This window comes from Pantoea wallisii (assembly GCF_002095485.1).
Lineage (GTDB): Bacteria > Pseudomonadota > Gammaproteobacteria > Enterobacterales > Enterobacteriaceae > Pantoea > Pantoea wallisii.
Map to the genome: position 1 here is coordinate 1 of NZ_MLFS01000030.1, position 54,723 is coordinate 54,723.

Sequence of the window (54,723 nt, forward strand, 5' to 3'; positions counted from 1 at the left end):
TCCGGCTTACCTCACCCGCCCTGCTTCCCTTGTGCATCGGCGAGGCTGTTTCTGAACACTCAACTGTTCCACCTTTCGGCGTGGCTGTTTTGAACACCCAACTGTTTCGCTTTTTGGAGTGGCGACCCGCAGGGCCGCCAGCCGCCTTCATATACACAAAAAATTCATAAACAGCGCCAGATAAGTTCGCTGCGAACGAGCTTGCCCGGCTTTTTTCGTCTCAGAAAATTCCTGAACCGGAGTGGTTGAGCAATAAATACGCGCTCGATCATAAATGCAAAAAAAACCTCTTTTCCGTTGACACCAGGTGCAGGCCTTGCGGCGTGCGGATCCAGGATTTTCTTCACCCTCCAGGGCGCAATTTTTCGTGAAAATCAACTCTTGTGAAGAAGAGATTGCTGACTAGAATACTCACCATATTGTTGTTCAAACTTCCCGCACCCCCTATATATAGTGTTTATCCACAGGCTTACTCACAAGAGCGGCTTGTGCATAGGCCTTGTGAATAGTTGGGGGATAATTTTGTATTTCATGGACAGGTAAACACGCGACATGAACCAAAGTCTGCTCGTTACGAAACGCAATGGCCGCCAGGAGCGCATTGATCTCGATAAGATTCACCGGGTGCTGGACTGGGCAGCTGAAGGGCTGAACAATGTCTCTGTGTCACAGGTTGAGTTGCGTTCGCACATTCAGTTCTACGATGGAATCAAAACCTCGGACATTCACGAGACCATCATCAAGGCTGCGGCAGACCTGATCTCCCGTGATGCGCCGGATTACCAGTACCTGGCGGCACGCCTGGCTATCTTCCACCTGCGTAAAAAAGCTTACGGCCAGTTTGAGCCGCCAAAGCTGTACGATCAGGTAGTGAAAATGGTTGAGCTGGGCAAGTATGATCGCCACCTGCTGGAAGATTACAGCACGGAAGAGTTCGAGCAGATGGACGGCTTTATCGACCACTGGCGCGACATGAACTTCTCTTACGCTGCCGTCAAACAGCTGGAAGGTAAATATCTGGTGCAGAACCGCGTCAGCGGTGAGATCTATGAGAGCGCCCAGTTCCTGTATATCCTGGTGGCAGCCTGCCTGTTCTCCGGCTATCCGCGCGATACCCGTATGGATTACATCAAGCGCTTCTACGATGCGATCTCCACCTTCAAGATCTCGCTGCCAACGCCAATCATGTCTGGCGTGCGTACCCCAACCCGTCAGTTCAGCTCTTGCGTTCTGATTGAGTGCGGTGACAGCCTGGATTCCATCAACGCTACGTCCAGCGCCATCGTAAAATATGTATCCCAGCGTGCCGGTATCGGCATCAACGCTGGCCGCATTCGTGCGCTGGGCAGCCCGATTCGCGGCGGCGAAGCGTTCCACACCGGCTGTATTCCGTTCTATAAGCACTTCCAGACAGCGGTAAAATCCTGCTCGCAGGGCGGTGTTCGCGGCGGTGCGGCCACCCTGTTCTACCCGATGTGGCATCTGGAAGTTGAGAGCCTGCTGGTACTGAAGAACAACCGTGGCGTTGAGGGCAACCGCGTACGTCATATGGACTACGGCGTGCAGATCAACAAGCTGATGTATACCCGTCTGCTGAAAGGCGAGGATATCACTCTGTTCAGCCGTCTGACGTGCCAGGCCTGTACGATGCGTTCTTTGCCGATCAGGATGAGTTCGAGCGCCTGTACACCAAATATGAGAAAGACGACAGCATCCGCAAACAGCGCGTGAAAGCGGTCGATCTGTTCTCACTGATGATGCAGGAGCGTGCCTCTACCGGCCGTATCTATATTCAGAACGTCGATCACTGCAACACCCATAGCCCGTTTGACCCGAGCATTGCGCCAGTGCGCCAGTCTAACCTGTGCCTGGAGATCGCCCTGCCGACCAAACCGCTGGAAGACGTCAACGACGAAAGCGGCGAAATCGCGCTGTGTACGCTGTCAGCATTCAACCTTGGCGCAATCAATAGCCTTGACGATCTGGAAGAGCTGGCAACCCTGGCCGTGCGTGCGCTTGATGCGCTGCTCGACTACCAGGACTACCCGATTCCGGCGGCAAAACGTGGCGCGATGGGTCGTCGTACCCTCGGTATTGGCGTTATTAACTACGCTTACTACCTGGCGAAACACGGTGTGCGTTACTCTGACGGCAGCGCCAACAATCTGACGCACAAAACGTTTGAAGCCATTCAGTTCTATCTGCTGAAAGCCTCTAACGAGCTGGCAAAAGAGCAAGGTGCCTGCCCGTGGTTTAAAGAGACCACCTATTCGCAGGGCATTCTGCCGATCGATACCTATAAGAAGGATCTGGATGCGGTGTGCAACGAGCCGCTGCATCTGGACTGGGAAGGTCTGCGTGAGTCCATTACCACTCACGGTCTGCGTAACTCAACGCTCTCTGCGCTGATGCCGTCGGAGACCTCTTCGCAGATCTCCAACGCCACCAACGGTATTGAGCCACCGCGCGGTCACATCAGTATTAAAGCGTCGAAAGACGGAATTCTGCGCCAGGTGGTGCCGGAGTATGAGCGCCTGAAAGATCAGTACGAACTGCTGTGGGAGATGCCGTCCAATGATGGTTATCTGCAGCTGGTTGGCGTGATGCAGAAATTCATCGACCAGGCCATTTCGTCCAATACCAACTACGATCCGGGCCGTTTTGCAAATGGCAAAGTGCCGATGAAGCAGCTGCTGAAAGATCTGCTGACCGCCTATAAGTTTGGCGTGAAAACCCTGTACTACCAAAACACCCGTGACGGTGCGGAAGATGCACAGGACGATCTGGCCCCGTCAATTCAGGACGATGGCTGCGAAAGCGGCGCCTGTAAGATTTAATCCGTCAGACGCTCTATCTTGTCAGGGCCGGCATTGGTCGGCCCTCATCACTTTTGGACTTAGCCATGGCTTACACCACATTTTCGCAGAACAAAAACGATCAGCTGTTAGAACCGATGTTCTTCGGCCAGTCCGTCAACGTTGCGCGTTTCGACCAGCAGAAATATGACATCTTTGAAAAGCTGATTGAGAAGCAGCTCTCCTTCTTCTGGCGTCCGGAAGAGGTCGATGTATCACGCGACCGTATCGACTACCAGGCGCTGCCGGAACATGAGAAGCACATCTTTATCAGCAACCTCAAATACCAGACACTGCTGGACTCCATCCAGGGCCGTAGCCCTAACGTGGCGCTGCTGCCGCTGATCTCTATCCCTGAGCTGGAGACCTGGATTGAGACCTGGGCGTTTTCGGAAACCATCCACTCGCGCTCCTACACCCACATCATCCGTAACATCGTGAACGATCCGGCGCTGGTGTTCGATGACATCGTTACCAACGAGCAGATTCTGGCGCGTGCTCAGGATATCTCGAAGTACTACGATGACCTGATTGAGATGACTAACTACTGGCATCTGCTGGGTGAAGGCACGCATCAGGTGGCGGGAAAAAGCGTTACCGTGAGCCTGCGCGCGCTGAAAAAGCAGCTCTACATCTGCCTGATGAGCGTGAACGCGCTGGAAGCGATTCGCTTCTACGTCAGCTTCGCCTGCTCCTTCGCTTTCGCCGAGCGCGAGCTGATGGAGGGCAATGCTAAAATCATCCGCCTGATCGCCCGTGACGAAGCGCTGCACCTGACCGGCACCCAGCATATGCTGAACCTGATGCGCAGCGGTGAAGACGATCCGGAGATGAAAGAGATCGCTGCAGAGTGCCGTGAAGAGTGTTACGACCTGTTTAAGAAAGCAGCCGAGCAGGAGAAAGAGTGGGCAGAGTACCTGTTCAGCGGCGGCTCGATGATCGGCCTGAATAAAGACATTCTGTGCCAGTACATTGAGTACATCACCAATATCCGCATGCAGGCTGTCGGCCTTGACCTGCCGTTCCAGACCCGCTCTAACCCGATTCCATGGATCAACTCGTGGCTGGTATCGGATAACGTGCAGGTTGCGCCGCAGGAAGTGGAAGTGAGCTCCTACCTGGTGGGTCAGATTGACTCCGAAGTGGGCGAAGACGACTTCAACGACTTCCAGCTGTAAGCATGAGCCGTTCCGTTGTGATTCTGCGCAGCTCCGGCTCCCGGCTGGAGTGCGCAGACGATCACCCTAATCTGCTGACAACGCTGGAAGCGCATAATCTGTGCGTAGAATTTCAGTGTCGCGAGGGCTACTGCGGTTCATGCCGCATGCGCCTGCTGAAAGGCGAAGTGGATTACGCGGAAACGCCGCTGGCGTTTATTCAGCAGGGTGAAATTCTGCCCTGCTGCTGTAAGGCCAGAGGGGAGATTGAGATCGAGCTGTAAAGTTCGGGTCGCCATGAATGAAGCCCTGCAGGGTGCGCCGTTATACGCACCCTGCAACATCACTAGTTTTTCACCGTCTCCAGCACATCAATCCAGCCGTGTCCGGTACTCACTTCGCTGCCATGTAACCAACGACGCAGCATGTTCATCGCCATCATCGCCACCACTTTTTGCCGCGTTTCGAGGTTGTGACGTCCGTGCGTGAATTTGACTCGCTGACCCCAGCTGGCTTCCGGCGTGTGCAGTGCGATTGACACTTCACCCTCCTCCAGGTTGCCCACCGACAGCGCCAGCACCGTGCCCTGGCGTGCAGCGAAATCGCGCGTACGCGTGACCTGGGCTTCCAGGCTCTCCGCGTGGGCGGGCAGGATCTCCGCCGCGCTGAGCGGGACATCAGCTGCCGCTAACTGCCAGTGCAGCAGGCCGGCGGTGTACTGCTCGCTGATCGCCAGACGGAAACCGCGCTGCTGCAGTTCACGCGCCAGTACGCCCGGTAACCCTTCAAATCCTTCAAAGATGGTGCACTCCGCCAGCAACAGTTTTACCTGCTGCCACACCTGCTCCATCGCCACGCGCTGGCCGGCCGGGCCGGTAAGTTTGATCTCAATAATCGGCATGGATGAGCGATAGCCCATCACGACGCCCTCCGGCAGGGGCAGCGGCTCCAGTTCAGCGGCGATATCACTCTCGCCACGTCCAAAAGTGGTGAGCCGTAAACACAGCGGCGGTTCGGGCAGTTCAAAACGCGCTTTCAGACGCGGAATGATCTGCTGCTCCACCATGACCTTAAACTCGGACGGTACGCCCGGCGTAAAGAAGATCCAGCAGCGGTTAAGCTGCAGCGCAAAGCCGCAGGCGGTGCCAACGGGGTTATCAATAAGCTCCGCATTAGCCGGGATCTCTGCCTGCTTGCGATTGCTGGCCGCCATAACGCGTCCGCGGCTGGCGAACCACGCCTCCATCTTCTCCAGCCACGCCTGCTGGAGCACCAGCTGCGTACCACTGACCTGCGCGGCAGCCTGCGCGCTGAGATCGTCACTGGTTGGCCCGAGGCCGCCGTTCACAATCAAAACATCAGCAATCTGGCTGCGTGTTTGCAACGCTTCTACCAGCGACGACATCGCATCGCCCACGGTGGTACGGCTGGTCATCGGCAAACCATGCTGAAACAGCACATCCGCCAGCCATGCTGCATTGGTATCAACAATCTGCCCATGTAACACTTCATCGCCTGTGGCGAGCATTTCTACACGTATCACGTTGCGTTCTCCTTTTGCCTGTCGCTTTACTGTAGGAAGCGTGCGGGCGAAACACAATCACTGTCGATGCAAAACAAGGATTTGAAACAATTGAGTAAAGCAGAGGCGGGAAAATACGGAGATCGGGCGCGAGGAGTCCCGCGCCCGCAGAGATTAACGACGAGCCAGCAGTAATCCAACAAACAGACCCGCAGCAGCACCGATGCCGATCCCCTGCCACGGTTTTTCATGCACGTAGTCGTCAGCACGATACGCAGCCTGCTTCGCACGGTAGTAGTAGCTGTCAGAAGCGTTGCTCACACGATTTTTCACATCTTCCAGCGCCTGCTCGGCTTTTAGCTTGAGTTCGATATATTTCTGATCGGCCGGATCGCCCGAGGCGCGCAGCACCTCCTCCAGCGTTTCAGTCAGCAGCGCCAGATCATCATCAAGGCGGGTTTCAAAACGGTTCTCAAATTGGTCTGAAGATGACATAGGTAAATCCTCCATGTTTGAACTCGGTGTCGATTAACTATAGTCATAAATCGGCAGTTTGCGGGGATGGTGCCAGGCAATGTCTATCTTTTGGCGCGTTGACTGCAAAGTTATGTCATTCCCCGCGTTGCGCGCGCAATTCTGCTTCGTTTATTTGATTAATCTGATAAATTTTCAGCAGACTGAATTTTTTATTTTCACCACTGTCGTAACCCTCTGTAACCTGACGCTAAACGTCTGGCGACAGACTCAATACACCCGAGCAGCTAAGGAAAAGATTTCCGGCATGAATCGTAGAAAATTTATGAAAGCGTCCATGGCCCTCTCTGCCGTCAGCGGTATGACCGGGCTCTCCTCGCTGTTTGCGCAATCCGCCTGGGCTGAAGATGGCATCGCCGACGGTAACGCAGTGCGGTTCGATTTCGCGGAGCTGAAGAAAAAAAGCCGCTGCACTGGCAAAACAGCCCTGGGGCGGCGCACCCGGCCCTCTGCCCGATACGCTGGCGACGCTAACACCGCAGGCTTATAACGAAATCCAGTACGACGCCAACCACTCGCTGTGGAATAACATTGCCGACCGCGAGCTGGATGTGCAGTTTTTCCACGTCGGGATGGGCTTTAAGCGCCGCATCCGCATGTTCTCAGTCGATGCCGCCAGCCGCGAAGCGCGTGAAATCCACTTCCGCCCGGAACTGTTTAACTATCACAACGCTAACGTCGATACGCAGCAGCTGGTCGGGAAGACCGATCTGGCTTCGCCGGCTTCCGCGCCTTCAAAAAGCCAGAGCTGGCACGCCGCGACATCGTCTCTTTCCTCGGCGCCAGCTACTTCCGCGCGGTGGATGAAACTTATCAGTACGGTCTCTCTGCCCGTGGTGTGGCGATCAACACCTTCAGCAACGGCAAAGAGGAGTTTCCGGACTTTACCGCCTTCTGGTTTGAAACCCCGAAAGCGGATGACACAACCTTTGTGGTCTATGCGCTGCTGGATGGTGCCAGTGTCACCGGCGCCTACAAATTTACCGTTCACTGCGAAGAGAAACGCGTGGTGATGGAGGTGGATAACCACCTGTTCGCGCGCAATGAGATTCGCCAGCTTGGCATCGCACCGATGACCAGCATGTTCAGCTGCGGCACCAACGAACGTCGCATGTGCAATACCTATCATCCGCAGATTCATGACTCCGATCGCCTGGCGATGTGGAGCGGCAAAGGCGAGTGGATCGCCCGTCCGCTGAACAACCCGCAGCGCCTGCAGTTTAATGCTTATGAGGATGAGAACCCGCGCGGCTTTGGTCTGCTCCAGCTCAATCACGACTTTAAAGATTATCAGGATGTGATTGGCTGGTATGACAAACGTCCGAGCCTGTGGGTTGAGCCGGTAGGCAAATGGGGTAAAGGCGCCATCAACCTGATGGAGATCCCGACGACCGGGGAGACGCTGGATAATATCGTCTGCTTCTGGCAGCCGGCAGAGCCGGTCAAAGCCGGCAGCGAGTTTAGCTTCCAGTACAAACTTTACTGGAGCCAGCTGCCACCGGTACGCAGCGACCTGGCGCGCGTTGATGCAACGCGCACCGGTATCGGAGGGTTCCCGGAAGGCTGGGCACCGGGCGAACACTTCCCGGATACCTGGTGCCGCCGTTTTGCTATCGACTTCATTGATGGCGACCTGAAAGCAGCAGCACCGAAAGGTATCGAACCGGTTATCACCGTATCGGCCGGCACCTTTAAGCAGGTTGAGATTCTCTATGTCGAGCCTATCAACGGTTACCGTATTCTGTTTGACTGGTACCCGGACAGTGATTCAACTAAACCGGTTGAAATGCGCCTCTTCCTGCGCACCAAAGATGAAACGCTCAGCGAAACCTGGCTGTATCAGTACTTCCCGCCGCCGCCCGATCAGCGCAAATACAACGACGACCGGCAGATGACGCCGGCCTGATGCAAACGGCGGGGCGCACTCCCCGCCGTTATGCTCTCTGCATGCCGATGTGCGGAATATCGTCTTCCATATAGACCTCCGTCACTGCTTTGAAGCCGAGACGCGCGTAGAACCCCTCCAGATGCGCCTGGGCTGAAAGGTACAGTGCACGCTGCGGCCAGTGCCGCTCACAGCTGTTAAGCGCCTGCTCCATCAGCCGATACCCCAGTTTCAGGCCGCGCGCCTCTTCCGACACGATTACCCGGCCAATGGTGACCGGTGAAGACGCCAGGGCCGGCGTCAGTATCCGCGCATAAGCCAGCAGTTTGCCATCAAGAAATCCCAGAATATGACGGTTGTCCGCAGCCAGATCCTGCCCGTCGATATCCTGATAAGGGCAGTTTTGTTCCACGATAAATACCCGATTACGCAGCGCCAGCACGGTGTGAAGTTGCTGAGCGCTCAGTTCACTGTGGTGGCAATCAAGCCATTGCATATCCATCGTGCTTCCTTGTCTGAGCGAAAAAATGATCCGCTGAGCGTACCACAGCTTGCGGGCCTAACGCAGTGAACCACCCGAGGCAGGCCGCGCCGGGCGGACGCAGTGTGATCGGAATCTCATATTTCAGGCAAAAAAAATCAGGCCCGCAGGCCTGATTTATTCAGCGTGGTCCGCTTACATCAGCGGCTGTGCCAGCTGTACCAGCTGGATAAGCGGCTGCGGATAGACACCCAGCAGCAGCACCAGGATGGCGGAGATCAGCACCACAACGCCCCCGGCGGTAAATGCCCAGTTAGCCGGCGTATCACGCGTATGCAGCTCTGGCGGGCTGAGGTAGAGGCTCACCGTAACGCGCAAATAGTAGTAGAGGCCAATGGCACTGCCTACCACCACTGCGCCCGTCAGCCACCACAGATGCGCATTCACGCCGGTCGCGATCACGTAGAACTTGCCGATAAAGCCAAGCGTCATCGGGATACCGGCCAGCGACAGCATCATCACCGTCATTACCGCTGACAGAATCGGGCGATGCCAGAACAGACCACGGTAAGAGTAAAGTGAATCGGCATCCGGACCGCGATACGGGCTGGACATCAGGCTGACAACACCGAACGCACCCAGGCTGCTGAACAGATAACCCGCCAGGTAGACGCCCGCCGTCTCCAGCGACAGCTGATGGGTTTTCACCGCAATCAGCGCCACCAGCAGATAGCCGAGGTGTGCGATGGAGGAGTAACCGAGCAGACGCTTGATATTGCTCTGCGAAATTGCCATCAGGTTACCGAACAGGATCGATACGAAGGCGATCGCACCCAGTACGGTGCGCACGGCTTCACTGTCGGTCACTGGCGCGTACATGAACAGACGCATGATGACGCCAAAGATGGCAATTTTGCTGGCGGTGGCGAGGAAGGTCGACACCGGCGCCGGCGCACCCTGATAGACGTCCGGCGTCCAGAGATGGAACGGTACCAGCGAGAGCTTAAAGCCGAGGCCGATGATCATCATGCCCAGGCCCACCAGCAGCAGTGGCTGCTGCAGCATGCTGTCATTCAGGCTTTTGCCCAGTTGCACGAAGCTCAGGCTGCCGGAGTCCGCATACACCAGCGCAATACCGAAGATCAGGAATGACGACGCGGCGGCCGACAGAATCATGTACTTCAGTGCCGCTTCCAGCGAGCGTTTCTGGCGGAAGGCGTAGCCGATCAGGCCAAACAGCGGCAGCGACAGCAGCTCAATACCGATAAACAGCGCCGCCAGGTGATTGGCGCTCGCCAGCACGATACCGCCCAGCGCCGCAATCAGCACCAGCAGGTAGAACTCATCTTTGTTGTCCGGATAGCCGGCCAGCCACGGATAAGCAAAGGTACAGGTCGCCAGACTGGCCAGTATCACCAGCGCGGTATAGAACATCGAATAGCCATCCACGCGCAGCAGCGGCGTGACATCCATGGCGCCCACCTGGCCTACAAACCACAGTGAAAACAGTGCAAGGTTGAGTCCGATCACTGTCAGCGTGGCATTAACAAAGTGGTTGCGTCGCCACGCAATGGACAGCATCACAACCACCACCGTCAATCCGACGATCAACAGCGGTAGCAACGCGATCAATTGTTGAGGAGTTATTGTCATGGCGAATTACGGCCTTGTAGTTGAAATTGAAGCGGTAAACCACTGCTGAATATTGCTCATCGCAGCATGGGACGTGTCGAGGATTGGCTGTGGATAGATCCCCAGCAGCACCAGCAGCACGACCAGTACACCGATGGTCAGGAATTCGCGCGGCGACATTCCAGCCAGCGGCTCTTTTGATTTTGCCTCGCCGTAGTAAGCGCGCTGCATCATGATCAGTGAGTAGACCGAGGCAAACACCAGGCCGAAGGTCGCGATCACGATAATCACCGGTACCACCTGGAAGCTGCCGGTCAGAATCATAAACTCACCAACAAAGTTACCGGTGCCCGGCATACCCAGGTTCGCAACAGCAAAGAACAGCGACAGACCCGGAATCCACTTAATACGCGACCACAGGCCGCCCATCTGACGCATATCACGAGTATGCAGACGCTCATACAGCTGACCACACAGAATGAACAGCGCGGCGGCCGACAGACCGTGCGCAATCATCTGGATAACCGCGCCCTGGAACGCCAGCTGGCTGCCGGTGTAGATAGCAATCAGCACGAAGCCCATGTGCGAAATCGAGGTATAGGCAATCAGACGCTTGATATCGTACTGCGAGAACGCCATCCACGCGCCGTAGAAGATACCGATGATACCCAGCCACATCGCAATGGGCGCGAACTCTGCTGAAGCATTCGGGAACAGCGGCAGGCTGAAACGCAGCAGGCCGTAAGCGGCGGTTTTCAACAGAATACCCGCAAGGTCCACGGAACCGGCGGTTGGCGCCTGACTGTGCGCATCCGGCAGCCAGCCGTGCAGCGGCACTACCGGCATTTTCACGGCGAAGGCGATGAAGAAGCCGAGCATCAGCAGATACTCTACCGTATGCGACATGGGTGTCTTCAGTAGCTGTTCATAGCTGAAGGTCCAGACGCCAGTCGCGTTATAGTGCACAAACACCAGCGCCAGAATCGCAATCAGCATCACCAGACCAGATGCCTGGGTATAAATGAAGAACTTGGTGGCCGCGGTGATACGCGTCTTACCGTCCGATGCCTTGTGCCCCCACAGTGCGATGAGGAAGTACATCGGCACCAGCATCATCTCCCAGAAGAAGAAGAACAGGAACATATCGATGGCGAGGAACACGCCAATAACGCCGCCGAGGATCCACATCAGGTTCAGGTGGAAGAAGCCCTGATACTTCTCGATCTCGTTCCAGGAGCAGAGTACCGCCATCAGACCGAGCAGACCGGTCAGCACCACCATCAGCAGCGACAGACCGTCGATGGCCAGATGGAAGTTGATGCCAAAGCGCGGAATCCATGGTACGGAGAAACTGGATTGCCACTGCGGAATACCTGCAGCCTGCGTCAGTGAGTAACCGCCCTGCAGCCAGAGCTGCAGGCCAAGCGCCAGCGTCAGGCCCATGGTGATCAATGCGATCCAGCGCGGCACTTTCGCACCGAGGCGCTCTGCCAGCCAGCAAAGCAGACCCCCGACGAAGGGGATGATTATTAGCCAAGGTAATAACACGGCGTACTTCCCTTTTTATTGCCTTACTTCAGGCAATTTTTGACATTCTAATTGGGCGAGCGAACCCGCCCCGCTCATCAATCTTTAGATTACCAGTATCAGCGCCAGCACCACGACAGCACCCACGCTCATTGACGCCACATACCAGCGCAGATAACCGTTCTCACTCATCACCAGACCTTTATTCCCGATGCGCGACAGCAGCGCAGGAGTGTTCATCAGGGAGTTGAGCGGATCGCGCTGCAGCAGCCAGGCAATGCCAAGGTAAGGTTTAACAAACACCTTGTCGTACAGCCAGTCGAAGCCCCAGGCCGCGAACCACCAGGTACCGAAGAATCGGCCCGGTGCGCTGTTCGCCACGCGGGTAACCAGCTGACGTTTGCCCAGCCACAGTGCGGCGGCGATCAGAATACCGAGAATCGCGACCACGCCCGAGGTGATCTCCAGCGCCACTTTGCCCTCTTCACCCAATTCACCCTGCGGCAGTACGCCTGCCAGCGGTGGCGTAATCAGCGCACCAATGAAGGTTGAGAGCACCAGCAGCACAATCAGCGGCAGATGGTGAGTAATGCCTTTGCCGGCGTGCGCATGAATTTTCTCTTCGCCGTGGAACACGATGAAGATCATGCGGAAGGTGTAGATTGAGGTCAGGAACGCCCCTACCAAACCGGCAACCATCAGATTGACGTGACCATTGGCCAGCGCACCAAACAGGATCTCATCCTTACTGTAGAAACCTGCGGTAATCAGCGGCAGTGCCGCCAGCGCCGCGCCGCCCACCAGGAAGCAGACATAGACCAGCGGAATACTTTTGCGCAGGCCGCCCATCTTAAAGATGTTCTGCTCATGATGGCAGGCCAGAATCACCGAACCGGAAGAGAGGAACAGCAGCGCTTTAAAGAAGGCATGCGTCATCAGGTGGAAAATAGCGGCATCCCACGCCTGTACGCCCAGCGCCAGGAACATGTAGCCAATCTGGCTCATGGTGGAGTAGGCCAGCACGCGTTTGATGTCGGTCTGTACCAGCGCGGCAAAACCAGCCAGCACCAGCGTAATCGCACCGACAATCCCGACCAGATGCAGCACTTCCGGCGTCAGCAGGAACAGGCCGTGCGTACGGGCGATCAGATAGACGCCGGCGGTTACCATGGTCGCGGCGTGAATCAGTGCCGAAACCGGGGTCGGACCGGCCATGGCGTCTGCCAGCCAGGTCTGCAACGGCAGCTGCGCCGATTTGCCCACGGCGCCGCCCAACAGCATCAGGGTTGCCCACTGCAGCATGTGGTTGTCCGCCGCAAAGTGCGCAGGCGCCAGCTCCATCAGCTCGCGGAAGTTCAGCGTGCCCAGTTCGTTGTAGAGGATGAACAGCGCGAAAGCGAGGAACACATCACCCACGCGGGTGATGATGAACGCTTTCATCGCGGCTTTACCGTTTTCCGGATTGCTGTAGTAGAAACCGATCAGCAGGTAGGAGCAGAGGCCCACGCCTTCCCAGCCGAGGTACATCAGCATCAGGTTATCCGCCAGCACCAGCACCACCATGCTCGCGATGAACAGGTTGGTGTAAGCGAAGAAGCGCGAATAGCCCTCTTCACCGCGCATGTACCAGGACGCGAACATGTGGATGAAGAAGCCGACGCCGGTTACCACCGACAGCATAGTCAGCGACAGACCGTCCAGCACCAGGTTCACTTTGATATCAAAGTTGCCCACGTGCATCCAGGTCCAGAGCGCTTGGGTAAACGGCTGCTGGCCCTGACTGAAGAAGTCCATGCCCACAAATACCGTGGTCAGCGCTGCCAGGCCCACTGAACCCATGCCGATCGCTGCCGACAGGTTCTCCGACCAGCGGCCACGGGAAAACGCTAATAGCAAAAAGCCAATCAGCGGAAATAAGACAGTTAAATAGAGAAGATTCATCCGCGCATCTCGCTCACTGTGTCAATGTTCAGCGTCTGACGACGACGATAGAGCTGGAGCAGCAGCGCCAGGCCAATACTGGCTTCGGCCGCCGCAAGGCTAATCGCCAGAATGTACATCACCTGGCCATCGGCTTGTCCCCAATAGCTGCCTGCCACCACCAGCGCCAGCGCGGCGGCATTGATCATGATCTCCAGACCAATCAGCATAAACAGCAGGTTACGGCGCAGCACCAGCGAGGTCAGGCCAAGAACAAACAGCACGGCAGCCAGAATCAGGCCATGTTGTAACGGGATCATGCGCGCTCCTCCTTATTCGCTTCCGCATCCGTCACGCGGTTGCTCAGCACCTCACCCTGACGCTCATCGCGTCCGATGTGGAAGGCCACTACCAGTCCGGCCAGCAGCAGCATTGACGCCAGCTCAACCGCCAGAACATAAGGACCAAACAGGCTAATTCCGACCGCTTTCGCATCAATCACGGTACCGTCGATGCCCTGATCGGTGGCTGTGGTGATGGCATAGATCATGACCACCAGCAGCAGCAGCGAGACGATGCCCGGACCAATCCACAGCGACGGCTTCAGCCATTCGCGCTCCTGATCCTGCTGGGTTTTACCCAGGTTCAGCATCATGACCACGAACACGAACAGCACCATAATGGCGCCGGCATAAACGATGATCTCCAGCGCACCGGCGAAATAGGCGCCCATGGAGAAGAACACGCCGGCAATCGCCAGCAGCGACACAATCAGGTACAGCAGCGCATGTACCGGATTGGTGTGGGTGATGACGCGCAATGTCGTCAGCACCGCCACCAGTCCGCAAAGATAAAACGCAAATTCCATACCTGGCTCCTTAAGGTAACAAGCCTTTGACGTCGATCGGCTTGGCTTCGTTTTCCGCGTCGCCCTTCTCTTTCCCGTCGATCGCCATACCTGCCATGCGATAGAAGTTGTACTCCGGGTATTTACCCGGACCGGAAATCAGCAGGTCCTCTTTCTCGTACACCAGATCCTGACGCTTGAATTCACCCAGTTCGAAATCCGGGGTCAGCTGAATCGCCGTGGTAGGACAGGCCTCTTCGCACAGGCCGCAGAAGATGCAGCGTGAGAAGTTGATACGGAAAAATTCCGGATACCAGCGGCCATCCTGCATCTCCGCTTTTTGCAGCGAAATACAGCCCACCGGGCAGGCTACCGCACACAGGTTACAGGCTACACAGCGCTCTTCGCCGTCCGGATCGCGCGTCAGCACGATGCGGCCACGGTAGCGCGGCGGCAGATAGACCGGCTCTTCCGGGTACATCTGGGTTTCGCGTTTGGCGAAGGCGTGCATGCCTATCATCCAGATACTGCGCACTGTCGTGCCGAAGCCAACGACAATATCTTTTAAAGTCATCTCAAAACCCCTTACTGCGCGCTGTACAGAATCACTGCGGCAGTTGCCAGCAGGTTCAATAACGTCAGCGGCAGGCAAACTTTCCAGCCGAACGACAGCACCTGGTCATAACGTGGACGCGGCAGCGCAGCACGAATCAGGATAAACATCACCATAAAGAACGCCGTTTTCAGGGCGAACCAGATGAATGGCGGCAGGAACGGCCCGTGCCAGCCACCGAAGAACAGCGTCACAATCAGCGCTGACACGGTGGTGATAGCCACATATTCACCGACAAAGAACAGGCCGAATTTCATACCGGCATATTCGATGTGGTAACCGTCGGCCAGCTCCTGTTCCGCTTCCGGCTGGTCAAACGGATGACGGTGACACACCGCCACACCCGCGATACAGAAGGTCACAAAGCCAAAGAACTGCGGATGATGTTCCACAGATGCGCCTGGTTTTCGACGATGGCGTTCAGGTTGAATGAACCCGCCTGCGCCACCACGCCCATCAGGGAGAGCCCAAGGAACACCTCGTAGCTCAGGGTCTGCGCCGATGCACGCATTGCACCCAGCAGCGAGTATTTGTTGTTACTCGACCAGCCGGCGAACAGCACTGCATAAACGGCAAGACCCGCCATCATCAGGAAGAACAGCAGACCGATGTTCAGGTCGGTTACCATCCAGCTCGGCGAAACCGGCACAATCGCAAACGCCAGCAGCAGCGAAACGAACGCGATAACCGGCGCCAGGGTAAAGATGAAGCGATCGGTAAACGGCGGAACCCAGTCCTCTTTAAAGAACATTTTGATCATATCCGCAGCCAGCTGCAGCGAGCCGCCCCAGCCAACGCGGTTTGGACCATAGCGGTTCTGCCACAAGCCGAGCAGACGACGCTCAGCAAAACTCATGAAGGCACCACAAGCCACCACCACCAGCAGGATCACAATCGCTTTAACGACCTGGAGAATGATGTCGATAACGTCCGGTGTCAGCCAGCTCATTGCGCAGCCTCCTGCAGTTTGTCAATGTGCGCACCCGAGAGGAACGGCGGCACGCCCGGCATGCCCAGCGGTAAGCCCACCTGCCCTGCCTGCAGCGAGGCAGAGAAGCGCACCGGCAGACGCAGGGTCTCACCCGCACATACCAGCTCCACGGAGGCGCCATTATTGACGCCCAGCTTCTCGGCGTCAGCCGGGTTGATTACCAGCATCGCTGGCGCCATACGTTTCTGGAAGGTCGGTGAACGCTGAGTCATCTCTTCACTACCAAACAGCTGGTAGTAAGGTGCGACACGCCACTGGCTGCCTTCGGTGAAGCTTTCCGGCACGGTGGTGAACCATGGCAACGAGCCCTCACCGGCTTCAAACAGGCGTACGCCCGGATCGCCGTTACGCAGTTTGCCACCCACTTCGTCCTGGAATTTGTTCCACGCCTGCGGGGAGTTCCAGCCTGGAGCCCAGGCAAACGGAATCTGCGAACGCGGTGCGCCAGGCTGGTTGTTCCCTTCCATCGAGAAGGCAAACATGGTGTCTTTATCCTGCGGCTGACGCGGCTCGTGCACGCTGATATTGGCACGTGCAGCGGTACGGCCGCTGGCACGATGCGGTGAACGCGCCAGTTTTTGTCCGCGAATACGGAAGCTGGCATCCGGCGCCGCATCTTTAATGCCTTTCAGCTGCGGCAGCGCCTCAATGGTTGCATCAATCACATGATCGAGCTGCGTCCAGTCAATGTGACGGCTCTGCAGCGTGCTGTGCAGCGAGTGCAGCCAGCGCCAGCTCTCCAGCATCACTATGCTGTTATCGTAGTAAGCGGGATCGTAAACCTGGAAGAAGCGCTGCGCGCGACCTTCGTGGTTAATTGAGGTACCGTCGCTCTCAGCAAAGCTGGCGGTTGAGAGCACCAGCCCGGCCTTCTCCAGCGTGGCGGTACGCTGATGATCAACCACAATCACGTGTGCGGTATTGTGTAACGCCGCATCTACCGTGGCTTTCGGCGCGTGGCGGTAGAGATCGTTCTCCAGCACCACCAGTGCATCCGCTTCACCTTTATCCAGCTGCTCCAGCGCGCTGTCCAGCGAGTGACCGCCGATCAGGCCAAGGCCCATGCTGTTCGCCGCGCCGGCCAGCAGCGTGATGCCGACATCGGCGCCGCGCGCTTTCAGCGCTTTCGCCACGTTGGCGGCGGCTTCAATCATGGCGGTGCTGCCAGAGTGCGTGCCTGAAATAATCAGTGGCTTTTTCGCCCCGGCCAGAGCCTGAACCACCACATCCAGCTTGCTACTCAGGCTGCGGTCTAAACCGGTAACAACCGGTGCCGTTTCATCCAGCGCATTGGCGATAGCAAAGCCGAGACGCGCCTGATCTTCTACCGGCGCGCGATAGCTCCACGCGGCGATATCATCCAGACGGGTTTCATCCACGTTGGTGACAAACAGCGGATGCTTCGCATGTTGGCCGATGTTCAGGATGGCGGCAATCTGCCAGTCAGCGACTTTTTGCGCCGCCGCCATTTCGCGTGCTTTGCCTTTTACCGCCTGGCGAACCGACAGTGCCACGCGTGCGCCAACCTGCGTGAGATCTTCACCCAGTACCAGCACCGCATCGTAGCTCTCAATTTCGCGCAGTGATGGCGTATAGATACCGCCCTCCTGCAGCACTTTCAGCATCAGCTCAACGCGCGCCTGCTCACCGGCTGGCATGCCGGTAGAGAAGTTCTCTGCGCCAACCAGTTCGCGCAGCGCAAAGTTGCTCTCGATGCTGGCGCGAGGTGAACCAATGCCGATCACTCTTTTCGCCTGACGCAGGATATCGGCAGCAGCATTAACCGCCTGCTCCGCGTTCAGGGTAATGCGATCGTTGCCGCGCAGCTGTTCCGGATGGCGCGGACGATCTTTACGGTTAACGTAGCCATAACCAAAGCGGCCACGGTCACACAGGAAGTAGTGGTTTACCGTACCGTTATAGCGGTTTTCGATGCGACGCAGCTCGCCATAGCGCTCACCCGGGCTGGTGTTACAGCCGACGCTGCACTGCTGGCAGATGCTTGGCGCGAACTGCATATCCCATTTACGGTTATAGCGTTCTGAGTGAGTTTTATCGGTGAACACGCCGGTCGGGCAGATCTCGACCAGGTTTCCGGAGAACTCGCTCTCCAGCGTGCCATCTTCCGGGCGGCCAAAGTAGACGTTGTCGTGCGCGCCGTATACGCCGAGGTCTTTGCCATCCGCGTAATCTTTGTAGTAACGCACGCAGCGATAGCAGGCGATACAGCGGTTCATCTCATGGGAGATGAACGGGCCGAGGTCCTGATTCTGATGAGTACGTTTGGTAAAACGGTAGCGACGGAAGCTGTGGCCCGTCATCACCGTCATATCCTGCAGATGACAGTTGCCGCCCTCTTCGCACACCGGGCAGTCGTGCGGGTGGTTGGTCATCAGCCACTCCACCACGCTTTCACGAAACTCTTTCGCTTCGCCATCGTCGATGGAGATAAAGGTGCCGTCCGACGCCGGCGTCATGCAGGACATGACAAGGCGACCGCGGGTATCTTCGGCATTCTGGAATTGCTTCACCGCGCACTGGCGGCAGGCTCCCACGCTTCCCAGCGCCGGATGCCAGCAAAAATAAGGAATATCAAGGCCCAGAGAGAGACACGCCTGCAGCAGGTTGTCCGCTCCGTTCACATCATATTCTTTACCGTCTACATGGATTGTAGCCATAGTGAACATGCTTCCGTAAGGCTCGTCCGCAGACGAGCGTTAAACATCTAATTCTGTGGCCAGGGCGTATCAGCCCGGGCGATCCCGTTTACGACGGCTGCTTACCAGCGCGCTTTCAGCAGGTTAGGCTGAATACCGCTGATAGCGCGGGTATTGCCAAACACCTGCGGCGCAATGCCGGCTTCAAACTCTTCACGGAAATATTTGATTGCGCTCTGCAGCGGCTCGACGGCACCCGGTGCGTGGGCGCAGAAGGTTTTACCCGGGCCAAGCTGACGGCAGAGCTGCTGCAGGGTTTCGATATCGCCCGGCTGCCCTTTTTTCTGCTCCAGCGCACGCAGGATCTTCACGCTCCACGGCAGACCATCACGGCAAGGCGTACACCAGCCGCAGGATTCGCGCGCAAAGAACTCTTCGAGATTGCGTACCAGCGAAACCATGTTGATCTCGTGATCCACCGCCATCGCCAGAGCCGTACCTAAACGACTGCCGGCTTTACCAATGCTGGCAAACTCCATCGGCAGATCGAGGTGCTGATCGGTGAGGAAGTCAGTGCCGGCGCCGCCAGGCTGCCAGGCTTTGAATTTCAGGCCATCGCGCATACCGCCGGCGTAATCCTCAAGGATCTCACGTGCGGTGATGCCGAACGGCAGCTCCCAGACGCCAGGGTTGTTGACGCGGCCAGAGAAGCCCATCATTTTGGTGCCGGTATCTTCGCTCTTTGAGATGTTCTTGTACCACTCCACGCCATTCAGGAAGATGGCCGGTACGTTCGACAACGTCTCTACGTTGTTCACGCAGGTTGGTTTGCCCCAGACGCCGGCGCTGGCCGGGAACGGCGGCTTGGAGCGCGGGTTAGCGCGGCGCCCCTCCAGCGAGTTGATCAGCGCAGTCTCTTCACCACAGATATAACGGCCCGCGCCGGTGTGCACGAACAGCTCAAAATCAAAACCGGTGCCCAGAATGTTTTTGCCAATGAAACCGGCCTCGGTGGCTTCAGCAATCGCGCGGCGCAGATTCTCTGCCGCCTCGATATACTCGCCGCGCAGGAAGATATAGCCGCGATACGCTTTCAGCGCGAACGCACTGATCAGCATGCCTTCCACCAGCTGGTGCGGCAGTTGCTCCATTAACAAACGGTCTTTATAGGTGCCCGGCTCCATTTCATCCGCGTTACACAGCAGGTAACGGATGTTCATGGATTCATCTTTGGGCATCAGGCTCCACTTCAGGCCGGTGTTAAAGCCTGCACCGCCGCGGCCCTTCAGACCGGAGTCTTTCACCGTGGCGACGATCTCATCCTGACTCATGCCGTTCAGCGCTTTCTCCGCGCCGACGTAGCCGTTTTTACTGCGGTATTCATCAATCCATACCGGCTGTTTGTCATCACGCAGACGCCAGGTCAGCGGATGGGTTTCGGCAGTACGAATGATCTGTTTAATGGTCATTGATACTGCTCCAGCAGGTTAGCGATGCCTTCCGGCGTCAGATGAACGTGGGTATCTTCATCCACCATCATGGTCGGGCCTTTATCACAGTTGCCCAGGCAGCAGGTTGGCAGCAGGGTAAAGCGACCATCTGCCGTGGTCTGGCCCGGTTTGATGTTCAGGTTCTGCTCTAATGCCGCCTGAATGCCCTGATAACCGGTGATGTGACACACCACGCTGTCGCAGTAACGAATCACGTGCCGCCCTACCGGCGTGCGGTAGATCTGGCTGTAGAATGTCGCCACGCCTTCCACGTCGCTGGCCGGAATGCCCAGCACGTTAGCAATCGCATGAATGGCGCCGTCCGGCACCCAGCCACGCTGTTTCTGCACAATCTTCAGCGCTTCAATCGACGCCGCGCGCGCATCTTCATAGTGATGTTTTTCATGCTCGATAGCGTGGTGCTCGGCCTCGCTCAGCACAAAGACCTCATTCGGGTCGATGGTTTGAATGGCAATTTTTTGATCGTGCATAATTAGCGGTCCACGTCTGACATAACAAAATCGATACTACCGAGGTATACGATCAGGTCGGATACCAGGCTGCCGCGGATTACCGATGGAATCTGCTGCAGGTGCGGGAAGCTCGGCGTGCGCACGCGCGTGCGGTAGCTCATGGTGCTGCCATCGCTGGTCAGGTAGTAACTGTTGATCCCTTTGGTCGCCTCAATCATCTGGAAGGATTCGTTCGCCGGCATCACCGGGCCCCACGAAACCTGCAGGAAGTGCGTGATCAGGGTTTCAATGTGCTGCAGCGTGCGCTCTTTTGGCGGAGGCGTTGTCAGCGGGTGATCGGCTTTGAACGGGCCTTCCGGCATGTTGTTCAGGCACTGTTCCAGAATGCGCAGCGACTGCCACATCTCCTCCATCTTCAGCTGAACGCGGGTATAGGCATCACTGATGCCGGCGCCCACGGGCACTTCAAAATCGAAGTTCTCATAGCCTGAGTATGGACGCCATTTACGCACGTCGAAGTCCAGGCCGGTCGCACGCAGGCCAGCACCGGTGGTGCCCCATGCCAGCGCCTCATCCATATTGTAGGCGGCTACGCCCTGAGAACGGCCCATCAGCACGGTATTGCGCAGTGCGGCTTTGTCGTACTCTTTCAGGCGCTTCGGCATCCAGTCGAGGAATTCACGCAGCAGACGCTCCCAGCCTTTCGGCAGATCGTGCGCCACGCCGCCGATGCGGAACCATGCCGGGTGCATACGGAAACCGGTAATCGCTTCTACCACATCGTAGATTTTCTGACGGTCGGTAAAGGCGAAGAACACCGGCGTCATCGCGCCCACGTCCTGAATAAAGGTTGAGATATAGAGTAAGTGGCTGTTGATACGGAACAGCTCAGAGAGCATCACGCGGATAACGTTCACGCGATCCGGCACGGTAATACCGGCCAGTTTTTCGACGGCCAGTACGTAAGGCATCTCATTCACGCAGCCGCCGAGATACTCAATACGGTCTGTGTACGGAATGTAGCTGTGCCACGACTGACGCTCGCCCATCTTCTCAGCACCACGGTGGTGGTAACCGACATCCGGCACGCAATCGACGATCTCTTCCCCATCCAGCTGCAGGATAATGCGGAAGGCACCGTGCGCTGAAGGGTGGTTAGGACCGAGGTTGAGGAACATGAAGTCCTCATTGGGGGTGCTACGCTTCATGCCCCAGTCTTCCGGCTTGAAGGTCAGCGACTCCATCTCCAGGTCTTCTTTCTGCTTCGTCAGCGTGAACGGATCGAACTCCGTGGCGCGAGCCGGGTAATCTTTACGCAGCGGGTGCCCTTCCCAGGTCTGCGGCATCATGATGCGCGTCAGGTGCGGGTGGCCGTTGAAGGTGATACCAAACATCTCCCAGGTTTCACGCTCATACCAGTTGGCGTTGGCGAAAATTTTGGTGATGGTAGGCACATTAAGATCGTTTTCAGACAACGCCACCTTGAGCATGATGTCGCGGTTGCGTTCAATCGATAACAGGTGATAGAAAACGGAAAAATCCGCGGCAGGTAAACCGGCGCGGTGAGTACGTAAACGCTCATCGAATCCGTGTAAGTCATACAACATGACGTACGGCTTCGGCAGCTTACGCAGGAATTCAATAATTTCCAGCAGCTGTTCACGCTTCACCCACACCACCGGTATACCGGTGCGGGTTGCCTGAACGGTAAAGGCATCCGGCCCAAAACGGTTACGCAGCTCGCCGATCACCGGATCATCCAGGTGATCCCGGGTTTGCCATGCTGGCTGAGCGAGATCTTGCGTGGTTAAATCTGTCATACGTTACTCACCATTCCGGCCTGTACTCAGGCACTCAAAAGAAGGCGTCAGGATGGCGGCACACAATAAATTGTCATTTTCTGCTGCGGCCGTTACTCCATCCGTGTACGGGGTGCTTAAACTTCGTCAGGCGTTCTCAGATTGGTGACGGCAATACGCTCGCCACGCTTTCTCTCACGCTCAGACTCCATGTTGGCGCGATAGACGCCCTGATCGCCAACCACCCATGAGAGTGGACGACGCTCTTTGCCGATGGATTCACGCAGCAGCAGTAAGGCCTGCATATACGCTTCCGGACGTGGCGGGCAACCCGGGATATACACGTCAACCGGCAGGAATTTATCCACGCCCTGCACGACGGAGTAGATGTCGTACATGCCGCCGGAGTTGGCGCAGGCACCCATCGAGATCACCCATTTCGGTTCCAGCATCTGATCGTACAAACGCTGAATAACCGGCGCCATTTTGGTAAAGGGCGTACCGGCGATCACCATGAAATCGGCCTGACGTGGCGAGGCGCGCATTACTTCCGCACCAAAACGCGCGACGTCATGCACGGCGGTGAATGACGTGGTCATCTCCACGTAGCAACAGGAGAGGCCGAAGTTATACGGCCAGAGAGAGTTTTTACGACCCCAGTTCACCATGTCATGCAGGGCATGCTCGAGCTTGCCCATGTAGACGCTGCGGTGAACGTGCTGCTCCAGAGGATCGGTAACAATCTCCTGTTTCTGCAGAGGATAACGATCGTTATCGCCCCCGTTCGGGTCTACGCGTGTCAGCGTGTAGTCCATCTTATTGCCTCGCTTTTACTGCTTATGAGGGTTGGTGTGACTGTGGCTGACCGGGCTTGATTTGACGACTACGCGACGACGCGCAGGAGCCCAATCCAGCGCACCGATGCGCACCAGATAAACCAGGCCTGCCAGGAGCACCAAAATGAAAATTGCGGCTTCGACAAAGCCGATCCACCCGCTTTCGCGGATTGAGGTCGACCATGCGTATAAATAGAGGGCTTCGACGTCGAAAATGACGAAGAACATCGCAACCAGATAGAATTTTGCGGAGAGGCGAATATGGGTGTCACCGACGGATTCGATACCGGATTCGAAGGGGGTGTTCTTGTGACGCGCGCGGGCACGCCCACCTAACAACCAGCCACCGGTTAACATAAAGGCACACAGGCCAAACGCGATAACAATGAATACAATAAACGCCCAGTGATGAGCGATGACTTCTGTGGTTGTTGACATACTCTTTGCTTACTCATCAAAAGTGGCACCGGCATCCTGCACTGTCGCAGCAAACACACCACATCGATTCAAGGGAAGGATAAAAAACCTTATAAACTTTGCTGTCATTATCAATTAAGCAGCAATTTTATGGGGTTTTTTACTCCTTTCTATAACCTTTTGTCAACTTTGACAAAAGTATCCAAACATTATTTTACACCCGCATCATATTATTAACATATGAGCCCCTGAGCGCCAGCTAAATCGCTTCAGTTTGTGAGGTTAATGTTAGTGTAGCGGGTATTCAGATGCATGGATCGTGCGTTTAACAATCATATTTTGACAGGTCTTACGCAGATTTCCCCCCCTTATCGGGGGTATTTTTTTGATCCAGAGCACATAACTACGTTTTTTGCTGCAAAAACGGCAAACGAAACGGGCAGATGCCTGAATTACTCAGCACTAAATGATAAAAAAATTCCACATAAGATAAAAATGGAATGCATTTCACTTTTCAGGAAGAGGATAAAATTTAAAGGATTAAATGGGGGCGAAAACCAGCCTTTGACTGGCATAAAAAAAGCCTTAGCCGGAAATTATCGGGCTAAGGCTTATTTGTCTCTGTTTTAACAATTAACCGGCATTCTATTTGCGAGACATTACCAGTTATGATGTACCTTACTCTTCGTCATCCAGCAGCAGCGTACCATCAGGATTCGCGCTCAGATTGTAAGGATCATTAGTAGACTGCATTGCGTTAAAGATGGCCAGCGCCAGCTCATTATCGCTGTCAGGATTGCGGCACAGCAGGTATTGCGTATCCGGCAGTACCGGCAGACCTTCGGCCGCACCCATCACGCGCAGTTCCGGGCTCATCATCTCTACAGGACGAGCGGTGACGCCCAGGCCCGCTTTCACCGCAGCGCGAACCGCAGCCAGCGTTGAAGCCACGTACGAAATACGCCACGGGATGCCCGCTTCGTTGAGATGATCAATTGCCATATCGCGGTAAGGGCTCGGTTCATCCAGCAGAACCAGAGGAATCGCTTCACCGCGCTGGAAGATGTAATCCGCAGCGCAGTACCATAAGGTTGGTGAAGTACGCAGCACCTGATAGGTAAAATTGCCCGGGCTGGAAGTCGTCACCACCAGATCAACTTCACCCTGGTTAAGCATCTCCATCATGAACGGATTACGTTTTACGCGCACATCAATAGCCAGCTTCGGATAGACCGACGTCACGCGGTTAAGCAGGAACGGCAGAATGGTATCCGAGGTATCATCCGATGCGCCGATGGTCAGTACGCCCTGGATATTGCTATACATTAATGAGGTGCAGGCTTCATCGTTGAAGCGCAGGATCTTCCTGGCGTAACCGAGCAGCTGGATGCCGTGTTCCGTCAGCAATTTATTACGTCCATGTCTGGCAAACAGCTCTTTACCTACCAATTGTTCCAGACGTTGCATCTGCTGGCTCACGGCGGATTGCGTTCTGCATACGGCGGCAGCAGCGGCTGCAAACGTATTCAGATCGGCAACCGCAACAAAAGTACGCAGCAGATCGAGGTCGAGATTGAGTATCGGACGATTTGCATTAGTCATGTTTTTCTTCACTTATAAGTTTTTTTTGAACTACTACCCTGGTGTATTACCTTACTTATCAGTCAGATAAGAGGTAATGGTGCTTAATAACAGCCCTGTGTGGAGGCTGTCATGAAAAAATTGCGTCAGGCGGATGTCGACGTACGGTTGCTCCAGCATGGAGTCGCGGCGTCATTAAATATGGACAACTTCTGAGCCAAAAGACGTATGTCGTACAGGTGCTGGAAGCTGTGTAGTTGCCTGGTTTCCCGCGAAAAAGGGGGCGCGGGTAAAAAAGTGTTCTCACAATGTTATGCGGATACGAAGCGATAAACCGTATCAAATAATAAATTATACTTAATCATTTTTACGCTAAAAATGGAAATGTTTTTGTTCAAAACATCGTAATTTTTGACCAAAAGCCATTTCCGGCACATCCTGCCACATCACTGTTCATTTTTTAAGCTGACCATTTCTTAATCTGATTGGTTAGCGTTAAAGTTACTGCAAAAATGCCATTTATACTGTGCCAGACGGCTTTTTTCCTGCTTTCTCAGGGGTTAATTTTGCTGCACAAATAGCGTGAAAAATGCGGTCCGCTTTTCGGCGCCAGTAAGTGCTTAAACGCGGCTGTACATTTATTCGGCATCCAACAAGAATCCTTTAACTATTTCATCATGTCGCTAATGATTTCTCAGTGCGTCAATAAATGAAAAATTGCTGAATGCCCGTTTAAAGCGATGGATAACTACCTTTACAGGTGCATCCGTAATAACAGGTATTTAATGTCGATTTTTAGAATTTTAATAGATTATTAAACCACTTTTAATAGTTAAAAATGCGTTTTACGCCAGCCAGACGGTAAATGAGTGGCTATCACGCCAAAACCTGGCGCTGCCCTTCTTTTGTTCCGGTGAGAAGAGTAAATTGGGCAGGTTTGATTTTTGAGGCAGGTTAAAGGACTCTGCCCGTAAAGGCGGTAACGATGAATTTTCAAATTGATAAATCCGGCAAGCTGGAAAATGTCTGTTATGACATCCGTGGTCCGGTACTGAAAGAAGCAAAGCGTCTTGAAGAAGAAGGTAATAAAGTTCTCAAGCTCAATATCGGCAATCCTGCGCCGTTTGGTTTTGAGGCGCCTGACGAAATCCTGGTTGATGTGATCCGTAATCTGCCGAGCGCACAGGGCTACTGCGACTCGAAAGGGCTCTACTCAGCGCGTAAAGCGATCATGCAGCACTATCAGGCACGCGACATGCGTGACGTGACGGTTGAAGATATCTATATTGGCAACGGCGTGTCGGAGCTGATTGTGCAGGCGATGCAGGCCCTGCTGAACAGCGGTGATGAGATGCTGGTGCCTGCGCCGGATTATCCGCTGTGGACCGCCGCGGTTTCGCTGTCGAGCGGCAAAGCGGTGCACTATCTGTGCGATGAGTCCGCTGACTGGTTCCCGGATCTGGATGACATTCGCAGCAAGATCACTCCGCGCACGCGCGGCATTGTGATCATTAACCCGAACAACCCAACCGGTGCGGTCTACAGCAAAGCACTGCTGATGGAGATTGTTGAGATTGCGCGCCAGCATAATCTGATCATCTTCGCTGACGAGATCTACGACAAGATCCTCTACGATGAAGCACAACACCACTCGATTGCTGCTTTAGCGCCGGACCTGCTCACGGTCACCTTTAACGGTCTCTCCAAAACCTACCGCGTTGCCGGCTTCCGTCAGGGCTGGATGGTGCTGAACGGTCCAAAGAAACATGCCAAAGGGTACATTGAAGGGCTGGAGATGCTGGCATCAATGCGCTTGTGCGCCAACGTTCCCGCGCAGCACGCTATCCAGACCGCGTTAGGGGGTTATCAGAGCATTAATGAGTTCATCACGCCGGGCGGACGCCTGTATGAACAGCGTCAACGCGCGTGGGAACTGATCAATGATATCCCTGGCGTAACCTGCATGAAGCCGCAGGGCGCGCTCTATATGTTCCCGCGTATCGATCCGAAGAAGTTCAACATCGTTGATGACCAGAAAATGGTGCTGGATTTCCTGCTGCAGGAGAAAGTACTGCTGGTGCAGGGTACGGCGTTTAACTGGCCGTGGCCCGATCACGTGCGCATCGTGACGCTGCCCCGCGTGGATGACCTGGAGATGGCGATCAACAAGTTTGGCCGCTTCCTGCAAGGTTATCGTCAGTAACGTTAACGTCACGCGCAGTATGAAGGTATATACTGTGTGCATTTCGGGGAAGGCCTACCCTTCCCCGCCGTGCAACAGGAACCTTTTCATGAGCCGTAGCCACTTTTTCGCCCATCTTTCTCGCCTCAAACTGATCAACCGCTGGCCGCTGATGCGCAATGTGCGCACCGAAAACGTCTCAGAACACAGCCTGCAGGTCGCCATGGTTGCGCATGCGCTGGCAATCATTAAGAACAAAAAATTTAACGGCAATCTGAATGCCGAACGCATCGCGATGCTGGCGCTGTACCACGATGCCAGCGAAGTACTGACCGGCGATCTCCCTACTCCGGTGAAGTATTACAATGCGCAGATTGCTCATGAATATAAGAAGATCGAGAAGATAGCCCAGCAAAAACTGATTGAGATGCTGCCACCCGAGCTGCAGGAGGCGTATCGGCCGCTGCTGGACGATCACCTCCACAGCGAAAGCGAGCAGGCGGTGGTAAAACAGGCGGATGCGCTCTGCGCCTATCTGAAATGCCTGGAGGAGTTATCGGCAGGTAATAATGAGTTCCTGTTGGCTAAAGCCCGACTGGAGAAAACGCTGGCGCAGCGGCGTTCGCCGGAGATGGATTACTTCGTTGAGGTGTTTATCCCCAGCTTTAGTTTATCGCTGGACGAGATCTCGCAGGATACCCCGCTGTAAAAACGGGCCGCACGGGCCCGCATGATTAAGCTTTCAGCGTAAGCGTAAAGCAGCCGGATGCATCCCGGGCAATCTGGAGCGGCTCAAGATTGTCAACGCGCCAGGTGACCTCATCCAGACGCGGTACATCGCCATGCGGATTCACGGCAACCACCGCACTGCCCGCTTCCAGACCGGCAATGATGCCCGCCGGTGCATCCTCAACAACCACACACTCTGCGGCCTTCAGCCCAAGGCGCTGCGCACCCAGCAGGTAGGGTTCAGGATTGGGTTTCCCCAGTTTGATGTTCTCTGCAGTAATGAACACCGCCGGCATGGGCAGCCCGGCAGCCTTATGGCGCGCATGCGCTACCGGCACTGAGCCGGAGGTGACAATTGCCCAGGGAATGCTGAGCTCATTCAGAGTTGCCAGCAACGCGTGTGCTCCGGCAATCGCCTGAACACCTTGCGTATCTTCGGCTTCCAGGCGCTCCAGCCAGCGAAATTCAGCCTGAATCGCCTCTTCCGGCTGGCCCGCCATAAAGTGACGCAGCGAGTTAATCGCCGGTTTACCGTGTATATAGTTCAGGACCGTTTCCGCTGATAAACCGTGGCGCTCGCCCCACAGTGACCAGGCACGAACCACGGCTGGCAGGGAATCCACCAGCGTACCGTCTAAATCAAACAGAAAGCCCCTGTACTTCACACGTTACTCCTTATTCAGGCATTGAGAATCTGCGCAATTTCATTTGCGCTAAGGTGATACTGACGCGGGCAAGTGTGCCACACCGCCAGCATACGTTGGTATTTTTCCCACATCGGCGTTTGCGCGTTGAAACCGTGCGTGCCGGAATCGAAGTGGGTATAGCGCCCTTCAACACTCACCATAAAGCGTACATATCCCAGATAACGCGCTTCGGTGGCGGCATCGAAGCCAAGGAAGGCCAGCCGGCGCGGCTCAATATTGCAGGCCTCTTTCAGGTTGGAGAAAGAGACCTGCATTGCATGGTGCATCTCCATGATGTCGATCAGCGTGCGGCAGGTGGCTTCGCTGAGTTCGCCAAACTCTTTGTCCAGCTCGCGCAGCTGCAGGCCATAGCCGCGTTCAATGATCGTCTGATAGCGGCGATAGCGCTCGGCGTTGTCCGGCTCCAGCATGGCCATCATTTGGTATTGATTGGAGAGAATGAGTCGCTGTGCGTGGGTCATTTCCATGGTTTACTCCTGGCCGGCGGCCGATTAAGAATTAAACACTGCAGAAATGATTGCACAACGAAAGTGATGCGTGTGGTCCCGCATCACTTTTCTTTGATTTGAACCCGGATGTGGCGCAAATTTTTCCGAAGGCGACAGCGAATCGCGATCAAAGATCGTCAAGGAAGGTGCGATCGAGCTGCTTAAAGGCGCGCCGCAGAACATCCGCCAGAGCCTGATAAGTAGGCTTGCCATCAACCGGCGCAATCGCCTGCCCTGCCTCTTCAAGTTTTGTGCGCACTTCATGGAACCAGCTCAGCAGCGTTGGCGGCAGTGGCGTCACTGAACGTTTACCCAGCCACCATAATCCCTGCATTGGCAGGCTGCAGGCAAACAGCGCGGTCGCGATCGCCGGACCCAGTTGCCCCCCAGCGCAATTTGCCACGTCAGGGTGAACACGGCCAGCGGCGGCATGAAGCGAATGGCAAAGCGGGTCACATTTGCAACGCGGTTTTCGGGGAACACCGGCGCCAGACGTTTGTCGGCCGGCCAGGTTTTCATGTAGTGCTGACCGCGCTGAAATAAGTCGAACCAGCCCGGATTGCCTGCGTCATTCGCCATGATACACCTCAACTAATACTGCAAAATTTAAAATAAATTTATAACTACACAACTTTACGTGACATCCTTCAAAAGTTTTTGTCTTTGCGGATGACAGTGAGTATTCTGACGCCGTTTTAGCAACATTACCGGAAGCTTCTGCGTAATAAAAGTGCAGTCTGGAGCCATGTTCGCTAAGTGGATTTCAAAAATCCGCGTAAAATTACCGAAATTTTTTGCGTGTCGGTTTATTTTTGACTACCGCATGATGTTAATCATTAATCTACCAGCTTTCATGGGCTACGCTGTTAGTCTGATTGCGTTATTTTTAGCCACTATTTAACAAAATAGGTACTTCCATGTCGACGAAGTTAGTACTGGTTCTGAACTGCGGCAGCTCTTCTCTTAAGTTTGCCATCCTTAATCCTGCTTCCGGTGATGAGTACCTTTCCGGTCTGGCAGAGTGCTTCCACTTACCGGAAGCGCGTATCAAATGGAAACTCGACGGCAGCAAACAGGAAGCGCAACTTGGCGCTGGCGCAGCCCACAGCGAAGCGTTGAACTTCATCGTTAAAACTATTCTGGCACAAAAACCAGAGCTTTCGGCACAAATCGCTGCAATCGGCCATCGCATCGTACATGGCGGTGAGAAGCTGACCCAGTCTGTGGTGATTGATGAATCCGTTATCCAGGGCATCAAAGACGCCTCATCTTTTGCACCGCTGCATAACCCGGCGCACCTGATCGGTATTGATGAAGCGATGAAAAACTTCCCGCATCTCTCCGACAAGAATGTGGCAGTTTTCGATACGGCGTTCCATCAGACTATGCCTGAAGAGTCCTATCTCTATGCCCTCCCGTACAAACTGTATAAAGAGCATGGCGTTCGTCGCTATGGCGCGCACGGCACCAGCCACTACTATGTGACGCAGGAAGCCGCCAAAATGCTGAACAAGCCGGTGAGCGAACTAAACATCATCACTTGCCATCTGGGCAACGGCGGTTCTGTTTCTGCTATCCGTAACGGCGAGTGCGTTGATACTTCTATGGGCCTGACCCCACTGGAAGGCCTGGTGATGGGCACCCGCAGCGGCGATATCGATCCGGCCATTATGTTCTTCCTGCACGATGCGCTCGGCATGAGCGTGGATGCCATCAATAAGCTGCTGACCAAAGAGTCCGGTCTGCTGGGCCTGACCGAAGTCACCAGCGATTGCCGCTACGTGGAAGATAATTACGCTACCAAAGCAGATGCTAAACGTGCCATGGATGTGTTCTGTCACCGCCTGGCGAAATACATCGGCAGCTATACCGCGCTGATGGACGGTCGCCTGGACGCAGTTGTATTTACCGGCGGCATCGGCGAGAACGCGGCCATGGTGCGCGAACTGGCTCTGGGCAAACTGGCGCTGCTGGGCTTCGAGGTCGATCACGATCGCAACCTCGCTGCGCGTTTCGGCAAGTCCGGCTTTATCAATAAAGAGGGCACGCGCCCGGCAGTGGTGATCCCCACCAATGAAGAGTGGGTGATTGCGCAGGACGCCGCGCGTCTGACTGCATAACGCTTCTCTCCGTCAGCTCAGGCTGACGGAGCTGTTTTTGACACCCTGTAACACCAGGAGGTTTTAATCGTGTCACGTACTATTATGCTCATTCCTACCGGCACCAGCGTCGGCCTGACCAGCGTCAGCCTTGGCGTAATCCGTGCCATGGAGCGCAAAGGCGTGCGCCTGAGCGTCTTCAAACCGATTGCTCAGCCTCGCGCCGGTGGCGATGCCCCCGATCAGACCACCACCATCATTCGCAAAAACTCCGCCATTCCTGCCGCGATACCGCTGCAGATGTCACGCGTTGAGTCGCTGCTGGGTTCAAACCAGCAAGATGTGCTGATGGAAGAGATCATCGCCAACTACCATGCCAATGCGAAAGATGCCGAAGTGGTGCTGGTTGAAGGTCTGGTGCCAACGCGTAAACATCAGTTTGCCTCCGCGCTTAACTATGAAATTGCCAAGACCCTGAACGCCGAGATCGTGTTTGTGATGGCGCTGGGCAACGATTCACCGGCGCAGCTCAAGGAGCGCATCGAGTTAACGCAGAGCAGCTTCGGCGGCAGCAAGAACAAAAACATCACGGGCGTGATCATCAACAAACTGAACGCGCCGGTGGATGAGCAAGGCCGTACCCGCCCGGATCTCTCTGAGATTTTCGATGACTCCTCCAAAGCCAGCATCGCCAACATCGATCCTAAAACGCTGTTTGCTAACAGCCCGCTGCCGGTGCTGGGCTGTGTGCCGTGGAGCTTTGATCTGATCGCCACGCGCGCCATTGATATGTGCCGCCACCTCAACGCCGAGGTTATTAATGAAGGTGAGATCCAGACGCGCCGCGTCAAATCGGTCACCTTCTGCGCGCGCAGTATTCCGCATATGCTGGAGCACTTCCGTCCGGGTTCCCTGCTGGTAACCTCTGCTGACCGTCCTGACGTGCTGCTGGCAGCCTGCCTGGCGGCAATGAACGGCGTAGAGATTGGCGCCGTACTGCTGACCGGCGGTTACCAGATCGAAGAGCCTATCGCGCGCCTGTGCGAACGCGCCTTCCAGACCGGCCTGCCGGTGTTCATGGTGAAAACCAACACCTGGCAGACCTCCCTGAGCCTGCAGAGTTTCAACCTTGAAGTGCCGGCTGACGATACGCAGCGCATCGAGAAAGTGCAGGAGTACGTCGCCAGCTTTATCAATGCCGATTGGGTGGAATCGCTCACCGCGACCTCCGAGCGCAGCCGCCGTCTGTCGCCACCGGCCTTCCGTTATCAGCTGACCGAGCTGGCACGCAAAGCGGGCAAACGCATCGTGCTGCCGGAAGGTGACGAACCGCGTACCGTTAAAGCCGCAGCAATCTGTGCCGAGCGCGGCATTGCTACCTGCGTGCTGCTGGGCAATCCGGATGAGATCCAGCGTGTCGCGGCGGCGCAGGGCGTTGAGCTGGGCAAAGGCATTGAGATTGTCGATCCGGCGGTCGTGCGTGAGAATTACGTGCCACGCCTGGTCGAGCTGCGTAAGAGCAAAGGCATGACCGAAGTGGTTGCGCAGGAGCAGCTGGAAGATAACGTGGTGCTGGGTACCATGATGCTGGAGAGCGGCGAAGTTGACGGTCTGGTTTCCGGTGCGGTTCATACCACGGCGAACACCATTCGTCCGCCACTGCAGCTGATCAAAACCGCGCCAAACAGCTCACTGGTCTCTTCCGTGTTCTTTATGCTGCTGCCAGAGCAGGTGCTGGTTTACGGTGACTGCGCCATTAACCCGGACCCGAATCCGGAGCAGCTGGCCGAGATCGCCATTCAGTCGGCGGACTCTGCCAAGGCCTTCGGTATCGACCCGCGCGTGGCGATGATCTCCTACTCCACCGGGAACTCCGGTGCGGGCAGCGACGTGGAAAAAGTACGTGAAGCCACCCGCATCGCCCAGGAGAAACGTCCGGATCTGGTGATCGATGGTCCACTGCAGTATGACGCGGCGATCATGGAAGACGTGGCGAAATCCAAAGCGCCAAACTCGGCGGTTGCCGGTCGCGCTACGGTGTTTATCTTCCCGGATCTCAACACCGGTAACACCACTTATAAAGCGGTACAGCGCTCGGCGGATCTGATCTCCATCGGTCCGATGCTGCAGGGGATGCGCAAACCGGTCAACGATCTGTCGCGCGGTGCGCTGGTGGATGACATCGTCTATACCATCGCCCTGACGGCGATTCAGTCTCAGCAGGCTGAAGGATAACCTCCGCTCCTGCTGCTCAAAAGCACGCCTTACGGGCGTGCTTTTTTATTTCCGCGACGCTGCCGTCATGGTGAGCATTGCAGGCACTGGCAAAAATTCAGCCGCGCGCTAACACTGATATCACGCTCCCGTGACTTACGAGGTCAATAATGAACAGTGATGTGCATAGCCGTCGGCTGCAGGCCACGCCGCGTGGCGTTGGCGTGATGTGTGATTTCTTTGCGGTAAAAGCAGAAAACGCCACGCTGTGGGATCAGCATGGCCGGGAGTACATCGATTTTGCTGCCGGTATTGCCGTGCTGAATACCGGTCACCGTCATCCAAAAGTGATGGCTGCTGTGGAGCAGCAGCTGGCATGTTTTACCCATACCGCGTTTCAGATTGTGCCGTATGAGAACTATATCCACCTCGCTGAACGCCTCAATGCGCTGGTGCCGATCGGCGGTGCGGTGAAAACCACCTTCTTTTCCAGTGGCGCAGAGGCGGTGGAGAACGCGGTAAAGATTGCGCGCGCCGCCACCGGCCGTCCCGGCGTGATCGCCTTTACCGGCGCGTTTCATGGCCGCACCAACATGACGATGGCGTTAACCGGCAAAGTGGTCCCCTATAAAACCGGCTTTGGCCCCTTTGCCAGCCCGGTGTTTCACGCCCGCTATCCGAACGCCTTGCACAACGTGAGCGTGCAGGATGCGCTGGAGAGCCTCGACGCCATTCTCCGCAGCGATATCAGCCCGCAGCAGGTAGCCGCAATCATCTTTGAACCGGTTCAGGGTGAAGGCGGTTTTTATGTAGCACCGCCTGAATTTGTTACCGCGCTGCGTGCGCTCTGTGATAGCCACGGTATCGTTTTGATTGTTGACGAAATCCAGACGGGCTTTGCGCGTACCGGTAAGCTGTTTGCCAGCGAATATTACGCAGTGGAACCGGATTTGATCACTATGGCGAAAAGCCTGGCGGGCGGTTTCCCGCTGTCGGCCGTTGCCGGACGCGCGGCGATCATGGATGCACCAGAACCGGGCGGACTGGGCGGCACCTACGCCGGTAGCCCACCGGCCGTTGCCGCCGCGCACGCGGTGCTGGATGTCATCGCCGAAGAGCAGCTGTGCGCACGCGCTAATCAGCTTGGCGCGCAGTTAACGGAGGCGTTAAACGGCGCCGGATGTCGGGCGCTGGCTGAAGTACGCGGCTATGGCTCGATGATTGCTGCCGAGTTTAATGATGCCAGCGGCAGGCCTTCACCGGATATCGCCAAAACCATCCAGCAGCAAGCGCTGGCGCAGGGGCTGATTTTGCTGACCTGTGGCATACACGGTAACGTGATTCGTTTTCTCTATCCGCTCACTATACCCGCGCCACAGTTTAGCCAGGCGCTGAATATCATTACGCAGATTGTTCGCCAGCACTGATGTTGTGCTTCAGGTAGTAAGAAGAAGGGATATCGGTATGGCGGTCCGTCAGGACCGCCAGCACGGCAGGGCTCACCCTTTCAGGGCGAGTTGCTGCTGCAGCGTGTCAGGCATCGCCATTACGGCTCAGCCATAGCGACAGCGCTTTCAGGGAGTCGTCGGTGAACTCATCACAGCGGGCGGTGATCTCTTCGGGGGTCATCCAGAAGATCTCATCCACCTCCTCCTCCTGCATCGCAAACGGGCCATGTGATACGCAGCTGAACAAGCCGCCCCACACGCGACAGTGTTTATCTTCGAAATAGAACATACCGTGTTCAGCAAAAGGCACAGCAGCGATGCCCAGCTCCTCTTCCGCTTCGCGTCGGGCAGACTCCAGCAGATCTTCCCCGCTCTGCACCACACCGCCGGCGGTGGCATCCAGCTTGCCAGGCATAAAATCTTTGGTCTCAGTACGACGCTGCACCAGAATTTTACCCATGCCGTCATGCACCACAATATAGGTGGCGCGGTGACGCAGACACTGCGCGCGCATCTGCGCCCGGCTGGCCTGCGCAATCACTTCGTTCTCTTCGCTGACGATATCAACCCACTCAATACCGTCACCTGCCGCTTGATCCACCATCCGTAACCCTTTCTCTGTTTTCGGCGTGCCCAGGCACGCGCCTGTTTGCGATGCTTTATTAGAATGAGCGCTAAGGTAAAGCGTTCTTTTCGCCGCCGCAAGGTTTTAGCGTGCTTTACCCGACTCCGCCAGCCACAGCTGCACAGAGGCGCGCTGCCACTGGAATTCGGCATAGTGCTGCAGCTTCACCGGGAGCGGATCGCCGTGCAGCGCAAGGCGATTGATCATGACCGCCAGGTCGGTATCCGCGATTGACCATTCGCCAAACAGATTCTGCTGCCCGTCCGGTAACAGTCGCTGTACCGCCGTAATCAGCTTGCTGGCCGCCTGCTCCGCCGCGGGCGTCAGCGGCGCAAAGTGCTCACCGGCAAACAGCACTTCAGTGGGACGCTCCGATCGCAGCGCGGCAAAATCGCTGCGTAGCCAGGCCTGCATTTCACGCGCGTGCGCGCGCTTCTCGCGGTCACGCGGGTAGAGACGCTCAAACTCCGGCGCCGGAAAACGCTCCTCAAGGTACTCGGCAATCGCTGAAGATTCGTTGAGCACCAGATCATCAATTTGCAGAGCGGGCACGCGGCAGGTGAGCGACAGCGCGCGGTACGCCTCATCCAGCTGGGCATTTTTTGCAAGATCAATGCGTTTGAGAGAGAAAGGGATGCCCTTCTCCGTGAGCGCGACATAAACCGACATGGCATACGGGCTGAAAAAGCAAGAGTCGGACCACAACGTTATGGCTGGATAAGTCATCGGCTGCCTCAGGTAAGCGTCAGGTGTGCTTCTTATTTACCGACTTTTCCGCACTAAGGCAATGGTTGCGCTGGTCGGATCTTTCCCGCTGCGCCAGCGTAAACTTTCCCTTTTTCATCATAAGCGTAAGCACAGTCACGTTGTGCGCGCGCTTCTCTTCTATGCTCAATCCTGAGCAAATAAAAAATTCCAGGGAGGCTCAACATGCATCTGCTTATTACCGGCGGTACCGGCCTGATTGGCCGCCACCTCATTCCGCGCCTGCTGCAGCTTGGCCATCAGGTGAATGTGGTAACGCGTGATGTCGCGGCCGCGCGTGACAAACTTGACCCGCGCGTCATGCTCTGGTCAGGGCTTAACCAGCAAACGGATCTGAACGGTATCGACGGGGTAATCAACCTGGCGGGCGAACCGATCGCTGATAAGCGCTGGACCGAACAGCAAAAGCAGCGTCTGTGTGAAAGCCGCTGGCAAATCACCGAGCAGATCGTCTCGCTGATTCACGCCAGCCGCACGCCGCCCGCCTTTCTCATCTCCGGCTCCGCCACCGGTTTTTACGGTGACACGGGTGAGCTGGTCGTGACGGAGGACGATCCCGGTCACGATGAGTTTACGCATACGCTGTGCGATCGCTGGGAACAGCTGGCGCTGAAAGCAGAAAGCCCCAACACGCGCGTATGCCTGCTGCGCACTGGCGTGGTGCTGGCAAAAGAGGGCGGCGCGCTGGCAAAAATGAAGCTGCCGTTCAAACTGGGGGTTGGCGGACCCATCGGCAGCGGCAAGCAGTATCTGCCGTGGATTCATATCGACGATATGGTCAATGCCATATTATGGCTGGTGGATAACCGCCAACTGCGTGGCCCCTTCAACATGGTGGCGCCTTACGCGGTACGCAATGAGCAGTTTGCCGCCACGCTCGGCCACGTTATGCATCGCCCGGCGTTTATGCGTACGCCTGCCAGCGCCATAAAACTGATGATGGGTGAATCCGCCGTGCTGGTGTTAGGTGGTCAGCATGTGCTGCCAAAACGGCTGGAGGAGTCTGGTTTCGGCTTTCGCTGGTACGATTTGCAGGAAGCGCTGCAGGACGTAGCGGGATCGTCGTCCCACCCGTCCTGAGCTTCAGGCCTGTTTTGGCTGCCCGTTTGATGCAGTGATGCCGCCATCAACCGGCAGGTTTACGCCGGTGATGTAGCGTGCATCATCGCTGGCAATAAACGCAATCGCACTGGCGATATCATCCGGCTGGCCCGCCCGGCGTAGCGGGATGCGGTCGTAAAAGCGCGCCAGCAGCGCCTCATCGTCCTGCATATCTTCCGTCAGATCGGTAAAGGTAAAGCCCGGACAGATAGCGTTCACGCGCACGCCGTCAGCGCCGTAATCCATGGCCAGCGCGCGGGTAAAGTTAGTCACTGCGCCTTTGGCCGCATTGTAAACGCTCATCCCCCAGTCACCGCCCATTCCGGAAACCGAAGAGATATTAACGACGTTGCCTTTACTGCTAAGCAGCGCAGGCATGAAAAAGTGGGTGCAGTGGAAGACACCATCCAGGTCCACGCTCATCAGCGTTTTCCAGTCCTCAATCGAGACTTCATGAATTTTGCCCTGCACCACGCTACCCGCGTTGTTGACCAGCACGTCGGTGCGGCCATAGGTGCGCTGTACCTGCTCTGCCAGCTGCCGCACCTGCTCTGCATCAGCCACATCACAGGAGAGAGCCAGATGCTGCCCCGCCGCCAGCGTGCTTTTGACCTTTTCCAGCTTCTCCTGCGTTCTGCCTACCAGCACTACAGAAGCGCCCTCATGGGCAAAGCGCTGCGCCGCAGCGGCACCAATACCTGAACCTGCGCCCGTAATGACGACAACTTTCTGTGAAAAGCGCGACATATCTCCTCCTGAATAAATGGCTGTTGTGAGGGTTAAGCCTGGCAGCCCCGCGTCTCACTTCAAGCGAAGCCGGTGCTGACTGGTCACGGGTTAGCCTTCGCAGCATCATGATCAAATAGTGCACTTTTTTGTATGGTTATTTGTTGCCTGCTGCGGGTGCGTCTACTTTTAACATTCACCTTTAAAAAATTTACAAAAGCTTAATAACCGGCCGTTTTTATTTACATCAGCGTACGGCCGATTGGTCTGCATTTTTTACTCTGTCAGGAAGCAATGATGAAAAAGAGAGCAAAAACCCTGCCCGGGGTGACCCGACGGCAGGTCTTGACCTGGTCAACGCTGGGCGTGGCCGCCAGCGTGTCGCAGGTCGCAGACGCGGTCTCCCTGAAGGGCTCGCCCGGCTGGACGCCCTTCTCTGATAATCCGCCCGAGCAGTTCACGCATCAGGGCTGGCTGTTCTTCACCGATGAGGAGGCGCGCACCGTTGAGGCCATCGTCGACAGGCTTATCCCGGCCGACGACCTGAGCGTGGGCGGTAAAGAGGCGGGCTGTGCAATCTTTATTGATCGCCAGCTACACGGCTTCTACGGCACGTTCGAACGCCTCTATATGCAGGGTCCCTTTCAGGAGGGCACCACGGAACAGGGCGATCAGTCGCCGCTGGTGCCGCAGCAGCGCTACCGCAAAGGGCTGGCGGCGCTCAATCGCTACGTGCAGCAAACCTCAAAAAAGAACTTTGTGGATCTGACACCCGCGCAGCAGGATGCGCTGCTGGAGGCGATGGAGGCCGGTAAGGTGCACTTTACGGACTTCGATGCGCAATCGCTGTTCCTTGAAGTGCTGAATAACACCATGGAGGGCTTCTTTGCCGATCCGGTCTACGGCGGTAATAAAGAGATGGTGTCATGGAAGATGCTGGGGTTCCCCGGTGCGCGCTATGACTATCGTGACTACATCGAACGGCACAATGAAGATCTCAAATTTGAACCTATCAGCATTACGCAATGGAAAGCAGGTGATCAGCGATGAAAAAACTACCGAAAACGGATGTGGTAGTGATCGGCCTTGGCTGGGCGGGATCGATCATTGCCAATGAGCTGGCAGACGAAGGGCTGGAGGTCATTGGCATTGAGCGCGGCCCGTGGCGCGATACCGCACGCGATTTTAATATCGGCACCGTGACCGATGAGCTGCGCTATGTGATGCGCGAGGAGCTGATGCTGCGTACCCGCCAGAATACCTGCACCGTGCGCAACAATCCTGCGCAGACCGCGCTGCCCATGCGGACCTGGGGATCGTTTCATCCCGGCAACGGTACCGGCGGTGCCGGCAACCACTGGGCGGGCATTACGTTCCGCTTTCAGCCGGAGGAGTTCCGTCTGAAAAGTCATCTGACAGAGCGTTACGGTGCGAAGGCGATACCGGACGAACTGGTGCTACAGGACTGGGGCACCAGCTGGGAAGAGATGGAGCCGCACTACATGCAGTTTGAGCGGGTCGCCGGCACCTCCGGCTATGCCGGTAATATCAATGGCGAGAAGCGCGCAGGCGGCAACCCCTTTGAGGGCGCACGGTCGGCCGACTACCCCCACGCCGCCGCTGCGCCAGCCCTATGGGCCGACGCTGTTTGCCGGGGCGGCAAAGAATTTGGGCTATCAGCCGTTTCCGGTGCCCTCCTCGCTGGTCTCAGAGGCGTACACCAATCCCTATGGTGTCACCATGGGCCCGTGCACCTTCTGCGGGTTCTGCACCAACTACGGCTGTGCCAACTACTCCAAGGCCAGCGCCATCACCACCATCCTGCCTGCGCTGATGCGCAAAGAGAACTTCACGGCGCAGACCAACTGTGAGGTACTGGAGGTGCTGACGGACTCGACGGGCAAGCGGGCGACCGGCGTGACCTATATCGACTCCTCCGGTGATAAGTGGGAGCAACCCGCCGATCTGGTGATTGTCGCTGCCTTCACCTTTGAGAACGTGCGCCTGATGCTGCTCTCCGGCATCGGTGAAGCGTACGATCCGGTCACAAATAAGGGCACCACCGGGCGCAATTATGCCTACCAGACCGCTAATGGCGTTACGCTGTTTTTCGATAACAAAAACTTCAACCCTTTCATTGGTGCCGGCGCGGTGGGCATGGGCATTGATGAGTTTAACAATGACAACTTCGACCATAGCGGGCTCGGCTTCTTTGGTGGCGGCAGTATCCGCGTAACGCCCATCGGGTCGGCGCCGATTGGCTACCGTCCGCTGCCGCCCAACACGCCTAAATGGGGATCGAAATGGAAGCGTGCGTTAAAAGATAACTATCTCAGCACCATGTCTATTGGCTGTGAGGCGAGCAGCTACACCACGCGCACTAACTATTTGTCGCTCGATCCCAACTACAAAGATCCCCATGGCCGGCCGCTGCTGCGTATCACCTTCGACTTTGCGGAAAACGATCTGAAGATGGCGCAGTACTGCACGGGCAAAGTGGCGGAGATTGCCAAATCGATGAATCCGCGTGAAATGATCGTCAAACCGATGACGGGTCACTGGAGCAGCGTGCCCTATCAATCTTCGCATGTGGTCGGCGGATTTATTATGGGCAGCGATCCCTCTACCAGTTCCGTTAACAAGCATCTGCAGGTGTGGGATGTGCCGAACCTGTTTGTGGTGGGCGCCTCCGCCTTTCCCCAGAATCCGGGTTACAACCCGACCGGCACCGTCGGCGCGCTGGCGTTTAAAGCCGCCCATGCGATCCGCCACGTTTACCTCAAGCGTCCGGGGGAGATGATCAGCGCATGAAAATTTCTTTTACCCTCAGCGCCGCCGCGCTGCTGCTGACCAGCTTTATGGCCCAGGCGCAGCCGGAATATGACCAGTACGCACGCGGCAGCTACATCGCCACGCTGGCGGACTGTACCGCCTGCCACACCCGCGATCCGCAGCAGCCGTTTGCCGGCGGCGTCAAGCTGCAAACGCCGTTCGGTACGCTGGTCGGCGCCAACATCACGCCAGACCGTGAAACCGGCATCGGCAACTGGAGCTATGACGACTTCCGCCGCGCCATGACCGAAGGCGTGGGTCACAACGGTAAACGCCTGTATGGCGCGATGCCGTTTACCGCCTACACCAAAATGCCGGAAAAAGATCTGCGGGATTTATGGGCGTGGATGCAGACGCTACAGCCTATCCATCAGCCGGTCGAAACCAATCAGCTGCCGTTTCCGTTCAATATCCGCACCAGTCTGATGGTATGGAACTGGATTAACTTTACCCGCGGCGAGTTTACGCCGGATCCGAAACGCTCCGCGCAGTGGAATCGCGGCGCTTACCTGGTTGAGGGGCCGGGCCACTGCGGCACCTGCCATACGCCGAAAAACCTCCTTGGCGGGGATAAAAACGGCCAGTTCCTGCGCGGTGAAGCGGTAGAGGGCTGGTATGCCCCCGATCTGACGGCCGGCAACCACAGCGGTCTGGGCAAGTGGAGCCAGCAGGATATTGTGAGCTATCTGCGCACCGGGGTGAATCGTTACGATATCGCTTCCGGCCCGATGGCAGACGCGGTGCGCCACTCAACGCAGCACTGGCACGAGGACGATCTGCAGGCAGTAGCGGTTTACCTGAAATCCGGCGAACAGCATGAAGATAAACCGCCTGCGCCGCTGGATACCTCAGATGATCGCATGAAACTGGGCGCACAGATTTATAGCGCTAAGTGCTCCGCCTGCCACAGCCCCGCCGGGCGCGGGGAGAAAAACATCTTCCCGCAGCTGGCGGATAACCCCTTGCTGAACCAGGCGGATGCGGTGTCACTGATTCGCGTAGTGGCGGCGGGCAGTCGCGGCGTGGATACCGATACGCGCCCGACGGCGCCGGCCATGCCCGCCTTTGCCGGTACGCTGGGTGATGAGGAGATCGCTGCAGTGGTCACCTGGATCCGCAACAGCTGGGGCAACGCCGCCGCGCCGGTCAGCGCTGACGACGTTAAAAAGGTGAAGGAGAAGCTGGAGTAACCTGACACACCGGCAGCCACGGCTGCCGGTGTGTCACTCTGCATCAGCTGCGCTGCTGCGCCACGCGCGATTTCACCGCCGGTGCATCATGTGTGTGTCCCGGTTGCGGTACGCGGATGATAAAGGTCAGCACGCCGGCAAACACATACAGCGCGGTATAAGCCCACACGACGCCGACGATATCGAAGAACGGCAGCAGCACGGAGGCAATCGCGGGCGCCACGAAGTTGCTCAGGCCGGCCGACAGGTTGTAAATCGATACCGCCGCGCCTTTGTGATGCGGCTCCAGCGTCGGAAACACGGCGGTCATCGGCACAAACGCCGCGACAAAGATCCCCAGCATCACTGCCGGAATCAGCGCCACCCAGAAGTTATGTCCGGCATACAGCGGCAGGTAGTAAAAGGCCAGACTGGAGATCGCCATGCCAAGGCAGCCAAACCAGCGTACCTGGCGAATCCAGCCCAGCTTCTCGCCGGTAATGCCCCAGAAGATGTTGGTAAAGATGGTGACGAAGAAGAACACCGCCCAGATCTGCAGCCACTCAGAGATGGTAAAGCCGAGACGATCGACAAACAGCAGCGGCATGATGATCGCGAAGCCAAACAGCGACAGCGTGTTAATGATGCGAATCAGACAGGCATAAAACACATGCTGGTTAGTGAACAGAATGGTGACCGCGCGCGACATCTCCGTCATTTTGTCACGCAACGGCAGATTAACGCGTGAGCGATCCACCGGCACGTTGCGCAGGCTGAAGAACGCCAGCACGCCGCCGCAGGCGACCCAGATAATTGCCAGCCACAGCGTGCCGGTTTCGCCCAGCATCGGAATGGTCAGGCTGGGCAGATAGCTGCCCACGACGCCAATCCCTACCGAATACATCGCCCAGAACCAGCCGGTTGCCGCCGCCAGTTTTTCACGCGGCAGAACCTGCACCAGCATCATCATGAACGAATAGATAAACAGCGGATAGGCCAGCCCACGAATGCCGTAAAACAGCACCATCAGCGGATAGTTGCGCAGGCCAAGACCGAGCGACATAAACAGCGTGTGCATCACAATCCACAGCACAAAACCAATCAGCATGGCGCGCTGCGGTGTAATCAGCTCCGCCACCACGCCAGAAGCCCACGCGGCCAGCGCGGCCGCCAGGCCATAGAAGGTAAACACCAGCGCCGACTGCGCCGGCGTAAAGCCCATGTCAGTAATATGGCGTGACAGAAACGCCATTTCGAAGCCGTCGCCCGCCATGAAAATGGCGATGGCGAGGAAGCCCCAGAACATCTTTTTCGGTAAGCCAAACCAGTATTCGTTCGATTGCATCACAATCTTCCTTCCGTTCGCTAATCCGATCAGGCTGGCAGCAACGTGCGCGCCTGCTGTTGTTGTACATAGAGTTCGCGGAACAGGCGCAGGCGCTGCTGCAGCACTGCTCCCCGCGCCGTATCCGGCAGATAACGCGCCTGTACGGGCGGTTTACGGCACACCTCGCGCTCCGCTCCCCCCTCTGCCAGCCAGGCCAGACGTGCAGCGCCGAGCGCGCCAGACGCGCTGGCAGGGTGCGTGACGATGGGCAGTTGCAGCACATCGGCAATCAGCTGCGCCCACAGCGCACTGCGCGCGCCACCGCCCGTCAGGCTGCACTGGGTGATCTGATGCTGCGCATCGCCCAGCACCGCTAAACCGTCCGCCAGACCAAACGCCACGCCCTCAATCACCGCGTAGCCCAGCAGCGCACGCGGGGTTTCGTGGCGCAGATTGAAGAACGCGCCAGAGGCATCCGGATCGTTATGCGGCGTGCGTTCGCCGGAGAGATAGGGCAGAAACAGCGGCGCGGCGCGCAGACGGGATTCACTTAGCTGCGCCATCTCCTCCATCAGCTGGCTTTCGGTTACCGACAGCAGATTGCACAGCCAGCGCAGGCAGCTGGCGGCGCTGAGCATCACGCTCATCTGATGCCAGCGCCCCGGCAGCGCATGGCAAAACGCGTGCACGCCCGCGTGGGGATCGGCCTGCAGCCGGTCATTCACCACGAAGATCACGCCCGACGTCCCCAGCGAGATAAACGCATCGCCGGGATTGACCGCGCCAACCCCCACCGCCGATGCCGCGTTATCGCCGCCGCCGCCCGCCACGCTTACCGTGGTGGATAAGCCCCACTCGCTCGCCAGTTCGGCTTTGAGCGTTCCGCTCACCGCACTGCCCTCCACCAGCATCGGCATTTGTGCGCGCGTCAGGCCGGTTATCGCCAGCAGCGTATCGGACCAGTCGCGCTGCGCCACATCCAGCCACAGCGTACCGGCCGCATCGGAGGGTTCGCTGACGAAGCGCCCGGTAAGGCGCCAGCGCAGATAGTCTTTGGGCAGCAGCACTTTATCGATGCGGCGGAAAACCTCCGGCTCATTCTCCGCGACCCACTGCAGCTTGGGCGCCGTGAACCCTGGCATGATCATGTTGGCGCTGATCTGCATCATCTCCGGATGCTGCGTACGCAGCGCTTCACACTGCGCGGCGCTGCGCGTGTCGTTCCACAATATGCACGGACGCAGCACATTGCCTGCGGCGTCCAGCAGCACCGCACCGTGCATCTGCCCGGAGAGGCCAATGCCACGGATCGCTGCCCAGGCCTCGGGCACCTGCTGGCGCAGGCCGGCCATCACCTGATTACAGGCCTGCCACCAGAGCGTCGGATCCTGCTCCGCCCAGTGCGGATGCGGCCGCTGCACCGTCAGCGTGGCGTGCTGCGTGGCCACAATGTCGCCCTGCGCATCGACAATCAACGCTTTGAGTTCTGACGTGCCGATATCAATACCGAGATACATGACGCGCTCCTTATACCGCAGCCAGCGAGCGTTCCGGCTGTTTCAACCAGGCCTGTAAATCAGCGACTTTCCGGCTGACCAGCGCATGGAATGCCGCATCGCCGGCCAGTTCGGCAAACAGCGTGCTGTCGCTGAGGAACGCCTTGAGCGCATCTTCGGAGGCGAACTGCTGACGCAGCGCATCGGCCTGCAGCACGCCATCCTGGTAGGTGTACGGCAGGTCGTCCCGGGCCCAGCGCTGCAGGAACAGATAGAACAGCGCCGGCAGCATGGCCGTGGCTTCCGGCTGCGCGCCGCGCTGATAGCATTCGCGTAGCGTTGGCGTCACCATGCCAGGGATTTTTGACAGGCCATCGGCGCCCACACGCTGATTGGTATCTTTGATGTAAGGGTTGCTAAAGCGCGCCAGCACCACATCACGGTAATCGGCAAGGTCAAGCGGGCTGGGTGAGAGCGACGGGATAACATCCCGGGTGATATAGGCGTGTGCCAGCGCGTAAATATCTGGCTGACGCGTGCTCTCATCAATGTGGTTAAGGCCAATCAGCGTACCGGCCCAGGCAATCGCCGCGTGTGTTGCATTGAGGATACGGATTTTAGCCTCTTCCCACGGCAGTACTGACTCCACCAGCTCAACTCCGACCTTCTCCAGCGCCGGCCGACCCGCGATGAAGTCATCCTCAATCACCCACTGAATAAAGGATTCCGCCATTACTGCTGCGCCGTCGTCTCTGCCGGTTGCTGCTTTAACCCGTTCGGCGACATCCGGCGTTGGGCGCGGCGTGATGCGATCGACCATGGTGTTAGGTGATGTGGTGTTGTTGCGCACCCACTCCGCCAGCGCGCTATCGCCTTTGGCCGCGAGAAACGCCAGGAAACCCTGACGGAAGCGCTCACCGTTGTGACGCAGGTTATCGCAGTTCAGCAGCGTGACCGGCGCCCCGCCCTTCGCCACGCGCTGGCTGAGAATACGTGCCAGCGCACCGTAAATCGTCCGGATATCGCCTTGTATGTCGGCCTGTACGTCAGCCTGCGTCAGGTCCAGCTCATGCGCAGTTGTCAGGTAGTAGCCGGCTTCCGTCACGGTAAAACCGATCACGCGGGTCTGCGCATCGGCGCCCTGCTCGACCAGCGCGCTGATCTCTCTGTCCCACGGCAGAATTTTGCGCAGCGAGGTGATGGTTTCATAGGCGCGCTCCCCTTCTGGCGTCACCGTCTCCAGCACATACTCGCCGTTCTGCGCCTGCAGTTGCGCCAGCAGCGGCAGGGCATCACTACGGATGTTGCCCAGCGCGATGCTCCAGCTATCGTCGCCCTGTTCACGCAGCTTGTGCAGGTACCATGCCTGATGAGCACGGTGGAAAGAGCCAGCGCCAATGTGCATCCACACAGAATTTGTTGTCATAATCGCCTCAAATTAAACATTTGCCACCATGAAGGGCATTTGCCCGATAAGGCGTAGCATAGTCGCCGCCCGCGTTCAGGTTCTGCGAGATCCATCACAATTAATACATTTGCTCTTTTTTAGGGCTTTTGCTCAGTTAACGCTTCTCCTGCAATACGCGATAAACTGACGCCAACGTTTTTGACGGAACCGCGTGATGAGCAGAGAAGAGAAAAAGCAGGAGCTGGCGGCGCGTGCCGCGTGGATGTACTACGTGGCGGGCGTGACGCAGCAGGAGATTGCGCGCGCGCTGGGCTTGTCGCGTCAGGTCGCGCAGCGGCTGGTCTCCAGCGCGCGTGAAATGGGCATGGTGAGCGTGAAGATCGACCATCCGGTGACGCACTGTCTGCACCTGGCGCGTGAGGTACAGGAGAAATTTGGTCTGGCCCTGTGCCGCGTAGTGCCTTCCGCTCATCTCGATGATGAGGCGATCCAGCAGATGCTGGCAGTCGAAGGCGCAGCGGTCATGGCGCAGTTTATTAACGAAGAGGCGCCGCAGGTCTTTGGCATCGGCTCCGGTAAGACGCTGCGCGCGATGATCGATGCGCTGCCGTGGGTGGAGCGTCCGCAGCATCAGTGTGTGTCGATGATTGGCGCCATCGCCCGCGATGACTCCGGCACGCGCTACGATGTACCGCTCAAGATGGCCGAGAAGATGCAGGGGAAGTACTTTTTCATTCCCGCGCCGCTCTACGCCGATACGCCGCAGGATAAAGCGATGTGGGTGCAGCATCAGGTCTATCAGCGCGTTACCCAGCGCGCACTACAGGCGGACGTGGCATTTGTTGGCATCGGTGAAGTGATGCCCGGCTGTCCGCTGAACGCGGAGGGATTTATTACCGATGCGCAGGTGAATGCCCTTAACGCACGCGGCGTGGTGGGCGAGATGCTGGGGCACTTTTTCAATCAGCAGGGTGAGCGCGTATGGGGCGAAACCGATGAGCTGCTGACCAGCGTGCGGCTGGAGAGCCAGACGCAGCGCAGGATCATCGGTTTTGCCGGCAGCCCGCGCAAATATGCCGCCATCCAGGCCGCGCTGCAGGGCGGCTGGGTATCCGGCCTGGTGACGGATGAAGATACGGCGCTGAAACTGCTCAGTGATTGATTAAGGGTGCGCTGAGATGCGCACCCTTTTACATCCGGGTCGCCGTGAATGGCAACCGTCGGTTACTTCAACGATCCCTTCAGGAACTGCTGCAGGCGCGGGCTTTTGGGGTTACCGAACAGCTCATCCGGCGCGCCCTGCTCCTCAATCTTGCCCTGATGCAGGAAAATCACATGGTTAGAGACGTGACGGGCAAACTCCATCTCGTGCGTCACAACCACCATGGTTTTTCCCTCTTCTGCCAGCTTTTGCATAATGCGCAGCACTTCGCCGACCAGCTCCGGATCCAGCGCCGAGGTCGGTTCGTCAAACAGCAGCACCTCCGGCTCCATCGCCAGCGCGCGGGCAATGGAGACACGCTGCTGCTGGCCGCCAGAGAGGTGCACCGGGTATTTGGCGCGCGCGCGCGCATCGATGCCCACTTTATCCAGATATTTAATGGCCCGTTCACGCGCTTCAGCTTTGCTCAGCCCCAGCACCTGAATCGGTGCCTCCGTGACGTTATCCAGCACCGTCATGTGGCTCCACAAATTGAAGTGCTGGAACACCATGGTCAGGCGGGTGCGCAACGAGCGCAGCTGCTCTTTATCGGCAACCTTCAGTTGGCCGTCGGTATCGCGCACCAGTCTGATCTGTTCGTTATTGACCGCGATAGTGCCTTCACTCGGTTTTTCGAGGAAGTTAATGCAGCGTAAAAAAGTACTTTTCCCGGAGCCGGACGAGCCAATAATGCTGATCACATCGCCGGCGTTAGCCTGCAGTGATACGCCTTTCAATACTTCATGTTCACCGTAACGCTTGTGCAGTTCGGTAACGCTTAATTTATTTTCAGCCATAGTGATACTCAGTGCGACGAAGAGGGTTTCACGTGCGCGAGGAAGCGACGCTCCGCCAGGCGGAACAGGCTAATCAGCACGTAAGAGATGATCAGATACAGCACCGCAGCGATGCCAAACGCGGTAAACGGCTGATAGGTCGCCGAGTTGATGTCGCGCGCAATTTTTAACAGATCCGGCACCGTGGCCGTGAACGCCAGGGCGGTTGAGTGCAGCATCAGGATCACTTCATTGCTATAGGCAGGCAGCGCCGTGCGCAGCGCCGAGGGCAAGATGATGCAGCGGTAAAGCTTAAACGGCGAGAAGCCATAGGCGCGCGCCGCTTCGATTTCACCGTGCGGCACCGAGCGAATCGCGCCGGCAAAGATCTCCGTGGTGTAGGCGCAGGTATTCAGCGTAAAGGCCAGCAGCGTACAGTTAAGACCGCTGCGGAAGAAAGCATTCAACAGCTCCGAGCCTTTCACCACCTCCAGCGTGTACATGCCGGAGTAGAACACCAGCAGCTGCACGTAGAGCGGTGTGCCGCGAAACACATAGGTGAAGAGCCACACCGGGGTGGCGATATAGCGGTTAGGCGATACGCGCGCGATGGCCAGCACCACAGCCAGACAGCCGCCAATCACCACTGAAAGGATCAGCAGCCACAGCGTGATCGCCACGCCGGTAAAACGGTAACCATCGGTCCAGAGCAGTTGTTGCCAGTACTCCTGAATAATCTCGATCATAATTCTGCCCTTTTCACACCCACCGTGTAGCGACGTTCAAGCCACCACAGCACGCCGTTCGACAGCGTGGTAAACACCAGATAGATAACTCCGGCAACAATCGCAAAGTAGAACGGCTGCCAGGTGCTTTTACCGGCCAGCTGAGTGGCTTTCACCACATCTTCCAGACCCAGCAGTGAAACCAGCGCCGTGGCTTTCAGGATCACCTGCCAGTTGTTGCCGATGCCGGGCAGCGCAAAGCGCATCATTGCCGGGAACAGGATGCGGCGGAAGGTCTGCGAACCGGTAAAGCCAAAGGCAGTGGCCGCTTCAATCTGCCCTTTCGGCACCGCGAGAAACGCCCCGCGGAAGGTTTCAGTAAAGTAGGCGCCGTAGATAAAGCCGAGCGTGATGATACCGGCCACCATCGGATCGATATCAAACTGAGCAACACCCAGCGCGTCGGTGACGGCGTTAAGGGCGATCTGCAAACCGTAGAAGATCAGCAGCATCAGCACCAGATCCGGCACGCCACGAATCAGCGTGGTATAGCCTTCAAAAATCATCGCCAGCGGGCGACTGCGGGAGAGTTTGGCACCGGCGCCAATCAGGCCAAGTATCACGGCCAGCAACACAGCGCTGAGCGCCAGCTCAAGGGTCACCAGGGTGCCTTTGAGAATTACTTCAGAATAGCCATACAGCATGGTTTCGATCCTGTCGTGAGGGAAAATAACAAACGCTGCCCAACAACAAACGGACAGTCCTGACCTGGGATGTGAATCACGGAAGGATGGCGGCAAGCGTATGAACCCCGGGAGTTTACATAAGTAAGCGCCCGGAGTGAATAGTTATGACATGCGATCCTGGCACTCAGCAAACCCGCTCAGGAGACAGGACAATTAATCGCCGTACACGTTGAAATCAAAATACTTCTTCGCAATCTTGTCGTAAGTACCATCTTTGCGCATGGCTTCAAACGCTTTATCGATGGCCGCTTTCAGATCGGCATCATCTTTACGCAGGCCCATGCCGGTCCCCACGCCAAAGATCTTGTCATCTTTCACCGCCGGGCCGGCAAAGGCATAACCCTTACCAACCGGCTGTTTCAGGAAGCCTTCGCTCGCCTGCACCTCGTCCTGGAAAGCGGCATCAATACGGCCGGCATTGAGATCCTGATACACCAGATCCTGGTTCGCATATGGCGTGACGTTCACCCCTTTTGGACGCCAGTTCTGGTTGGCGTAAGTTTCCTGCGTGGTGCCCTGCAGCAGACCAATATTTTTGCCCTTCAGCGACTCAATGGTCGGCTGCAGCGTTGATCCCTTTGTCGCCACTAAGCGTGCATTGGCTGCATAGAGTTTGTCGGAGAAGGCGATCTCCTCCTGCCGTTTTTCGGTGATCGACAGTGACGAGATGATGGCATCAATCTTTTTCGCTTTCAGCGAGGGGATCAGCGCATCGAAATCACTCTCCACATAGGTACATTTGGTCTGGATGCGCTTACAGATCTCGTTAGCCAGATCGATATCAAAGCCGACTAACTGGCCCTGAGCGTTCTTGGATTCAAACGGCGGGTAAGTGGGATCGGTCCCGATGCGCAGCGACTGCGGCACTGCCGCGAACACGCTTGCCGTACCCGACATCGCCAGCATCAGAGAAAGAGCCAGAACTCGCTTTTTCATAGGTAACCCTCAAGTGAAGTGCTTATTGTTATGTAGTCCATGATGTGTGTTTGCGCTGAAAGCAGTGCAGATTTCATGCCAGGTGTGCAGCCTGGCGAAACTGCGTGCTGGTGCACTAAATTTCGCGTCCGTCAGGGACGCAAGCATTTAGTTTGTGAGGGAAATATAACAGCGGCGTGAAGAAGAAAAAGTGAGTTTGTTAACTTTTGGTGCAGAAGATGCACGAACAGTGATCGGCCCCGCGCTTTTGCACGCAATCAGTGCATCCCTGCACCGCAATGGGCTGTAGGCCGCGCGAAGATAAAGCATCCGCACGGCCCGCGTTACCAGGCAGCGCCTGCGCCTGTCGGGCTACGCGGGTGCAGCTGCACCATTATGCGCCGCTCCAGCGGACAAACAGATCCTGCGGCAGTTCGATATCGAACTGGTCGAGTACGCGGTTGACAGTTTGATCCACTAAATCCTCAATGCGCTGCGGACGGTGGTAGAACGCAGGCACCGGCGGCATGATCAGCGCGCCCAGCTCGGCGGCGGTCGTCATCATGCGCAGGTGTCCGAGGTGCAGCGGCGTTTCGCGCACGCATAGCACCAGCTTGCGCTGCTCTTTCAGCACCACGTCAGCGGCGCGCGTTAGCAGGCTGTCGCTGTAGCTGTGAACAATGCCGGAGAGGGTTTTCATCGAGCACGGCAGAATTGCCATTCCCAGAGTTTTGAACGATCCCGAGGAGATGCTGGCAGCAATGTCGCGCACGTCGTGCACCACATCGGCCAGCGCCTGCACATCACGCAGGCTGTAGTCTGTCTCCAGCGCCAGCGTCTGGCGCGCGGCCGGGCTCATGACCAGATGGGTTTCCACTGCCTCCAGCGGTTGCAACACCTGCAGCAGGCGTACGCCATAGATCGCGCCGCTGGCGCCGGAAATACCAATGATAAGTCGTTTCATAATTCAGCCCTGCCGTTCAGATTGCGGCAATGATAGCCGTTACCGATTGAGAAATACAAAAACAAACAGGGCGGGATCGCTCCCGCCCTGTTGTGCACGTTAACCCAGGCTTAGCCTTCGTTATGCAGCTCCAGACCTTCTACCTCTGTCTGACGCTGAATCGCTTTGGCATCATCATTGCGCAGCGACTGCAGATACTCCAGGTACTGCTGATCGACATCTTTGGTGACGTAGATACCGTTGAACACCGAGCACTCAAACTGCGCGATATCCGGGTTCTCTTCACGTACCGCTTCGATCAGATCGTTGAGATCCTGGAAAATCAGCGCATCGGCTTTGATCAGCTGGCGAATCTCTTCCACTTCACGACCGTGCGCAATCAGCTCGGTGGCGCTCGGCATATCGATGCCGTAAACATTCGGGAAGCGAATCTCCGGCGCGGCAGAGGCCAGATAGACACGCTTCGCACCCGCCTCACGCGCCATCTCAATGATCTGCTCGGAGGTGGTGCCGCGCACGATGGAGTCATCCACCAGCAGAACGTTTTTATCACGGAACTCAGCGCGGTTGGCGTTCAGCTTGCGGCGTACCGCGCTGCGGCGCAGGTGCTGGCCTGGCATGATAAACGTCCGGCCAACATAGCGGTTCTTGACAAAGCCCTGACGGTACGGCTTATCCAGAATACGGGCAATCTCCAGCGCGGTATCGGTCGAGGTTTCCGGAATCGGGATGACTACGTCGATATCCAGATCTTCCCACTCGCGGGCGATCTTCTCACCCAGCTTGGTGCCCATGCGCACGCGCGCGCTGTAGACAGAGATCTTATCGAGGAACGAATCCGGGCGCGCAAAGTAGACGTACTCGAACAGGCACGGGTTACTTTTCGGGTTTTCCGCGCACTGGCGGGTTGAGAGCTGGCCCTGCTCAGTGATGTACACTGCTTCACCCGGTGCGACATCACGGATGAACTCAAAGCCCAGCGTATCCAGCGCCACGCTTTCAGACGCCACCATATACTCCGTGCGGCCATCCGGCAGCTCACGCTTGCCGAGCACCAGCGGACGAATACCGTTCGGGTCGCGGAATGCCACCATACCGTGGCCGATAATCATCGCGACCACTGCGTAAGCGCCGCGCACCTGCTGATGCACCGCCGCCACCGCAGCAAAAATGTTGTCAGCTTCCAGCGGATAGTGCTGAAAACGGTCCAGCTCCTGCGCGAAGATATTCAGCAGGATTTCGGAATCTGAGGTGGTGTTCACATGACGGCGACCCACTTCGAACAGCTGCTTACGCAGTTCATGTGCGTTGGTCAGGTTACCGTTATGCGCCAGCGTGATGCCGTACGGCGAGTTCACGTAGAAGGGCTGCGCTTCAGAGGCGCTGGAGCTGCCTGCAGTCGGGTAGCGGACATGGCCGATACCGATATTGCCCTGCAAACGCTGCATGTGGCGCGCTTCGAACACGTCGCTCACCAGGCCATTGGCCTTGCGCAGACGGAAGCAGTTCAGCGCATCGATGGTACAAATGCCGGCGGCATCCTGCCCGCGGTGCTGCAGCACCGTTAACGCGTCATAGATCGACTGGTTTACTGGCATAAAACCGGTGATACCAACAATACCGCACATGTTGTCATTTCCTCATTAGCCGCACTCCCGATGGTGTCACCGGGGTAAAAAACTCGACGTGCTTTTCAGGTAATCAAAGAACCACCTGATGATGTAACTGAACTGGGGAATGAGTTGAGACTGTTGCCAGTCCGGGCTTTTGGAAAAGCCGGTGAATGTATCAAGGAAGAAGAGAATGGCGGATACAATCAGCACGCCACGCAACGCCCCGAAACAGACCCCCAACACCCTGTCGGTTCCCGACAAGCCGGTTTTCTCAACCAGCGAGCCGATCACGTAGTTCACGATGGCACCCACAATCAGAGTGGCAACGAATAACACCGCGATAGCGATACCGTTACGAACCAGTTCATCGTCAAAACCTGTGAACCAGACGGCAAGGTAGGCGTAGTAATGACTGGCGACAAAAAACGCGCATCCCCAGGTAACAAGAGATAAGGCTTCCCGGACAAACCCACGAATCAGGCTGACCAGAGCCGAAAAACCAACTACCGCAATAATGACGTAATCAATCCAGATCATGAACGCTTCCACTACAGTGCTTTTGCACCCCTGCATCCAGTTCGGGGCGCATTCTAACAGAAAAAGAAAACGTTTGCGTAGGGTTTTCCGGTTCTGCATCCATAAAAAGGGCGATGAAAAAATCTTTCGTCGCCCCGTTACCTGTCAGCTGGTTAACTCTCTGATATAAAATCATTTTTATGCCGTGCTTCGCTTTAAAAAAGCGATAAAGCTGCACCTGTTTCTGCCATCGGCGCAGCTTATCAACTTATCAGCGTGTGCTGTACGGCTTCACCACGCCGCCAAGGCCAGAGATACCCTGCAGCTCGCCCAGCGAACTCTGCAGTTTGGCTTTTGACGCATCCGGACCCACATAAATCCGGGTGATCTGCCCCTGCACTGGCGTAGCCGGTACCGTAAAGGCACGATAGCCCGAGAGACGCAGCTGCGCTACGATCTCGCTCACTTTCGCCGCATTCTTCAGGGCACCCAGCTGTACTACATAGGCCTGGCCGGCGGGTTCGCTCTGCTTCAGCGTCTCTGCGGGTTTAGGCTGCTCTGCCGGTTTACTCTGCTCGACCGGTTTTGGCTGTTCGACCGGTTTCGGCTTCGGCTGCTCTGGCGGCTTCGGTTTTGTCTGTTCTGCCGGCTTCGGCTTCGGCTGCTCTGCCGGTTTCTGCTGCGGCTTCGGCTGTACCTGCTGATGCACCGGCGGCGGCGTGACCACGCTCGGC

Annotated in this window: 45 protein-coding genes and 5 pseudogenes; 15 read left to right on the forward strand and 35 right to left on the reverse strand. The window is 56.7% G+C overall.

From position 1 onward, the window contains the following. Positions 1–552 precede the first annotated feature (552 nt). The 3 genes and pseudogenes from nrdA (at position 553) to yfaE (ending at position 4,296) form a co-directional block, all read left to right on the forward strand. Positions 553–2,837 (forward strand): annotated as a pseudogene (gene nrdA, locus HA48_RS11960) (class 1a ribonucleoside-diphosphate reductase subunit alpha). Between the two features lie 65 nt (positions 2,838–2,902). After that, positions 2,903–4,033: a class Ia ribonucleoside-diphosphate reductase subunit beta gene (gene nrdB, locus HA48_RS11965; RefSeq protein WP_128601509.1), complete on the forward strand. Its 1,131-nt coding sequence runs from the start codon at positions 2,903–2,905 to the stop codon at positions 4,031–4,033. A 2-nt stretch (positions 4,034–4,035) separates the two neighbouring features. Further along, the gene (gene yfaE / locus HA48_RS11970) at positions 4,036–4,296 is read left to right on the forward strand and encodes a class I ribonucleotide reductase maintenance protein YfaE (RefSeq protein ID WP_128601510.1); all 261 of its coding nucleotides are present in this window, start codon (positions 4,036–4,038) and stop codon (positions 4,294–4,296) included. Between the two features lie 62 nt (positions 4,297–4,358). Here yfaE and HA48_RS11975 read toward each other — a convergent pair whose 3' ends face one another. Both HA48_RS11975 and elaB read right to left on the reverse strand, forming a co-directional pair. After that, entirely contained in the window at positions 4,359–5,555 is a 1,197-nt protein-coding gene (locus tag HA48_RS11975; RefSeq protein WP_128601511.1) for a nicotinamide mononucleotide deamidase-related protein YfaY, read from the reverse strand. A gap of 153 nt (positions 5,556–5,708) precedes the next feature. Next, positions 5,709–6,029, reverse strand: coding sequence for a stress response protein ElaB (gene elaB, locus HA48_RS11980; RefSeq protein WP_128601512.1), 321 nt, complete (start codon positions 6,027–6,029; stop codon positions 5,709–5,711). A gap of 286 nt (positions 6,030–6,315) precedes the next feature. On the opposite strand from elaB, the pseudogene HA48_RS11985 reads away from it, so the two are divergent. Then, positions 6,316–7,974, forward strand: a pseudogene (locus HA48_RS11985) (glucan biosynthesis protein D). Positions 7,975–8,002: 28 nt separating this feature from the next. Here the strand turns inward: HA48_RS11985 and HA48_RS11990 are convergent. The 14 genes and pseudogenes from HA48_RS11990 to HA48_RS12055 all read right to left on the reverse strand — a co-directional run bounded on the left by HA48_RS11990 (position 8,003) and on the right by HA48_RS12055 (position 23,657). Then, entirely contained in the window at positions 8,003–8,455 is a 453-nt protein-coding gene (locus tag HA48_RS11990; RefSeq protein WP_128601513.1) for a GNAT family N-acetyltransferase, read from the reverse strand. Between the two features lie 174 nt (positions 8,456–8,629). Further along, complete coding sequence (nuoN, locus tag HA48_RS11995; RefSeq protein WP_128601514.1) at positions 8,630–10,087, reverse strand: NADH-quinone oxidoreductase subunit NuoN; 1,458 nt, start codon at positions 10,085–10,087, stop codon at positions 8,630–8,632. 6 nt (positions 10,088–10,093) lie between these two features. Next, positions 10,094–11,614: an NADH-quinone oxidoreductase subunit M gene (gene nuoM / locus HA48_RS12000; protein ID WP_128601515.1), complete on the reverse strand. Its 1,521-nt coding sequence runs from the start codon at positions 11,612–11,614 to the stop codon at positions 10,094–10,096. Positions 11,615–11,698: 84 nt separating this feature from the next. Next, positions 11,699–13,534, reverse strand: coding sequence for an NADH-quinone oxidoreductase subunit L (gene nuoL / locus HA48_RS12005; RefSeq protein WP_128601516.1), 1,836 nt, complete (start codon positions 13,532–13,534; stop codon positions 11,699–11,701). After that, a complete protein-coding gene (gene nuoK / locus HA48_RS12010; RefSeq protein ID WP_013509877.1) occupies positions 13,531–13,833 on the reverse strand; it encodes an NADH-quinone oxidoreductase subunit NuoK in 303 nt (100 codons plus the stop codon). Before nuoK ends, nuoL begins: the two co-directional genes overlap by 4 nt. Further along, positions 13,830–14,381: an NADH-quinone oxidoreductase subunit J gene (gene nuoJ, locus HA48_RS12015; RefSeq protein WP_128601517.1), complete on the reverse strand. Its 552-nt coding sequence runs from the start codon at positions 14,379–14,381 to the stop codon at positions 13,830–13,832. Before nuoJ ends, nuoK begins: the two co-directional genes overlap by 4 nt. 10 nt (positions 14,382–14,391) lie before the next feature. Next, positions 14,392–14,934 (reverse strand): NADH-quinone oxidoreductase subunit NuoI, encoded by a 543-nt coding sequence (gene nuoI, locus HA48_RS12020; RefSeq protein WP_128601518.1) that lies wholly within the window; start codon positions 14,932–14,934, stop codon positions 14,392–14,394. An 11-nt stretch (positions 14,935–14,945) separates the two neighbouring features. Then, positions 14,946–15,922 (reverse strand): annotated as a pseudogene (gene nuoH, locus HA48_RS12025) (NADH-quinone oxidoreductase subunit NuoH). Next, entirely contained in the window at positions 15,919–18,642 is a 2,724-nt protein-coding gene (nuoG, locus tag HA48_RS12030; RefSeq protein ID WP_128601519.1) for an NADH-quinone oxidoreductase subunit NuoG, read from the reverse strand. Before nuoG ends, nuoH begins: the two are co-directional and overlap by 4 nt. Before the next feature lie 101 nt (positions 18,643–18,743). Next, entirely contained in the window at positions 18,744–20,084 is a 1,341-nt protein-coding gene (nuoF, locus tag HA48_RS12035) for an NADH-quinone oxidoreductase subunit NuoF (protein WP_128601550.1), read from the reverse strand. A 2-nt stretch (positions 20,085–20,086) separates the two neighbouring features. Continuing rightward, the gene (nuoE, locus tag HA48_RS12040) at positions 20,087–20,602 is read right to left on the reverse strand and encodes an NADH-quinone oxidoreductase subunit NuoE (RefSeq protein WP_128601520.1); all 516 of its coding nucleotides are present in this window, start codon (positions 20,600–20,602) and stop codon (positions 20,087–20,089) included. A 2-nt stretch (positions 20,603–20,604) separates the two neighbouring features. Further along, the gene (nuoC, locus tag HA48_RS12045) at positions 20,605–22,404 is read right to left on the reverse strand and encodes an NADH-quinone oxidoreductase subunit C/D (protein WP_128601521.1); all 1,800 of its coding nucleotides are present in this window, start codon (positions 22,402–22,404) and stop codon (positions 20,605–20,607) included. A gap of 116 nt (positions 22,405–22,520) precedes the next feature. Continuing rightward, positions 22,521–23,198 (reverse strand): NuoB/complex I 20 kDa subunit family protein, encoded by a 678-nt coding sequence (locus HA48_RS12050; protein WP_128601522.1) that lies wholly within the window; start codon positions 23,196–23,198, stop codon positions 22,521–22,523. 15 nt (positions 23,199–23,213) lie between these two features. Further along, the gene (locus tag HA48_RS12055; protein WP_128601523.1) at positions 23,214–23,657 is read right to left on the reverse strand and encodes an NADH-quinone oxidoreductase subunit A; all 444 of its coding nucleotides are present in this window, start codon (positions 23,655–23,657) and stop codon (positions 23,214–23,216) included. A 291-nt stretch (positions 23,658–23,948) separates the two neighbouring features. Between HA48_RS12055 and HA48_RS12060 the strand changes: the two genes are divergently transcribed. Beyond that, positions 23,949–24,266, forward strand: coding sequence for a hypothetical protein (locus HA48_RS12060; protein ID WP_128601524.1), 318 nt, complete (start codon positions 23,949–23,951; stop codon positions 24,264–24,266). 48 nt (positions 24,267–24,314) lie between these two features. Here the strand turns inward: HA48_RS12060 and lrhA are convergent, their stop codons facing one another. Then, a complete protein-coding gene (gene lrhA / locus HA48_RS12065) occupies positions 24,315–25,238 on the reverse strand; it encodes a transcriptional regulator LrhA (RefSeq protein WP_021509211.1) in 924 nt (307 codons plus the stop codon). Positions 25,239–26,202: 964 nt separating this feature from the next. On the opposite strand from lrhA, the gene HA48_RS12070 reads away from it, so the two are divergent. Both HA48_RS12070 and yfbR read left to right on the forward strand, forming a co-directional pair. Then, positions 26,203–27,420 carry a pyridoxal phosphate-dependent aminotransferase gene (locus HA48_RS12070; protein WP_128601525.1) on the forward strand — a complete coding sequence of 406 codons (1,218 nt, stop codon included), beginning with the start codon at positions 26,203–26,205 and terminating at the stop codon, positions 27,418–27,420. Positions 27,421–27,508: 88 nt separating this feature from the next. After that, entirely contained in the window at positions 27,509–28,108 is a 600-nt protein-coding gene (yfbR, locus tag HA48_RS12075) for a 5'-deoxynucleotidase (RefSeq protein ID WP_128601526.1), read from the forward strand. 25 nt (positions 28,109–28,133) lie between these two features. On the opposite strand, the gene HA48_RS12080 is transcribed toward yfbR, so the two are convergent. The 3 genes and pseudogenes from HA48_RS12080 to yfbV all read right to left on the reverse strand — a co-directional run bounded on the left by HA48_RS12080 (position 28,134) and on the right by yfbV (position 29,902). Further along, positions 28,134–28,793, reverse strand: a complete 660-nt coding sequence (locus HA48_RS12080) for a sugar phosphatase (RefSeq protein WP_128601527.1) — start codon at positions 28,791–28,793, stop codon at positions 28,134–28,136. Positions 28,794–28,807: 14 nt separating this feature from the next. Beyond that, positions 28,808–29,302 carry a YfbU family protein gene (locus tag HA48_RS12085; RefSeq protein ID WP_128601528.1) on the reverse strand — a complete coding sequence of 165 codons (495 nt, stop codon included), beginning with the start codon at positions 29,300–29,302 and terminating at the stop codon, positions 28,808–28,810. Between the two features lie 148 nt (positions 29,303–29,450). Then, positions 29,451–29,902, reverse strand: a pseudogene (gene yfbV / locus HA48_RS12090) (terminus macrodomain insulation protein YfbV). 338 nt (positions 29,903–30,240) lie between these two features. Between yfbV and ackA the strand changes: the two are divergent. The 3 genes from ackA (at position 30,241) to HA48_RS12105 (ending at position 35,063) form a co-directional block, all read left to right on the forward strand. Continuing rightward, a complete protein-coding gene (gene ackA / locus HA48_RS12095; protein ID WP_128601529.1) occupies positions 30,241–31,443 on the forward strand; it encodes an acetate kinase in 1,203 nt (400 codons plus the stop codon). A gap of 69 nt (positions 31,444–31,512) precedes the next feature. Then, entirely contained in the window at positions 31,513–33,657 is a 2,145-nt protein-coding gene (gene pta / locus HA48_RS12100; RefSeq protein ID WP_128601530.1) for a phosphate acetyltransferase, read from the forward strand. Positions 33,658–33,806: 149 nt separating this feature from the next. Beyond that, positions 33,807–35,063 (forward strand): 4-aminobutyrate--2-oxoglutarate transaminase, encoded by a 1,257-nt coding sequence (locus tag HA48_RS12105; protein WP_208613131.1) that lies wholly within the window; start codon positions 33,807–33,809, stop codon positions 35,061–35,063. Positions 35,064–35,169: 106 nt separating this feature from the next. Here HA48_RS12105 and yfcD read toward each other — a convergent pair whose 3' ends face one another. Both yfcD and yfcF read right to left on the reverse strand, forming a co-directional pair. Continuing rightward, a complete protein-coding gene (gene yfcD / locus HA48_RS12110) occupies positions 35,170–35,688 on the reverse strand; it encodes an NUDIX hydrolase YfcD (RefSeq protein WP_128601532.1) in 519 nt (172 codons plus the stop codon). Positions 35,689–35,793: 105 nt separating this feature from the next. After that, a complete protein-coding gene (gene yfcF, locus HA48_RS12115; protein WP_128601533.1) occupies positions 35,794–36,435 on the reverse strand; it encodes a glutathione transferase in 642 nt (213 codons plus the stop codon). 204 nt (positions 36,436–36,639) lie between these two features. Between yfcF and HA48_RS12120 the strand changes: the two genes are divergently transcribed. Then, positions 36,640–37,554 (forward strand): TIGR01777 family oxidoreductase, encoded by a 915-nt coding sequence (locus HA48_RS12120; RefSeq protein WP_128601534.1) that lies wholly within the window; start codon positions 36,640–36,642, stop codon positions 37,552–37,554. Positions 37,555–37,557: 3 nt separating this feature from the next. Here the strand turns inward: HA48_RS12120 and budC are convergent, their stop codons facing one another. Then, the gene (gene budC, locus HA48_RS12125; RefSeq protein WP_128601535.1) at positions 37,558–38,322 is read right to left on the reverse strand and encodes a meso-2,3-butanediol dehydrogenase; all 765 of its coding nucleotides are present in this window, start codon (positions 38,320–38,322) and stop codon (positions 37,558–37,560) included. 276 nt (positions 38,323–38,598) lie between these two features. Between budC and HA48_RS12130 the strand changes: the two genes are divergently transcribed. From HA48_RS12130 to HA48_RS12140, 3 genes and pseudogenes are all read left to right on the forward strand, one after another. Then, complete coding sequence (locus tag HA48_RS12130; protein ID WP_128601536.1) at positions 38,599–39,351, forward strand: gluconate 2-dehydrogenase subunit 3 family protein; 753 nt, start codon at positions 38,599–38,601, stop codon at positions 39,349–39,351. Then, positions 39,348–41,112, forward strand: a pseudogene (locus HA48_RS12135) (GMC family oxidoreductase). The gene HA48_RS12130 and the pseudogene HA48_RS12135 overlap by 4 nt, the downstream one beginning before the upstream one ends. After that, complete coding sequence (locus HA48_RS12140) at positions 41,109–42,323, forward strand: cytochrome c (protein ID WP_128601537.1); 1,215 nt, start codon at positions 41,109–41,111, stop codon at positions 42,321–42,323. The pseudogene HA48_RS12135 and the gene HA48_RS12140 overlap by 4 nt, the downstream one beginning before the upstream one ends. 43 nt (positions 42,324–42,366) lie before the next feature. Here HA48_RS12140 and HA48_RS12145 read toward each other — a convergent pair whose 3' ends face one another. The 3 genes from HA48_RS12145 to dalD are packed head-to-tail and all read right to left on the reverse strand — an operon-like array spanning position 42,367 to position 46,551. Further along, positions 42,367–43,647, reverse strand: a complete 1,281-nt coding sequence (locus HA48_RS12145) for an MFS transporter (RefSeq protein WP_128601538.1) — start codon at positions 43,645–43,647, stop codon at positions 42,367–42,369. A 29-nt stretch (positions 43,648–43,676) separates the two neighbouring features. Then, complete coding sequence (gene xylB / locus HA48_RS12150) at positions 43,677–45,146, reverse strand: xylulokinase (RefSeq protein ID WP_128601539.1); 1,470 nt, start codon at positions 45,144–45,146, stop codon at positions 43,677–43,679. A gap of 10 nt (positions 45,147–45,156) precedes the next feature. Then, the gene (dalD, locus tag HA48_RS12155; protein ID WP_128601540.1) at positions 45,157–46,551 is read right to left on the reverse strand and encodes a D-arabinitol 4-dehydrogenase; all 1,395 of its coding nucleotides are present in this window, start codon (positions 46,549–46,551) and stop codon (positions 45,157–45,159) included. A 196-nt stretch (positions 46,552–46,747) separates the two neighbouring features. Between dalD and HA48_RS12160 the strand changes: the two genes are divergently transcribed. After that, entirely contained in the window at positions 46,748–47,695 is a 948-nt protein-coding gene (locus tag HA48_RS12160) for a sugar-binding transcriptional regulator (protein WP_128601541.1), read from the forward strand. 62 nt (positions 47,696–47,757) lie between these two features. Here HA48_RS12160 and hisP read toward each other — a convergent pair whose 3' ends face one another. The 9 genes from hisP to dedD all read right to left on the reverse strand — a co-directional run. Then, complete coding sequence (gene hisP, locus HA48_RS12165) at positions 47,758–48,531, reverse strand: histidine ABC transporter ATP-binding protein HisP (protein ID WP_128601542.1); 774 nt, start codon at positions 48,529–48,531, stop codon at positions 47,758–47,760. An 8-nt stretch (positions 48,532–48,539) separates the two neighbouring features. Beyond that, complete coding sequence (locus tag HA48_RS12170; protein WP_128601543.1) at positions 48,540–49,256, reverse strand: ABC transporter permease; 717 nt, start codon at positions 49,254–49,256, stop codon at positions 48,540–48,542. Next, on the reverse strand, positions 49,253–49,939 hold the full coding sequence (locus HA48_RS12175; protein WP_128601544.1) for a histidine ABC transporter permease HisQ: 687 nt from the start codon (positions 49,937–49,939) through the stop codon (positions 49,253–49,255). Before HA48_RS12175 ends, HA48_RS12170 begins: the two co-directional genes overlap by 4 nt. A 195-nt stretch (positions 49,940–50,134) precedes the next feature. Then, the gene (argT, locus tag HA48_RS12180) at positions 50,135–50,917 is read right to left on the reverse strand and encodes a lysine/arginine/ornithine ABC transporter substrate-binding protein ArgT (RefSeq protein WP_128601545.1); all 783 of its coding nucleotides are present in this window, start codon (positions 50,915–50,917) and stop codon (positions 50,135–50,137) included. A 373-nt stretch (positions 50,918–51,290) separates the two neighbouring features. Beyond that, positions 51,291–51,860 (reverse strand): UbiX family flavin prenyltransferase, encoded by a 570-nt coding sequence (locus HA48_RS12185; protein WP_128601546.1) that lies wholly within the window; start codon positions 51,858–51,860, stop codon positions 51,291–51,293. A gap of 110 nt (positions 51,861–51,970) precedes the next feature. Beyond that, positions 51,971–53,488, reverse strand: a complete 1,518-nt coding sequence (purF, locus tag HA48_RS12190) for an amidophosphoribosyltransferase (protein WP_128601547.1) — start codon at positions 53,486–53,488, stop codon at positions 51,971–51,973. A gap of 36 nt (positions 53,489–53,524) precedes the next feature. Beyond that, on the reverse strand, positions 53,525–54,010 hold the full coding sequence (gene cvpA, locus HA48_RS12195) for a colicin V production protein (RefSeq protein ID WP_021509181.1): 486 nt from the start codon (positions 54,008–54,010) through the stop codon (positions 53,525–53,527). Further along, positions 53,997–54,227: a hypothetical protein gene (locus HA48_RS12200; RefSeq protein ID WP_128601548.1), complete on the reverse strand. Its 231-nt coding sequence runs from the start codon at positions 54,225–54,227 to the stop codon at positions 53,997–53,999. The genes cvpA and HA48_RS12200 overlap by 14 nt, the downstream gene beginning before the upstream one ends. A gap of 33 nt (positions 54,228–54,260) precedes the next feature. Beyond that, positions 54,261–54,723 (reverse strand): cell division protein DedD (dedD, locus tag HA48_RS12205; RefSeq protein WP_128601549.1); only part of this gene is annotated, 463 nt, incomplete at its 5' end.

What these genes read in the sequence shown, in the direction of transcription:
- HA48_RS12120 (WP_128601534.1), top strand. Translation starts at nt 36,640, where the DNA reads ATGCATCTGCTTATTACCGGCGGTACCGGCCTGATTGGCCGCCACCTC.
- nuoN (WP_128601514.1), bottom strand. Translation starts at nt 10,087, where the DNA reads ATGACAATAACTCCTCAACAATTGATCGCGTTGCTACCGCTGTTGATC.
- purF (WP_128601547.1), bottom strand. Translation starts at nt 53,488, where the DNA reads ATGTGCGGTATTGTTGGTATCACCGGTTTTATGCCAGTAAACCAGTCG.
- nuoI (WP_128601518.1), bottom strand. Translation starts at nt 14,934, where the DNA reads ATGACTTTAAAAGATATTGTCGTTGGCTTCGGCACGACAGTGCGCAGT.
- nuoE (WP_128601520.1), bottom strand. Translation starts at nt 20,602, where the DNA reads ATGCACGATCAAAAAATTGCCATTCAAACCATCGACCCGAATGAGGTC.
- nrdB (WP_128601509.1), top strand. Translation starts at nt 2,903, where the DNA reads ATGGCTTACACCACATTTTCGCAGAACAAAAACGATCAGCTGTTAGAA.
- HA48_RS12050 (WP_128601522.1), bottom strand. Translation starts at nt 23,198, where the DNA reads ATGGACTACACGCTGACACGCGTAGACCCGAACGGGGGCGATAACGAT.
- HA48_RS12130 (WP_128601536.1), top strand. Translation starts at nt 38,599, where the DNA reads ATGAAAAAGAGAGCAAAAACCCTGCCCGGGGTGACCCGACGGCAGGTC.
- HA48_RS12060 (WP_128601524.1), top strand. Translation starts at nt 23,949, where the DNA reads ATGGATCGTGCGTTTAACAATCATATTTTGACAGGTCTTACGCAGATT.
- argT (WP_128601545.1), bottom strand. Translation starts at nt 50,917, where the DNA reads ATGAAAAAGCGAGTTCTGGCTCTTTCTCTGATGCTGGCGATGTCGGGT.
- yfaE (WP_128601510.1), top strand. Translation starts at nt 4,036, where the DNA reads ATGAGCCGTTCCGTTGTGATTCTGCGCAGCTCCGGCTCCCGGCTGGAG.
- cvpA (WP_021509181.1), bottom strand. Translation starts at nt 54,010, where the DNA reads ATGATCTGGATTGATTACGTCATTATTGCGGTAGTTGGTTTTTCGGCT.
- dalD (WP_128601540.1), bottom strand. Translation starts at nt 46,551, where the DNA reads ATGACAACAAATTCTGTGTGGATGCACATTGGCGCTGGCTCTTTCCAC.
- HA48_RS12185 (WP_128601546.1), bottom strand. Translation starts at nt 51,860, where the DNA reads ATGAAACGACTTATCATTGGTATTTCCGGCGCCAGCGGCGCGATCTAT.
- HA48_RS12140 (WP_128601537.1), top strand. Translation starts at nt 41,109, where the DNA reads ATGAAAATTTCTTTTACCCTCAGCGCCGCCGCGCTGCTGCTGACCAGC.
- yfbR (WP_128601526.1), top strand. Translation starts at nt 27,509, where the DNA reads ATGAGCCGTAGCCACTTTTTCGCCCATCTTTCTCGCCTCAAACTGATC.
- HA48_RS12175 (WP_128601544.1), bottom strand. Translation starts at nt 49,939, where the DNA reads ATGCTGTATGGCTATTCTGAAGTAATTCTCAAAGGCACCCTGGTGACC.
- HA48_RS12105 (WP_208613131.1), top strand. Translation starts at nt 33,807, where the DNA reads ATGAACAGTGATGTGCATAGCCGTCGGCTGCAGGCCACGCCGCGTGGC.
- nuoG (WP_128601519.1), bottom strand. Translation starts at nt 18,642, where the DNA reads ATGGCTACAATCCATGTAGACGGTAAAGAATATGATGTGAACGGAGCG.
- yfcD (WP_128601532.1), bottom strand. Translation starts at nt 35,688, where the DNA reads ATGGTGGATCAAGCGGCAGGTGACGGTATTGAGTGGGTTGATATCGTC.
- hisP (WP_128601542.1), bottom strand. Translation starts at nt 48,531, where the DNA reads ATGGCTGAAAATAAATTAAGCGTTACCGAACTGCACAAGCGTTACGGT.
- budC (WP_128601535.1), bottom strand. Translation starts at nt 38,322, where the DNA reads ATGTCGCGCTTTTCACAGAAAGTTGTCGTCATTACGGGCGCAGGTTCA.
- yfcF (WP_128601533.1), bottom strand. Translation starts at nt 36,435, where the DNA reads ATGACTTATCCAGCCATAACGTTGTGGTCCGACTCTTGCTTTTTCAGC.
- HA48_RS12145 (WP_128601538.1), bottom strand. Translation starts at nt 43,647, where the DNA reads ATGCAATCGAACGAATACTGGTTTGGCTTACCGAAAAAGATGTTCTGG.
- nuoJ (WP_128601517.1), bottom strand. Translation starts at nt 14,381, where the DNA reads ATGGAATTTGCGTTTTATCTTTGCGGACTGGTGGCGGTGCTGACGACA.
- HA48_RS12055 (WP_128601523.1), bottom strand. Translation starts at nt 23,657, where the DNA reads ATGTCAACAACCACAGAAGTCATCGCTCATCACTGGGCGTTTATTGTA.
- HA48_RS12070 (WP_128601525.1), top strand. Translation starts at nt 26,203, where the DNA reads ATGAATTTTCAAATTGATAAATCCGGCAAGCTGGAAAATGTCTGTTAT.
- HA48_RS12170 (WP_128601543.1), bottom strand. Translation starts at nt 49,256, where the DNA reads ATGATCGAGATTATTCAGGAGTACTGGCAACAACTGCTCTGGACCGAT.
- xylB (WP_128601539.1), bottom strand. Translation starts at nt 45,146, where the DNA reads ATGTATCTCGGTATTGATATCGGCACGTCAGAACTCAAAGCGTTGATT.
- HA48_RS11990 (WP_128601513.1), bottom strand. Translation starts at nt 8,455, where the DNA reads ATGGATATGCAATGGCTTGATTGCCACCACAGTGAACTGAGCGCTCAG.
- elaB (WP_128601512.1), bottom strand. Translation starts at nt 6,029, where the DNA reads ATGTCATCTTCAGACCAATTTGAGAACCGTTTTGAAACCCGCCTTGAT.
- nuoC (WP_128601521.1), bottom strand. Translation starts at nt 22,404, where the DNA reads ATGACAGATTTAACCACGCAAGATCTCGCTCAGCCAGCATGGCAAACC.
- HA48_RS12085 (WP_128601528.1), bottom strand. Translation starts at nt 29,302, where the DNA reads ATGGAAATGACCCACGCACAGCGACTCATTCTCTCCAATCAATACCAA.
- HA48_RS12160 (WP_128601541.1), top strand. Translation starts at nt 46,748, where the DNA reads ATGAGCAGAGAAGAGAAAAAGCAGGAGCTGGCGGCGCGTGCCGCGTGG.
- nuoL (WP_128601516.1), bottom strand. Translation starts at nt 13,534, where the DNA reads ATGAATCTTCTCTATTTAACTGTCTTATTTCCGCTGATTGGCTTTTTG.
- ackA (WP_128601529.1), top strand. Translation starts at nt 30,241, where the DNA reads ATGTCGACGAAGTTAGTACTGGTTCTGAACTGCGGCAGCTCTTCTCTT.
- lrhA (WP_021509211.1), bottom strand. Translation starts at nt 25,238, where the DNA reads ATGACTAATGCAAATCGTCCGATACTCAATCTCGACCTCGATCTGCTG.
- nuoK (WP_013509877.1), bottom strand. Translation starts at nt 13,833, where the DNA reads ATGATCCCGTTACAACATGGCCTGATTCTGGCTGCCGTGCTGTTTGTT.